The following is a 56662-nucleotide window of genomic DNA, read 5'->3' as shown; positions in this document are numbered from 1 at the left end:
GCGGCGTTCGAGTCAATGATCTGTGAATTACGCGTCGGTGTGGCGCAGCGCCGGCCGCGATCGGCTCACTCGGCGTTGTGATCGGCAAACATCTTCAGCCCGACGAAGCTCGCATCGGGCTTCATGACAAGCCAGCTCGGGATGTTGTGCAGATAGTCCTGGAAGCGTCCCTTTGCCTCGAAGCGGGCCCGGAACGCGGAGGCCGCAAGGAACTCCGGAAAGCGCGGCACGATGCCGCCGGCGATGTAGACGCCGCCGCGGGCCCCGAAGGTCACGGCCAGATTGCCGGCAACGGAGCCGAGGATGGCGCAGAACATCTCCAACGTCGCGCGGCTAACGCCGCAACTGCCGTCAAGCGCCGCCTTGGTGATCTCAGCCGCGTTGCGCTTCGGCGCCTCGACGCCGTCGACCTCGGCGAGGGCCTCGTAGAGGCTCTGCAGACCGGAACCGGAAAGCGCGCCGCGCTCGATGGAGACATGGCCGAAGCGCCGGCGCATGCAAGCGATCACGCGCTCTTCGCGCTCGTTCTCCGCCGGCAGGGTCGCGTGTCCCGCTTCCGTGACGACCGCCAGCCGGGCGCCATGTCGCTCGATCAGGCAGGAGACGCCAAAGCCGGTTCCCGGCCCGATCACGAGCAACGGCTCTCCGGCCAGGCCGCCCTGGCCGCCGAGCGGGATCAGGTCGGCGGGCTGCAAGGCGGGCAGGGACCAGGCCACCACCTCGAAATCGTTGAGCACGTGCACACTGTCGAAGCCGAGTGCCGGCTGCAGCTCGTTGCCGTCGATGACCCAGGGGCTGTTGGTCATGACACAGCGGTTGTTGGTTACGGGACCCGCGACGGCCAGCATGGCCCTTTTGGGCTGCCCGCCGCGGGAGCGTCGCGCCAAAACATCGCTGATGGCTTCTCGGACGGTCGGGAAGTCGGCGACCTTCACATAGTCGATCGATCCGACCTGGTCGCCCCGGCTCAGCGCGAAGCGCGCGTTGGTGCCGCCGATATCGGCGAGAAGAATCGTCTGTCCTGTCTTGCCGATACTCATGGCCACACGGCTGCCGCGGCCTTGACGGCTGCGGGAACCTTTTGCCTCCGCTCCTTCGATCCGCGAATTCGCGGACGGTTTGAGAATCTGCCGTTGGGCGCGAGTAGTCAACACAGAGGAGGGCAAACCGTTGCACGCGGGGACAATCGAACGGATCATTCCCGCGACATTGTCCCGCGCGGTCGTCGAGGCGGTTGCGAAGCGGCCCGGGAAGATCGACATTGGAGGAAACGTCCAGCGCCCGTGGCGCGCGGCGCGTGGGAACGAGGCCAGCGATGAAGATCTCCGACCGTGACGTGCTGCTCGTGATCGACGTGCAGAACGACTTCTGCACCGGCGGGGCGCTCGCCGTCCCCGGTGGTGAGAAGGTCGTCCCCGCGATCAACCGCGTTGCCCAAAGATTTGACAATGTCGTGCTGACCCAGGACTGGCATCCGCATGATCATGTGTCCTTCGCGCCGAACCATGCGGGCAGGCAGCCCTTCCAGACGATCGAACTCGACTACGGCACCCAGGTGCTCTGGCCCTCCCATTGCGTGCAAGGCACGGCCGGCGCCGAATTCCATCGGGATCTGCACGTCACCCGGGCCAGCCTCGTGGTGCGCAAGGGATTTCGGCGCGGCATCGATTCCTATTCGGCATTGTTCGAGAACGACCACAAGACGCCGACCGGCCTGCTCGGGTACCTGCGCGAACGCGGGCTGAAGACCGTCTTCGTCGCCGGCCTCGCGCTCGATTTCTGCGTCCGCTTTTCGGCTGAAGATGCCCGCAAGGCGGGCCTTCAGGTTGCGGTCATCGAGGATGCCTGCCGTGGCATCGACCTCGACGGCTCGGTGGCGGCGACCCATCAGAGTTTTCGGACGCTCGGCATTTCCGTTGTCAGCCTCGAGGCGTTCTTATGACGAGGTGAACTAGTCGTGGCGGAGAAGACTGGCAAACAACCGACCGGATCGGGCGATCCGCTGCTGTGGCCGTTTACGGCGGCGCAGCTCGCGATGGATGCCTGCTTGTGGTGGTTGGAGCGCAAACCTGTGGAGCAGGACGACAGCAGCTTGCCGTGGACGACGCAAAACACCGTCGCGCTGGAGCTTGCGACCATGCGCCTGCGCCGCTGCGGCGGGACGCGGTCCGGCCAGCCGGCCCTGGTCTGCGCGCCTTACGCCCTGCATCGCGCACTGGTCGCCGACTTCGCGCCCGGCCACAGCGTCGTGGAATCCCTTCGGAGCGGCGGTATCGATCAGGTCTATCTCACGGATTGGCGCTCGGCATCGCCGGAGATGCGCTATCTCTCGATCGACAGCTATCTCGGCGATCTCAACGTTGCCATCGACGAGATCGGCGCGCCGGTCGACCTGATCGGCCTGTGCCAGGGCGGATGGTTGTCACTCGTCTACGCGGCCCGCTTTCCCGCCAAGGTGCGGCGGCTGGTGCTGGTCGGCGCGCCCGTCGACCTCTCGATCGATTCCGAGCTGTCCCGGCTCACCCGCAACGCGCCGGAGGTGGTCTACGACCAGCTCGTGGCGCGCGGCGGCGGCAATGTGAGCGGCGAGGAGATGCTGCGCTTCTGGTCGAAAACCCCGAGCCAGGACGACATCGCGGCGGCGTTGCAGAAGGATCTCTCCGACGAGGAGGGCGCAGCGCTACTTCAGCGTTTCGATAGCTGGAACGCGGAAACGCTCAATCTGCCCGGCACCTACTATCTTCAGGCCGTCAACTGGATCTTCCGGGAGAACCGGATCGCGGCCGGCAATTTCACAGCGCTGGGCCACGAGATCAATCTGAAGAACGTCAAGGCGCCGGTCTTCCTGCTGGCTGGGCTCGACGACGACGTCGTGCCGGCCGCGCAGGCGCTCGCGACCGCCCGTCTTCTGGGAACGCCGCCAGCCTTCGTCGCGGCGGCCTCCGAGCCCAGCGATCACCTCGGCCTGTTCATGGGAGCACGGACCCATGCGCACGCCTGGCCTCGAATCGCGGGGTGGCTGCGGGACGATTTGAGCGGCGTTCTGGCACGCAGCGCCTGATCCGGCCGAAGAGGCGCGGAAGTGCAAATCCGTTATGCATGACGGCGAATGGTCTGCACGGGCCCATGTCGATGGGCTAGATATGACCTGAGATCGCGCGGCCGGACGACGCCTCCCGATCCGACAAGAGATTAAGGGTACTGCGCTCGATGAGCTTTCACTCGATTTATGCCCACGGATTTGCACGCGTGGCGGCCTGCGTCACCACCTCCCACGTGGCGGATCCCTCGGCCAATGCGAAAGCCATCGTGACGGCGGCGAATGCCTGTCACGCGCAGTCGGTGGCGGTCGCCGTGTTTCCCGAGCTGTGCCTGTCCGGCTATGCGATCGAAGACCTGGTCATGCAGGATCCGCTGCTCGATGCGGTCGAGCGCGGACTCGCCGCAATCGTCGAAGCCTCTTCGACCCTGATGACCGTCCTGATCGTCGGCGCGCCGCTGCGCCATGGGGCCCGCATCTACAATTGCGCCGTCGTCATTCATCGTGGCAACGTTCTCGGCGTCGTGCCCAAGACCTACTTGCCGACCTATCGCGAGTTCTACGAGGGACGGCATTTCGCTTCCGGCGCCGGAATCGTCGGCGATGCCATTGCGATCGGCCAGCTCCGCGCGCCGTTCGGCGTTGATCTCCTGTTCGCCGCCGAGGACGTCCCCGGCCTCACCATTGGCGTCGAGATCTGCGAGGACATGTGGATCCCGGTGACGCCGGCCTCGGAGCTCGCGCTTGCCGGTGCGAGCGTGCTGATCAATCTCTCCGGCAGCCCGATCACGATCGGCCGGGCGCGCTCGCGCGCGCTGCTGTGCCAATCCACCTCTGCGCGCTGCCTTGCAGCTTACGTCTATGCCGCGGCCGGCGCAGGGGAATCGACCACTGACCTATCCTGGGACGGCCAGACCTCGATCTATGAGAACGGCGTGCTGCTGGCCGAGGGCGAGCGGTTCCGGCAGGATGGCCAGATCACGCTCGCCGACGTCGATCTCGACCTGCTCAGGCAGGAGCGGGCCCTGATGGGCACGTTCGACGACAACCGCCGCCAGCGCGAGGGCAGCTTCAGCAAGGTCGCCTTCGCCTTGAGGCCGCCCGGCGCCGATATCGGTTTCCTGCGCAAGGTCGAGCGTTTTCCGTTCGTGCCAAGCGATGAGAGCCTGCTTGAGCAGGATTGCTACGAGGCCTACAACATCCAGGTCGCCGGCCTCGTGCAGCGCATGCGCGCGACCGGCACCAAGCGCGTCGTCATCGGCGTCTCGGGCGGGCTGGACTCCACCCACGCGCTGATCGTTGCTGCCAAGGCCGTCGACCTGCTCGGCCTGCCGCGCAGCAACATCCTGGCCTACACCATGCCGGGCTTCGCCACCGGCAGTGAAAGCAAGACCAACGCGCTGGCGCTGATGAGGGCGTTGCAGTCGAGTTCGCAGGAGCTCGACATCCGCACCACGGCGACCCAGATGCTGAAGGACATTGGCCATCCCTTCGGCAAGGGCGAAGCAGTGTACGACATCACCTTCGAGAACGTGCAGGCGGGCCTGCGCACCGACTATCTGTTCCGCCTCGCCAACCATCACGGCGGTATCGTCATCGGGACCGGCGATCTCTCCGAGCTCGCGCTTGGCTGGTGCACGTATGGCGTCGGCGACCAGATGGCGCATTATAATGTCAATGCCGGCGTGCCGAAGACGTTGATCCAGCACCTGATCCGCTGGGTGATCGCATCAAGGCAGTTCAGCGAGGACGTGAACCGGACGCTCGCGTCGATCCTCTCTGCCGAAATCTCGCCCGAGCTGGTTCCGGTCAAGCCGGGCGAGAAGCCGCAGAGCACGGAGGCTTCCGTCGGTCCTTACGAGCTCCAGGATTTCAACCTGTTCTATACGCTGCGGTTCGGAATGCGGCCGTCGAAGATCGCCTTCCTGGCGCTGCATGCGTGGAAGGACGTCGGCAAAGGCGAGTGGCCGCCGGCTTTCCCCAGCGATCGACGCAGGGCCTATGATCTTACGGAGATTCGCCGCTGGTTAGAGGTGTTCCTGCGGCGCTTCTTCGCGTTCAGCCAGTTCAAGCGCTCGGCCATGCCGAACGGACCAAAGGTCTCGGCCGGCGGCTCGTTGTCGCCCCGCGGCGACTGGCGTGCGCCGTCGGACTCCAGTGCCGCGGCGTGGCTCGAGGATCTCGCGCGGAACGTGCCGAACTAAGTCGGGAAGGGCGGCCCAAACGACATCGCGCCGCGCGGCCCATATAGCCGGCGGCGCGATGTTGCGTTCAGTCTAGAAAAGTACGAGGTCCGGAGTGCCTAGGAGTCCGGACCTCGTAACCTTGCCCCAGCCTTCAATCCCTGCCCCATGTGGTCCCCCAACCCCATGTAGCGCGATCAGAGGGTGATGCCCTTGGTAGTGGCCGCCGATCGATGCGCGCGATGTACGCGAGATCGGGCTAGGATTCCATTCCGGATCACTACGGACACGAGCGCGTTTGCTGTCGCGCGCAGGACATGGTCGTCGTCGTGGACGCATCGATCGCCGATGCCTGAAATGGATGCGCGGGGTCCGGCGATGTCCACATCTCCTCGGCGAAGCGGAACCTGCATTTCACGGGCCTGTCATTGAACTGGTCTAGCGCTGCCCTTGTCATCGCCGACTGCCAAAGGAGCAAGCCATGTCCACACCGGTGCTGGGCGCCGCTCTGTCCATCAAATCGATTCCCGTACACCGTGACTGGCTCCTGGAACGGCAGCGCGATCTCGAAATCCAGGACTTCTTTCGTGCGGATCTCCTCGACAGCGACTGGCGCGCGACCGCCGGCGAGATCAAGCAGATGCTCACGGGTCATACCGGGCGGCTCGGCATCCACGGCCCGTTCTGGGGCTTCAAGATCGACAGCCACGATCCCCTGATCCGGCAGGCTGTCACGAAGCGTCTGCTCCAGGGCCTCGATGCCGCGGAATTCCTCGGCGCGACGCAGATGGTGATCCATTCGCCGTTCACGACCTGGGACCACAACAATCTCGATCTCTACCCGGAGAACCGCGGCAACCTGGTCGAACGGGTGAAGGCGACGCTCGCCGAGGTGATCGCGCGTGCCGAAAAGACCGGCTGCGAGATCGTCATCGAGAACATCGAGGACAAGGATCCGCGCGATCGCGTGCGCCTCGCCAAGGCGCTCGAAAGCAGCAAGGTGCGCGTCTCACTCGACACCGGACACGCCAACTACGCGCATGTCTCCACCGGAGCGCCGCCGGTCGACTATTACGTCGATGCGGCCGGTGACATGTTGACGCATGTCCACCTCCAGGACACCGACGGCTTTGCCGACCGGCATTGGGCGCCGGGCGAAGGCAACATCCGCTGGGCCGCCGTGTTCCGCGCGCTTGGCCGGCTGACGTCCAACCCGCGGCTGATCCTTGAGCTCCGCAATCACGACGACGTTCGCGCCGGCGCCGCGCATCTCGCTGCGCTCGGGCTCGCTGAATAACCGACATCAAGGGCAGGGATTACTGTCATGAGCAAGCTCACCCGTCGCACCATCCTGAAGTCCGGCACTGCTGCCGCAGGCACCCTTATCCTGCCGCGCTTTGCGATCGCGCAGGGCGACAACCGTCCGTCGGTGACGATCGCCGTGCAGAAGGTGACGAATTCGAACGTGCTCGACGTGCTGCGCGAGCAGTCCAATGTCGGCGAGCGCGTGTTCTTCTCGTCGATTTGGGAAGGCCTGATCTCCAAGAACTGGCGCGGCAGTCTCGAGGCCGTGCCGGGCCTCGCCACCGAGTGGCGCCGCATCGACGACCAGACCGTCGAGGTGAAGCTGCGGCAGGGCGTGAAGTTCCACAATGGCGACGAGCTGACGGCGGAGGACGTCGTCTTCACTTTCAGCCGCGAGCGCATGTTCGGCGAGACCGAGGCCAAGAGCCGCACCACCGTCCAGGCCTTCGAGAAGATCCCGACGCCGCGCCCCGGCAAGGAATTGCCGCCGGACGTGCCTGCCGTCGCCCGCCGGATCTGGCCGGACCTCGTGCGCGTCGATGCCGTCGACAAGTACACCGTGCGTTTCTACAACGCGACGCCCGACGTCACGATCGAGGGCCGGCTGTCGCGCTACGGCTCGGACATCATGAACCGCCGTGCGTGGGAGGAGTCTGCAAGCTATCTCGACTGGGCGCGCAAGCCGTTCACGACGGGCCCGTACAAGGTCGTTGAGCTCAAGCCCGACGTATCGCTGACGCTGGAAGCGCATGACGAATATTGGGGCGGCCGGCCGCCGCTCAAGCGCATCCGCTTCCTGGAAGTGCCGGAGGTCGCAAGCCGCATCAACGGCCTGCTCTCGGGCGAATACCAGTTCGCCTGCGATATCCCGCCGGACCAGATCGCCGGCATCGAGAAGAATGCCGCGTTCGAAGTGCAGGGCGGCACCATCCTCAATCACCGCCTGACCGTATTCGACAAGAACCACGCCCAGCTCGCCAATCCCCTGGTGCGGCGTGCCTTCACCCACGCGATCGACCGACAGGCCATCGTCGACAGCCTGTGGGCCGGCCGCACCCGCGTGCCGAAGGGCCTGCAGTGGGAATTTTATGGCGACATGTTCAACGCCGACTGGAGCGTGCCGGCCTATGATCCGAAGCTTGCGCAGGATCTGTTGAAGCAGGCCAGCTACAAGGGCGATCCAATACCCTATCGCCTGCTCAACAACTACTACACCAACCAGGTCGCGACCGCGCAGATCCTGGTCGAGATGTGGAAGTCCGTCGGCCTCAACGTGCAGATCGAGACCAAGGAAAACTGGTCGCAGATCATGGAACGCGCGCCGACCCGCGCAGTGCGCGACTGGTCGAATTCGGCGGCCTTCAACGATCCCGTGTCGTCGCTGGTCGCCCAGCATGGTCCGAACGGCCAGCAGCAGCAGATCGGCGAATGGACCAACGTCGAGCTGAACAAGCTCTCGGAGTTTTTGGAGACCTCGACCGATCGCGATGCGCGCAAGAAGGCGTTCCGCCGTATGTTGGAGATCACCGAGCGCGAGGACCCCGCCTACACGGTGCTGCACCAGAACGCGACCTTCACGGCCAAGCCGAAGTCGATCAAGTGGAAGGCGGCGCCGGCGTTCGCGATGGATTTCCGCGCCGGCAATTTCGAGGCGTAAGCCGTGCCGCCGCTGGTCAGCATCCAGGGCCTGAGCGTCGCCTTCAATGGCATGCCGGTGCTGCGCGGTGTCGATCTCACTCTGCAGAAGGGCGAGGCGCTCGGCCTCGTCGGCGAGTCCGGGTCCGGCAAGTCGGTGACATGGCTTGCCGCCCTCGGGCTGCTGCCGCGGCATGCACAAGTCTCCGGCTCCGTGCGGCTTGATGGGCGCGACATCCTCGGCGCACCTGCCGCCGAGCTCGACCAGGTGCGGGGCGGGCGGGTCGCCATGATCTTTCAGGATCCGGCGAGCGCACTCAATCCGGTACTGACCATCCGCAAGCAGCTCTGCGAGTCTCTCGCGTTGCATCGCGATCTCTCGGGCGAGGCGGTGAAAGCGGAAGCGCGCCGGCTGCTCGATCTCGTCGGCATTCCCGATGCGGCGCGCCGGCTCTCCGCCTATCCTCACGAATTCTCCGGCGGCCAGGTCCAGCGCATCATGATCGCGATGGCCTTGGCCGGAAATCCCGATCTTCTCGTCGCGGACGAGCCGACGACTGCGCTCGATGCCACCATCCAGGCGCAGATCCTGGAGCTGCTCGCCTCAGTCCGCCGCGAGATGGGCATGGCGATGGTGCTGATCAGCCATGATCTCGGTGTCGTCGCTGAAAATTGCGACCGGGTCGCGGTGATGTATGCCGGCCGCATCGTCGAGGAGGCGCCGGCCAACCAGCTCTTCGCCGATCCCGTGCACCCCTATGCACAGGGCTTGATCGGCGCGTTGCCGCCGCTCGACGGCCCGCGCCGGCGTCTGACCGCAATCCCCGGGACCGTGCCCGATCCTGCGATGATGCCGAGCGGCTGTGCCTTTGCGCCACGCTGCGCGCTGGCGACCGAGCAATGCACCCCCGCTGCGCCGAGCCTGGCGCCGATCGCGGACGGTCGCACGGTTGCTTGTGTTCGGGCCGAGACGGCGCGGCGCGCGCTGCTCGGGGTCGCCGCCGAATGAGCCCTCCGCTCGTCGAGGTTTCCGCGATCTCGCGCAGCTACAGCATGCGCTCCGGAATGTTCGGCCGGAGCGCGGCCGTCCATGCGGTGGACGGCGTCTCGCTCACGATCCGCAGAGGCGAAACGCTCGGGCTCGTCGGGGAGTCCGGCTCGGGTAAGTCGACCACGGGCCGGATCGTGCTCGGGCTGGAGCCCCCCGATCGTGGTGGGGTTAAGTTCGACGGCAAGCCCATGGCCGCGCCCGGAACGCGCGAATGGCGCGCGCAACGGGTGCGCATGCAGATGATCTTTCAGGACCCGCTTGGCGCACTGGATCGGCGCCTGCCGGTCGCAGCACAGATCCGCGAGCCCTTGGATATTCACGGCCTCGGCACGCCGGCTGAACGTGAGGAGCGGCTGCGTGAATTGCTGCGGGCGGTCGAACTCACGCAGGCGCATGGCGCGCGCTACCCGGGTGCGCTCTCCGGCGGACAGCGCCAGCGCATCGTGCTGGCGCGGGCGCTGGCGACGAAGCCCGATTTCCTGGTATGCGACGAGCCAGTCAGCGCGCTCGATGTCTCGATCCAGGCCCAGGTCGTGAACCTGCTGGCCGATCTTCAGGCGCAGTTGTCCTTGACGCTGATGTTCATCAGCCACGATCTGCGCGTTGTCCGCCAGATCAGCACCACCGTCGCGGTCATGTATCTCGGCCGCATCGTCGAACTCGGTAGTGCCGACGATCTGTTCGCGCGACCGGAGCATCCCTATACGCAGGCGTTGGTCTCGGCATCGCCGGCGCCGGGCCGCCGCAGCGCGGGCCGCATCGTGCTGGCGGGCGATCCGCCGAACCCGGCCGCGCGCCCCATTGGCTGCGCCTTCCATCCGCGCTGCCCGCGCGCGATCGCGCGCTGCGCAAGCGAGGTGCCGGTCTTGTCTGCCGTCGGCGGAGACCGGCAGGTCGCATGCCATCTCGTGACGGGCCCTCAGGCCGAGACGCGGGACGCGGCGTGATGGGACGCTATTTCGCCATTCGTATCGGACGCGCGGCCTTGACGATCATCCTCGTCGTGACCTTCGCCTTCGTCGTGCTGCGTCTTTCCGGGGATCCCGCGCTGATGATCTTGGGGCCGGAAGCGCCGCCGGAGGTCATTGCGGCCTTCCGCAAGGCCTGGGGCCTCGATGATCCCATCTGGATGCAGTACGTCGACTATTTTGGTGCTATCGCCAAGGGCGAGCTCGGCCGTTCCATGCGCGACGGCCGGCCCGCGATTGAGCTCGTGCTGGAGCGGATCCCCTCGACGCTGGCGCTGACGCTGCCGGCCTTCGCGTTCAAGGTGGCGCTCGGCATTCCCGCCGGTATCTACGCCGCGCTGCATCGCGGTTCCGCGATTGACCGCGCCGTGATGATCACGGCGGTCGCCGGCTTCACCGTGCCGAGCTTCGTGCTGGCGCTGCTGCTCGTGCTCGTCTTCGCCGTGCAGCTTGGCTGGCTGCCCTCGGGCGGACAGGAGAGCTGGCGTCACGCGATCCTGCCGATCGCAACGCTCGGCCTTGGTGGCGCCGCGGTGCTGGCGCGCTTCACCCGCAGCGCGATGCTGGAGGTGCTGGGCCAGCCCTATATCCGCACGGCCTCGGCCAAGGGCGTGCCCTGGCGCAAGGTCGTGACCGCGCATGCGCTGCCGAACGCGGCGATCCCGACCGTGACCATTTTGGGCTTCATGGTGGGAACGCTGATCGCGGGCGCCGTCGTGGTCGAGAGCGTGTTTGCCTGGCCCGGAGTAGGGCGCCTGCTCGTCGTTGCCGTCGCCAACCGCGACCTCGCCGTGGTGCAATGCATCCTCTTGCTGGTCGCGCTGACCATGGTCACGTCCAACCTGATCGTCGATTTCCTCTACGGCTTCCTCGATCCGCGCCTGCGTGCGAAGGGAGCCCACGCATGACCGACGCGACGCTGAAAGATAGCACCGTTCGCAGGCGCATCAGCTTTCCGGCGATCCCGCTGTCGGTCGCGCTCGCGGCCACCTGGATCGTTGCGATGCTGGTGATCGCAATCTTTGCCGAGAAGATTGCGCCTTACGGCTTCACCCAGCTCGACCTGCGCAACCGGCTGGCTGCACCCTGCAATGTCACGCATTGGCTCGGCACCGACGAACTCGGACGCGACGTGCTGTCGCGGCTCCTCGTGTCCATCCGCATCTCGCTCCTGATCGCCTTCGGCGCGACGGCGATATCGGCCATCGTCGGCACGACGCTCGGCTTCCTCGCCGCACACTTCCGAGGCGTCGTCGAGCAGCTCGTGCTGATGCTGTCCGACTTCCAGGCCAGCATGCCCTTCCTGATCATGGCGCTCGCGGTGCTTGCCTTCTTCGGCAATTCGCTGCCGCTGCTGATCGGCCTCATGGGCCTGTTCGGGTGGGAGCGCTACGCCCGCATCGCGCGGGGACTAGCCATCTCCGCCAACGCGCAAGGCTACGCGGCCGCCGTCCGCCAGCTTGGCGCGACGCCGTCGCGGATCTATCTGCGGCACATCCTGCCGAACATCGCCTCGACCCTGATCGTCTCGACGACGCTGGTCTTCCCCGAGGTGATCCTGATGGAATCAGGCCTGTCCTTCCTCGGCCTCGGCGTGCAGCCGCCGATGACCAGCCTCGGCAACATGGTCGGCTACGGCCGCGAATATCTGACGCGGGCGCCCTGGATCATGCTGGCGCCGGCGACCACGATCGTCGTGACCACGCTGGCGGTCTCCGTGATCGGGGATTGGCTGCGCGACCGGCTCGACCCGACCCTGCAATAGCCCGCGCCGGGAGCAGGGGAGGCCTGCGCAAGGCCGATCCGACCCTGTCAGGGCCAAGTTCCCGTTGCGCCAGCCCACCCCGTGCGCTATCCGGCCGGAAACGCCTGAGGCGGCTTCCATATTTTCCCGCCCGGCTCATCCAACCAGGACGGAAACCGCCATGCCAGCCTATCGCTCCCGCACCACCACCCACGGCCGCAACATGGCGGGCGCCCGCGGCCTCTGGCGCGCGACGGGCATGAAGGATGCGGATTTCGGCAAGCCGATCATCGCGGTCGTCAACTCCTTCACCCAGTTCGTGCCCGGCCACGTCCACCTGAAGGACCTCGGCCAGCTCGTCGCCCGCGAGATCGAGCAGGCCGGCGGCGTCGCCAAGGAGTTCAACACCATCGCGGTCGACGATGGCATCGCCATGGGCCATGACGGCATGCTCTATAGCCTGCCCTCGCGCGAATTGATCGCCGACAGCGTCGAGTACATGGCCAACGCCCATTGCGCCGACGGTCTCGTCTGCATTTCCAACTGCGACAAGATCACGCCCGGCATGCTGATGGCGGCGCTTCGGCTCAACATCCCCGCCGTGTTCGTCTCGGGCGGGCCGATGGAAGCCGGCAAGGTCAAGCTCCAGGGCAAGACCAAGGCCGTCGACCTGATCGATGCCATGGTGGCCGCGGCCGACTCCAAGGTCAGCGACGATGACGTCAAGGTGATCGAGCGCTCGGCGTGCCCGACCTGCGGCTCCTGCTCGGGCATGTTCACCGCGAATTCGATGAACTGCCTGACCGAAGCGCTGGGCCTCGCGCTGCCCGGCAACGGCTCGGTGGTCGCGACGCACGCCGATCGCAAGCGGCTGTTCGTCGAGGCCGGCCACACCATCGTCGATATCGTCCGCCGCTACTACGAGCAGGACGATCCGTCGGTGCTGCCGCGCAACATCGCCAACTTCAAGGCGTTCGAGAACGCGATGACGCTGGACATCGCCATGGGCGGTTCGACCAACACCGTGCTGCATCTGCTCGCCGCCGCCCATGAAGGGCAGGTCGAGTTCACCATGCGCGACATCGACCGCCTGTCGCGCCGCGTGCCCGTGCTCTGCAAGGTCGCGCCGTCCGTTGCCGACGTGCACGTCGAGGATGTGCACCGCGCCGGCGGCATCATGGGCATTCTGGGTGAGCTCGATCGCGCCGGCCTGATCGACACTTCGGTCTCTACTGTGCATGCGCCGACCATGAGCGACGCGCTGGAGCGCTGGGACGTCAAGCGCTCCAAGAGCGAGGCCGTGCGCACCTTCTATCGCGCCTCGCCCGGCGGCATTCCCACGCAAGTGGCCTTCAGCCAGGAGCGCCGCTACGACGAGCTCGACGTCGATCGTGAGAAGGGCGTCGTGCGCGATCTCGAGCATGCCTTCAGCAAGGACGGCGGTCTTGCCGTGCTCTACGGCAACCTCGCGCAGGACGGCTGCATCGTGAAGACCGCCGGCGTCGATGCCTCGATCCTGAAATTCTCCGGTCCCGCGCGCGTGTTCGAAAGCCAGGACGCTGCGGTGGAAGGCATTCTGGGCGGCAAGGTCGTTGCCGGTGAGGTTGTCGTTGTGCGCTACGAAGGCCCGCGCGGCGGCCCCGGCATGCAGGAGATGCTCTATCCGACGAGCTATCTGAAATCGATGGGCCTCGGCAAAGCCTGTGCGCTCGTCACCGACGGCCGCTTCTCCGGCGGCTCGTCCGGCTTGTCGATCGGGCATCTGTCGCCGGAAGCAGCCGAAGGCGGCAATATCGGTCTCGTGCGCGATGGCGATCGCATCGCCATCGACATCCCGAACCGCAGCATCAGCCTTGAAGTGTCCGACGAGGAGCTCGCCAAGCGCCGCGCGGAGGAAGAGGCGAAGGGCGATGCCGCCTGGCAGCCGCAGAACCGCAAGCGCAACGTCTCGACTGCGCTTCAGGCTTACGCTGCGCTCACCACCAGCGCCGCGCGCGGCGCAGTGCGCGAGGTCAAGCGGCGCTCGAACTGAGCGCCGCATCGTCCGCCACCAGCGGATAGTCAACAAGTACTTTGCGATCGGCAACACTCTGCCGGTCGCGTTAAGGATGCCCCGACGAACTTCGGCAGCTTTGGATTTCGCGACCTATATTGGCGCGCGCCGACCTTCGGATCCAAATCATTTCGGGCAACTGGGGCTCCACCAAAAATGTGTCGTACTCTTGCTGTCGCTTTCTCCGCGGCCGTCGCCGCCATTTCCATAACGGGCGCAGCCTCCGCCGGCTGCTACAATTGCTACACGCCGCCGCCCTGCGCGACCTGCTATCAGCAGCAATACGTCCCGCCGCAGTACCGCACCGTTGACGAGACCGTGATGGTCTCGCCGAGCTCCGTGGTCGCGCATCGCACGCCGGCGCAGTACCGCACCGTGATGGTGCCGCAGACCGTGATGGTTGCGCCCCCGAGCGTCCAGTACGAGCGTATCCCGCCGCAATACGCCACGCGCCAGCGCGTCGAGATGGTCTCGCCGGGCTATTCCTATTACGCCCCGTTGGCCATTGGCTGCGCGTCCTGCGGCTACTAAGCCGACATGACAATCGACCTTTGCGCGGCGCTCATCGCGAGCGCCGCGTATTCTTTTGCCTGATGCAAACGAGGCCCGGAAATGGAGGGGGACTCCAACCGGGCCTCGCAACCGGCCACACCCTGGGCGGTGTTGCCGGTTCTGCCGAAGCTAGAGGACCACGCTGACGCTCGCCTGACAGACAGCTCCTGCGACATCTCTCGGGCACCCGCGAGCGCACCAACTTCGCGTTGCCTTGCGCGGTCGACTGCGTTAAGCGACACAAATTCCAAGCTTGGAAGGGTGGCCGAGTGGTTTAAGGCACCGGTCTTGAAAACCGGCGTGCCCGTAAGGGTACCGTGGGTTCGAATCCCACCCCTTCCGCCAGTATGTTGTTCTCCTCTGTTCGCAGTCGTTCGGAATCCACAGCAAAATCAGTGACTTGCGCCGAAAGGCTGTACTTCGCAGTTCGTCGGTGTTCTTCCTAGTCGGGTCACGTACCGTAGTTTTTGCCCGTGGGTTCGGAGGACGGTTTTCCCGGAGGAACAATGGCTGGAAGACTCAAACCACTCGACGTAGAGCGCCAAACCAAGCCCGGAAAATACCCCTATGGCGATGGGCTCTACTTGATCGTCACCGGACCAACATCGAAGAGCTGGTCATACAGGTATTGGAAAGACGGCAAAGAGCGCTGGCACGGCCTCGGGTCCTTGAAGGAGGTATCCCTAAAAGATGCGCGGCTTGCCCGGGATGCGGCCCGGCTGCGCGTGAAAGGCGATCGCAGCACCGCCGGCGTGGACATAGTGCAGGAGAGGCGAAAAGCACGCGAAGAAGCGAAAGCCGTCGAGTCCAAGGTGGTCTTGTCGACGTTCGAGGAATGCGCGGAAGCCTACATCCGGGCGAACTGGTCGACCTGGAGCGAGAAGCATCGCGATCAGTGGCCGTCCTCCCTCAAGCGCTACGCCTATCGCACCATCGGCAAGCTGACGATCCCGGAGATCAAACCGAGCCACATCCACGACCTGCTGAAGCCGATCTGGGTGGAAAAGCGGGAGACTGCGAACCGTGTCCGCGGCCGGATTGAAACGATCATTGCGAAGAACGTCGATATCGACGATCCGGACTTCCGTAATCCGGCCGAGCTTACAAGGCAGCTGCGCGAGAAGCTACCAAAGCGCCCCAAGCGGGTCGTTCGGCATCATCCGGCCTTGCCCTATGCCGACGCGCCGGCATTCATGAAGCTCCTTGCCGGCGCGCCCGGAACAGCTGCCGCCATGCTGCGCTTCTTAATCTTCACCGCTTGCCGCACCAACGAGGCCGTCGAAGGGCGCTGGTCTGAGATCGATCGGCCGGGCTCGACCTGGAAAATCCCTGGCGAGCGAATGAAGATGGACCAGGACCACTACGTTCCCCTGACGGATCCCGCGTTGGCGGTGCTCGACGAGATGCGCGATGGCCGCCAAGGCGAACTGATCTTCACCAATCCCGATGCCGGGGCATTCTCCGAAAACGCGATGCTCGCAGTACTTGATCGTCTAGGCTATGGACACGTGACGGTGCATGGCTTCCGGTCGACCTTCGCAACTTGGGCTGAGGAATGCACCGACTATCCGGATGGTGTACGTGAGGCCGCGTTGGCCCACAAGTACAAGAGCGAGACGACCGCGGCCTATCAGCGAGGCCAAAAGCTGGAAAAGCGGCGGGCCCTAATGAAGGATTGGGCCGCATTCCTCACCGGCGCCAATGTGGTCCAATTGGGTGACCGGGCAGGATAGGGCCGTCGAGCGGATGGCCCGCAGAAGACGCCGCAGACGTCACGGGACAACGTGACTGACTAGGGCGTGTACTCATCAAGCGTCTGGCCGACCGATGTCCGCTCAACCCCCAACAGCGGCGGAAAAGCGGACATCGGACGAAGTCGCAGAAGGGCCATAACCGGAAGCCAGCGAAATCTGTTGCCTCTTGGCGATCAGAACGCCGTCCCAACCCGGGGAACGGCTGGTCCATCATTCCCGTCAGCACTGTTCGCCGCCCATGCTTCCCATCGACGAATGCGCTGGTACAAGTATGACAATTGCATGGCACACGGAATGCGCCAAAGGTTGGCTGACCCTTATATTCGACATGAGTGGAACCGAAGATCGGTGCTACGCAACGCGGGTGGAGAAGAGCACCTTTTGCAGCTTCCGTACTTTCGCGCTGCAACTGCATCGATACTGCCATTTGCACTGACTCTCTTCCCTTACTCGCCGCGCTCATGTCGCGGGCAAGCCACTAAAATTGATCCGTTCGTGTCTATGAGGACTCAAGCTTGAGCCGACGTACATTTGGAATATCCGAGTTTGCGAGTGAGTTGGATCTCAGCGCGAATAGTGAAAGCAGATTCATATGTTAAGGCCGCCGTTCCGCACCGCCCGGAAGTATGGCGTTCCAATCAGCATGATGATTGAGTTAATATGGGCTCGGCGGCTCACGTGATGGAGCGCCCTGCCAGCGTCGGTAATCGTCTCCTAGCTGCATTGCCGTCGAAAGACCTCGCATTGCTCGCGCCGCATATTCAGAAGGTATCGCTTGAACAGGATGCCGTGGTAGCGCAATCGGGAGACCGACGCGACCATGTTTACTTTCCCCATAGCGGCGCCATCTCCTTCATGCTCGGCCTGCCGAACGGGGAAACGATTGCAACCGCCGTGATCGGGCGCGAGGGAGCCCTCGGTGCGCTCTCGGTGCTGGGGGGAAACCCCTCCCTGTCGTCCGTGACCGCGGTCGTGCGGGTGGGCGGCACCGCATCGCAAATCTCCGTAGTGCGTTTTCAAGCCGCCTACATGGGGAGCAGCGCCATCAGAAATGTAGTCCAGGCGCACACGAGGTCGATACTCATGCAGTTCCAGCACGTCGCAGCCTGCAATGGGCTGCACCCCGTCGAGGCCCGCATGGCCCGGTGGCTGCTTCACCTGCATGATCGGACGGAAGGCAACATCCTGTCATTAACTCAGGAGACGCTTTCGCAGTTGCTCGGGGTGCGACGAACGACCGTGACACTGGAGGTTGCCAAACTCCGCGCCTTGGGCGCCATCAGATCAGATCGGCGGGGCTTGATCGAAATCGATAGGGGGCGTCTCAAGCAAGCGTCCTGCGAATGCTACGACATCATGCGGCGTCAAACCGATCAGATCGTCCCGGATGACGCCGCGAGGCCGCGCCTGCATGTTGCGTCGGGCGACGAACCTCACGGTGGCTGAGCATTTTCAACCTTGCATGGTCGGTGAGGCCGTAACCGGCAAGAGCTATCGGCACTTGTTGTTTCTTTGTTATAAACAAAACCATTTCCATCCTGTGGATTCCGGCAAGCAGCGCAAATGCGGACATCGAGGGAGGTCCGAGTAGGGCCAAAATGCGAAGAACTCAACGTGAGCAAATCTAGTCCGGTACGCCCCATTGTCCGGACCTCGACGAGGCGTGTGGATACTTCGCTGATGGGCCAATAGGTGACATTCTAAGATGAAAGAGGCCGCCGACTGAGGCGGCCTTACTTCGCATTGTCTCTCATATGGGCTGCGAGCTTATCAAACTGGGTCGCTAGACCGACGAGACTCCGGGCAATGTTTAACAGCATGGCCGCGCGTTCCTCGGAAATGTTAGGCTGTCGCGCGAGGGATTTGTATTCGTTGGCGAGCGCTTGGCATTGGGATGCGGTTAGCATTTAGGATGCTCCCATAAGTATCCGCATCCCGTCAAACACCGCGGGCACCAGCCGCGATGCGGATCGAGGACGGGACCTTCTGATCGTAGTGCGCCGTCACAAGGACGGCGCCATGAGCAGCAGTGCTCAGGCCCTAGCATAGCGACACGCTGCATAAGCTACGGTACCTCCCACGCTGCCCGGACTGAGGCGAATACCCTCAGTCCTGTTTGGTCGAACGTCGGTGATGACGCTCCAGCCGCAGCTTTGCGCCTCTCATGCGTCCTCTTCGTCGAGTGCGTCAATTTTCTATGCCGCAGTGAAGCCAGCGACGAGCCTCAATAGCAGGGCGGATAGGGAGCGTATCCACAAGCCCGGCGGTAGCCATACGCTCCGTAAGCCGCAGCTCCCGCCGCTGCCGCACCATAGTAAGCCCGCCGATGCACCCTGCGATGAACGCCTGCTACGCTCATTGGTGTGAGTGGTCGCCCAACTCTCGCTTCAGCACGGTCAAGGGATACGGATAGCACTTTCGCCGGCGAGTAATGGGGCGACAACGGAGCTGCCGTAAAGAGCGCAGCAGTCACGATCAATCCAAGAAGCTTGGCATTTCTTGTCATGTTGTTCTCTCCCTTTAGGGCGATGATCAAACATAACGTGACATGCCGCCTTGCGTCTCGCCGTTGATCTGAATCAATAGGAACCAACTTCGAATGCGCCGCCCAGAATGGGGCCGAGGCCTTTACCGTCGTGGGACGGCATCGGTGTTGTGCATCACGGCAAAATCTGACACGGCGATGACCGCTCTGGGTCCATGAACGACAAAACTCAAAGTGAGCATAGAAGGTCTGCATTCGGGGTGGACAGCGGACAAAGCCTCTAGGAAGCGACTTCGGATTGCTTAGGGAGATTCATCGAAGAGGGACTCCTAGGTCGTCAACGCTTCTCATCAGTATCTCTGCCCCCGCCTCGGCGCGTCCGACGCAGCCGCTCGGAAACAGCTTCTCCAATCTGATCCGGCAAGCAGCCCTAGAATTTCATGACGATCGGCGATTTCGTAGCTTTCGACCGTAGCTATCGAAGTGAGTGCCAAGGAGTGCAACGAAATCAACGTAATATGGAGGAGGGAGTGTCCTCTGCAGGTCACCTGATTGTGCCAGATTGTTATTGCAGCTACGGCCTCGATAACGCAGTACCCACCCCTGGGCGCCCCGTGTGGTGATGATCGGCTTGTGGGCGCCGGCGCCGGACGTTAGGACATAACGTCTTTCATCTGAAGCGCGAGCAATCGATAATGCGCGCCTTTTTCGGTAACGCTTGTTGCCTGAAATGTTACGACCGGTCTCATGTCGAGCGGCTCGACCAAATGAACAAACACAATGCGGAGCAGTTTGGACGTACGCGTTGGAGCGGCCTGCGGCCTTTACGCAGACTCCAACAATTGTACTGAATCGTCCGCGCTCGAGAGCCATTCCAAAGCTTGCAAAGACCAGGTGAGCCTGATGCTGAGCGCGTCTGTTCGCACCGAATTGCTCAGCATGCTGAATGGTCTTGGGAGAACTAGTACCCCACCAGCACTCCACCAGGAGGGAAGTTGTGGGGAAAAAGACAAATATTATCAGTGGCTTATATGTATTTTTCGGTTGCGCCAAGCTTCCGTTCTGTGCTGTTCATTCGAACCGTTCGGAACAGAGGAATCGGGGTGATGGCGACAACTCCAACAGAAGCAATGAGCCTGAAGGGCCGCGAACAGCGTCCAATAGTTGCGAGCGTGAACGAAACGATGACGATGCTGAAAATTGGGCGCGAGAAAATCTATCAGCTTCTGAATTCGGGTGAGCTGGAGAGCTACCGCGAAGGCGGGGCACGGAAGATTTTGTGGCGCAGCATCGAAGCGTACGTTGAACGTCGGCTCAAACAGGAAGCTGAGCGTCGTGGGCGCGCGGCATAGACGGTGCGCACAGCACATCTGGGTCATGCGTCCGCCTCAGCCGAGTAATCACCCTACGCTCGCCGGCGGCTTTAGCGCGAGGGTGCGCTGAGCATGAGTTGGGTTCTTGTGTCAAAAGTGCAGAAAACGAAGGTGGGCTCGCCGAGCGCGAAGTCGTTGCTACTCGCCCTCGCAAACTTTGCCGATGACAACGGTGAACGTTGCTTCCCTGGGCAGAATGCGCTGCGGGAAATAACGGAGCTTTCCCTGGACACCATTCAGCGTCAGCTGAAGTATCTTATTGAGCGCGGGTTCGTTGCCGCGCTGAAGGAGCGTCGCGGCGGGCGTTGGGAGTCATGGGTCTACAGAATCAATCTCTCGACCCTGAGCGGTACGGCCGCAATAGGAGGCTCGCGCGACCAAGCCGCATCGTGCGGCTTGGATGGCACAGGCCAGGCCGCACCCTGCGGTATGGATCGGACCGCAGCGTGCGGCACGGCCATGCCGCACCCTGCGGCACCACCGGGCCGCAGGGTGCGGCTTTATCCTTCCAGCCATCCTTCAAAAGAACCTGAGAGGAAACCTGCGCCCGCAACCCAAATTCCCGATGATTTCAGATTAGACGAGCAAACCTACGCCTGGGCGATCGAACGGTTGGGCGGAGATCGAGATCGTGTAGAGCGGTCAGTGAGACGGTTCGCGGACCACGCTCGACATAAGGGCTCGGTGAGCCATGATTGGATGGCTAAGGCTCGGACGTGGTTTGATTACGAGGTTGATCGACGGCAGGAGGCTCATTCGTTGCCGCTGCCTCTGCTCGCATTCAAGCAAATACAGCGATAGGCGATACTCTGCCTGGTGATCATGAATGGGACACGGCTCTCGCGAGCTTTGTCAAATTCGGGCGTTGGACGAAACACGTCAACCTCTTCGGGCCTGATCCATCGTCGCCTGCGTGCCGTGCTCCCCCACATCTCCTGATCCGGTACGGACTCGCTGTCGAACAGAGCGGAACCACCGCCCCGCTTGATATCGTTCCTAGCTAGTAGAAGAGAGTTGCCCGATGGGAGAGAGTGTCCAGCTACGGTCGAAGCACTCGTCGGGCGCCTCTGTTGCTGCTGTTGACTGGAGCTCGCGTCTGCTAGCCTGTTTCACCCGTTTTCGCCTCGACAAGTGGGACATTGAGACACTTGGGTGAGACATAAGGTGCAAATAGCTCGGTTATGGCACTGGGATATTGGTCTCCAGTCGCTTTTCGGTCTCTAAATGCCCGTGCTTGAGCCGTGCCATTTGCAAATGGCGTTTCGTGAGTCGCGACATGAGACACCCGAACGCTTCGGTTGATGCCGCGCAGATCGAGCCCGCTAAGTGGGAATGAGATCGCAGGGGCTTATGGGGGCAGCTTCAGCCAGCCCACAGGCACCGACAAACAACTCCACCCACATACAATCGGCCGTCCACCTGCGCTAATCCAAAAATACTCCGTGCTTGTCGTCCGCCTCGAGTTCGGCGCCGAATACGTCCCTCATGGCCAGGTCAAAGAAGCGATCAAGTTCATCGCGTACAAGCATCAGCCGACCATCTATTCGCTCCAGATGGTAACGCCGGTACCCATTGCTGCCTTCTTGGCGCAAAACCGCGGCCAACCTACCAAGATTTTCCTGCATATCCGTTGCCTTCCATCCCGGATGTGGGGCCGGATTCCAGCACGTAGATTTGGCGCAGTTACAATTGCGATGAAATGGTTCTATCGGCAAGTCGTAGTCGACATGCCGCCTCGCAGTCGAGTCGTGAAACAGTTCACGGTTGGTGGCGGATCATGCAGCGCCGACGCCGGGGCGGCTTGGGGGACCTGCACGGTGATTGGCTCCTGCGGGCGGGATGCGGCGCGCGGTGCCGCAGCTATGTTCTCCTCGTAATCTCGTTGAGCCTTCCGCTGCGCGTTTTCGAGAACGATGTCATCCGCCGCGAGTTTCTTGCTGATGTCGATGCCGCAATGAAGCCGTTGGAGCATCAGTAGCCCAATGCGAGTCATTCCCCGATCAGGCGGGCGTGCGCCTGAAATCACGACTTGTTCCACTCGCTGTATCTCTGCGCAGACATGAGCGGGCCAACTCGCCTTTGTGGCCTCGTTCAGGGGGGGGCCGGTTGCACCGGCCTGGTCGTCTTGACCGAAGTCCCGAATAACGAGAGGTCCTCCGCTGCCTTCGTTGGAGTCAGAGACAACAAAGCCACAACACTAGCGATCATGACTTCCTTGCTGCTCATTTCATTCTCCAACCCGGGGTGACGACAGCAAAACAATCGAGAGAAGTGGTTTTGGCGGGGACCGACCAGGAGCCGCAGGCACCGCCAGCAACTTTGTTGGTCACTTCTGGCGTCCCCAGCGCCGTCGATTTGCTGGGTACGATTGTAACTTAAAAGCGGTCGCCTTAAAAGCGACAAGTCGTCGAAATGAGCCTTGTGAAAAGGACTCACAAGGGACCTCTGCGGGACATTTTGGCGCGAAACATGCGCCGTCTTCGGGCTGTGCGGGGGCTCAGCCAAGAAGCCTTGGCCTATGAATGTGGGATCAACCGAACATACCTCAGTGGCGTCGAACGATCAGAGCGAAACGTTTCGATCGACAACATCGCTCGCATCGCCAAAGGGCTACATGTCTCTGCCTCTAAGCTGTTGGAGGAATAGGGCCCGTAAATTGCTTGATCCGCTTGCGGATGGATGGAGTCGGGTCTTAGCCTCACGGTGTACGACGACAGGTCCTGCCGACGGGCATCCGCGCACATTCAGGTGCCCGTCGTCTTTGCCGTTAGGCCAAGCGGCACGGGGCTCCTCTACACTGGCGGAGCTACACGATTGATTTGAATCTATTTTCGAGCCTAGACAAAAAATCGGCGTGAGCAGCTACGGTCGTGAGCTACGGATTGCGGCTCCCGAGCCGGTGAAGATCGGGCAGGGCACTTCGCTTTGCTCGCGAGCCGCATGCCGACGCACCGATGCGAAGCTGCCGAGCGCTCGCGAGAATTACCTCACTGACCGAGAGGATTTTTGACGCCTCGAGAACAGCAAGGGCGCCCTAGGGCCAGCCAGCAGCAAGCGGCGAGGATGAATTCGGATTGCGCGCAGTGATAGCCCGCCCCGCAAACCGCTCGTCGGGCAAACCGGGGCCTGAAACGGCAGCTTCTGGGCGCAAAGCGGACGTTTGGCCGGACACGCATGTCTCAGAAGGGCCAATACCGGACTCATGCAACGCAGCAAGTGTTTTTCTATTCGATCACCGCATCTGCGCTGGCTACTAATTCTGCGGGTATTTCGAAAAGCTGCAGGCGCTTAAGCTCTGAACCCGCATCAAGGCAGCCGAGGCGACCCGGGTCGGCCATCGGCCAATGCCGGATCGTCCCGAAAACGACCGGAAATTCAACCCCTTGGCCCTCCGACGTTGACGATCGTCGAGCCTTCGCATTCGAACTGCATCAGTTGACTTCGATATTCAAAAGGCATCGAATACCCGATCGTTGAGCCGGCAGCCCGGCCCGCGAATTCAACAACCAACGAGGGGCCACAGGGAGGCGAGCCATGTGCTTTGTCGAAGCTGATTGGCATTTGCATGGACACCATCTGCACGGACACAATCTCTCTCGACGCGACATCCTAAGCGCAAGTCTCATGACTGGGGCAGCGAGTGCGGCTTCGCTCTTCTTCCCCGGTGTAGCCTATGGCGCTGAGACAGCGGACAAGAATGGTGGTCCCGGCACAGCTGGCGTGAATTTCAAGTGGTTCGGCACTGACGGCTGGGAAATCAGTTTCGGCAACCGGACAATCCTCTTCGATCCGTACTTTCAGCGGATTCCGACCGGTTTCTTTGCCGGAAAGTTCAATCCGACGACTCCGATTCAAGTGAATGAAACGGTGATCGACCAGCACATCAAAAAGGCGGATCACATTCTGATTGGTCACGGCCACTGGGACCACATCGCCGATATTCCCTTTATCGCCAAGAAAACAGGGGCCATGGTCATAGGCTCGGAGACTCACGCCAATCTCATGCGCGCATACGGCGTTCCGGAAGGTCAGATCGTCCAGGTCAAGGGCGGTGAGAATATGAAATTCGACGGCTATACGATCGAGGTGTTCCCGAGTCTTCACTCAATGGGGCCAACCAAGAAATTCGCGGTGCCTGGTCATCGCATCTCTGTACCAGAGCTGCCGAAAACGGTAGGCGAACTGCCTGAGGGCGACACTCTCATCTATCTGATCACCATCGGCGGAAAATTTCGTGTTTTCCTAATGAGCAGCGCCAACTATGTGGAGCGAGCACTCAATGGCCTGAAACCGGATGTGGCACTGGTCGCGTCGATCTTTTCAAATCAGATTCACGACTTCACCCCGCGACTGCTTGATGCACTCAATCGTCCGCCACTGATTCTGCCGACCCATTGGGACAATTTCGAGCGGCCGTTCTCGGACGGGGCGCACGATTTACGAGACGTATTCGGCGATGCGGGGAACCTCGATCTGTGGGTGAGGGACGTCAAACAGCACTCCCCCAACACCAAGGTCGTGGTTCTAGACTTTTTCCAGTCCTATGCCGCTTAGTCGCTAGCGAAGTTTGATATCGGCTCGTGATCCGCTTGGGCTTCAAAAGCGCGAGTGTTTAGCTGCTGAAGACGACTGCCGTTTGCGCATCACAGCAAAATTGGCTGCTGATGTCGGCATCGGGTCAAAGTGCGACTCGGCGGGGAGGGGAGCTTTTGGCGCAAAGCGGACTTTCGGTCGGACCGGCAGTTCTCAGACGGTCAAGAGCGGACCTACACTCAAAGGCCCTGAAGGCCGCCACTCTCAACGTGGATGCACAGCTTCACCAGGGCATTTCCTTCAACAAGTCACGTGCAGGGGCAACGGTGCGCAGGCGAGCGCGCTTCGAACCGCCCATGCAATCGGACCGTTGGGTTTGATATCAAGCGATGGATGGGCGATTCACGAGCTGCGCACTTCAGCTAGAATGCTGAGGGGGGGGCCCGCGGCACGCCAACTATCAAGCCCCTCTTTCTTCCCGAGGCGGACCCATCAGGGCAGGTTGGAACAGCACCGCGGCCGACATGGTGCACACCAGGGCCAGCGCCATCAATTTGCCCATGCTGGAGGTGCCGGGATGGTTGGACATCCACAGACTGCCAAACGCGGTAGCTGTCGTCATGGCGCTAAAGATCACAGCGCGAGTGAGGACCGATTGCAGAAGGGCGGTCTTTCCCGCCCTCCACGCCATGACGTAGTAGATTTTGAATGCGACACCGACGCCCAACAACAGTGGCAGGGCAATGATATTTGCGAAATTCAGCGGAAGCCTGAAGACGACGCATAGTTCCAACGTCACGACGCCCGCGACCAGCAGCGGTACGAGTGTGAGCAGGACATCTCCGATCCGACGCAGTGTGATCCACAGCAGCACGGCGATCGCGGACAATGCGAAAATCCCGACCTCTACGAAGGCGCGAACGACCGTATTCCCTGACTCGTAAAGCGCCACTGCCTCGCCTGTCGCATTCGGCTCAATCGCCAGCACAGCCGTCACGAAATCGCGCAAGGCGGGGGTATCATCAGGATCTGCTTTCGGCAGCACCCGTACCCGCGCACGCCTGTCAGTAGTGATCCATTCCGCGGGCAATATCGCGAGGAACAGTTTCCGTGGTGATCGGCTGTGGGTTGAGCTCTTGCCTCAATCGTTCGAGCAAGTTCCGCAGCGGTTCAGCAATTGTGGTCTCGGCCTTCTTCCGAAGCGCAGGACCGGCACTCGCGAAGCGCGACAGCGCGCCGGAGAGCCGCCTGGCAGCATCCGCTCCCAGTCCTGGCTCGGTGCCGGCCACGTCTGAAAGCAAATCGGCCGTGGAGATCAGAGACGCGATGGTCTCGTCGTCAGTCGGAGGAGGATCGACATCCCGGGGATCGAGTGAAGGGGTGATCGTCGCGGCCAATTCGCGAATGAGGTTGAGCTTTTCCTCTTGACCGCCAGGCACCAAATTGCCGAGCGTGAGTACCTGCGAGACCTCGGGGAGTTCGGACAGCCGTCGCGCAACCACATCCGCTGCAGCCAGGCTCGGCGCAATGATTTCGATGGAATTGACCTCCGTCTGCGGGTCCTTCCGCAGCTCCAGAAGGGCCGCGACCGATTCGACCTTTGAACTGCGCAGATGCAGCGGATTGAAGTCGAATGGCAGGAACAGCAGGAGCGGCGAGGCAAGTGCGACGGCCAGAATCGTGAAAGCCACAACCGCCGTCCGATGCTGCTCCAGAAATCTATCCAGCGGGGCGAGTGCCGTAAACCCAATCGAATGTGACTCCCCGTGCGGAGTCAAGATAGCCAACAGCGCTGGCAATACGGTGATGCTTGTGAGGAAGGCGATGATCATCCCTGAGCCGGTGATCTGCCCGAGCTCCGACAGACCACGATAGTCGGTGGGCAGGAATGAGGAAAAGCCGAGCGCGGTGGCCGCTGCAGCAAGCGCCAATGGTCCCCCCGCTTTCACTGCCGTGTTGTGCAAGGCGGTGCTCAGTTCTTCGCAGTCGTGGCGTTCGGCACGATAGCGGATAGAGAACTGGATGCCGAAATCGATGCCGAGTCCGACGAACAGGACGAAAAATCTGGCCGAGATCAAATTCAGAGCGCCAACCAGGAACAGCCCCCACGCAGCAGAAATTGCCAAGCCCCTGGTGATGCTGACGACCACAGCAAATATGATACGCGCCGAGCGCAGCGCCACCCGCATGATGGCCAAGACCGTGAGCAGCGATATCGTGCCGTTGAGCACGGCGTTTTGCTTGATAGTATCAAATTCATCGTCAGCGATTGGGATGAGCCCTGTCAGGCGCACGCGTGCGCCATAGTCTGTTGCGAGATTCTCGCTCGCGGCGGCCTGCCGGATCGCACCGGTGGCGGCAGGGCCGGGCTCAAGCGCGCCGAAATCGAGCCTGGGCTGCACCTCGATCAAGCGCCGCAAGTCAGACGGTTCGGCGGGTTTGTCGCCGACCAATGCCCGCCAGGAAAAGGTTGCGAACCGGCCCGCGAGGATGGCTTCGGTCGTCTCAGCGGCCATGGTCAGCGCGCGTGCCATGTCGTCGAGTGTGACCTCTTTGCGCCGCACGCCAGCGAGACCGAGCGACAGCGCATCGAGCGTTCCTCGCAGACTGGGGTCGGCGGCTAACGTCCCAATCAGGACGTCCGCACGCGTCAGCCAATCCGCCTCTTTCTTGAGCTCTGCAGTCGGCAGATACAGCAGCCCGTCGCGCTCAAAAAAGCTCCCGCCCTGCGGTTGGCGAACCGAGGGGAACAGCTCGGGACTGGCTTCGAGCACCTGCTGGAGCCGGTTGGCCGCCTGCTCGACGAGTTCCGGTGTCGGAGCGTCGACCACGACGAGGATCTCCCGTTGCGGAAACGCTTTCAGGAAGGCCTTTATCCGCTGGGCCCAGGGCAGATCCGGCGAGATGAGTTCGTTGACATCAGTCTTGATGGCGAAGTGCCGCTCGGTATAGCCGGCGGAGAACGCCGACAAAGCCAGTGCGAGAGCGATCACGTACCATGGATGGCGCGTGCAGAAGTCGGTGACGCGAACTATCGCTGATCTGAGCATCGAGCTCGGCTGCTTGATCTACGCCATCTCTCGGTCAAGGCCCGTCGCGGAACAGCTTCCCTTCACTAACCGGAGATTGATTTGAAGGCTGATCATACGACCTTTCGTTCGCACTTTGCACCTTTTGCCATTGGCAGGTCAGCGATAACGCGCTTTATGAACGCTCCAGGTAGCGGCTGTCCAAGCCGCCAATAGGAATTTCGATGCTCGGGCCTAGCTCTGGCTCGCGTGCTTGCAAGGCAGGTAGCCCTAAGCCCGGGCCAAGCAATCGACGGCAGCGAAGCAGCGCATCGAACCCGGTCCACGCGTCCAGAGCAGTCCGAAGCAGCGTCGGCAATTCGCCAGGCCGCCTCAGTATTGCGTGGATCAGTGCGGCGAGATCGATCGTCCCGTTCGCACGCACCGCAGCCAAAGCCGCAGCAGGGAGCTCGCGGGTGACCGGATCCATGATCACGCGAACGGCGGTCACGGGGAGATCGCGTGCTGCGGCGACGCTCGCCACGACGTGGGATTCATTATCGACTGCCAGCGCACCGGTGCTCATATGCAGCAAGTGCTTCGCCTCCGGATGCGCCGTGACAGTTGGCACGCCGGAAATTGCGCCATGAATGGCATCAGGGATTAGTCGAAGTAACGCCTGTGACCAGTTTCGGTCAGTTGCGAGCTCGATCGTCTCCGCGACGATCGTGGACCCTACGATACATGTACCTGAGCGGAGGCCAGGCGAAAGGCCGCCCGCGATGCCAAAGCTCATGAGACCGCAGCAATCCCCGGCAATTGCGGATGCGAGAGACTCCGTGAGTGTGCTGCCATCACCACCGCAGATCGCGTGCGTGTACCGGTCCGCAGCAATCCGCGCCTCAATTGCGAGTCCCGTGACTCCAATCACCGCTGCCAAGAGACCACTCCCAGAATGCCAAGCCGGCCAGTGCTCACGATAAATCGCAGGTGCCAAAAAATCGCAACGCGCTGCGCAAAGCTCGCACACGGATATCGGCGTCAACACATTCCAGAAAACACAGAAATGTTCCGCTCGAATGTCAAATCGCAAATGAGTAATCAGTTATTTTGTGACGGATAAGTCAGCTTTGCTTGTTGTTTCTTCGTGATAAAATGACGCCTTGTGGGCGCGGACCGTAGCGAACGTGAGATCGTGTCGGAATCAATGACTGCGCACGCGACTAGCCAAATTGTCGACGTCTCGGGAATTGAGCCGCTGCGATACGCGTTGCGTCTCGAAGTCGTCGCGCGTGGCGACTTGCGGTGCTGTCCGCGCTGGCAGGTCGCATTCGCGAACGAGCGCAAGGATCATCGATATTACGAACTGGTCGAGGATACGCTTCATCCCGAGTTCGACTATCGGTACTTCGCCGTCAAGGACACCGTAGGTCAGGTTTGTGCCGTGCAGCCCTTTTTCCTACTGGACCTGGACTTGCTGGTTGGAGCGAGCCCGCGGTTTGGCGTGCCCATCGACGCCATTCGCCGGTTGTGGCCGCGCCTGATGCGAGCTCGCACGCTGATGGTCGGTTGCGTCGCCGGTGAAGGCCATCTTGATGGCGATGAAGCCTGCCATCGTGCTCGCGCCGAGGTGCTGGCTTCAGGGATTGCGGGACATGCTCATAGGCTCGGGGCACAGTTGATCGTATTCAAGGAATTCCCGGCGCGATACCGATCGGCCCTCGACTGCCTGATTGACCACGGGTTCACGCGCATCCCGAGCCTCCCCATGACCAGGCTTTGCATTGATTACGCAAGCTTCGAGGAGTACACGAAGCGCGCGCTCAACAGTGCGACCCGCAAGAAGCTACGCAAGAAGTTTGAGGCGATAGAACGAGCCGCCCACTGGAGATGAGCATCATCAACGACGCAACACCGGTGATCGCGCAGGTCTATTCGCTGTACCTCCATGTTTATGAGCGTTCGAAGCTGCACTTCGAGAAGCTGACGGAGCAATATTTCTGCGACCTGGGGCGGCGGATGGGGGACAAGGTCCGCTTCTTCGTCTGGCGCCAGAGCAAGCGGATCGTCGCATTCGCAACGTGCATTGTGCATGGCGACGCGATCTATGCGGAGTACATAGGCCTCGACTACAAGGTCGCCTTCGATCTGCATCTCTATCACCACGTGTTTCGCGACATGGTCAGCTGGGCGATCGCCAACGGGTACAAATCGTTTCGCAGCAGCGGACTGAACTATGATCCGAAGCTGCACTTGAGGCACTTGCTCGATCCACTCGACTTATACGTTCGGAACACGTCAGCGCCGATCAACGCGTTATTGAAGCACATCTTGCCGGCGATCGAGCCAACGCGATACGACGAGACGCTTGCGAAGTTTCGCAACTATCAGGAGCTCTGGGGCCGCCGGGACGGCAGCCCAGGTCCTACAGCTCGTTGGACCTCCTGAAGGGGACTGGTCGCGAGATCAGCGTGCGTCTGGATCGGGTCAAGAGCGCCGGTTTGACGGATAAGCCTTCACTTCTGGTCTACCCGTCTACCCTGAGCAGTAGACGTTGGGACGGGCCGTCGGCACTTCTTCGAAGGGGCGAACGCGACGTCGGCGGGGCGGCCGCTTCTCGCGCAAAGCGGACTAAGAGGCATTCTCCACTGAGCAACGGATCGCCGCTCCTCCAAACTGGAATAGCCAAGACGTCGGACAGTCAGTAATCTCCGGCAGTGCGCTTGAGGTTCGCGTGAGAAGCTACGGTGACGAACTACAAATGGACCCGCCCAAACTTGGGACTACGTTCGACACGAAGGGGGCAGGGCAGTTCGCAATCCGTCTCGCTCGCTAACAGACTGCACACTTGCGATAATCTCCAATTATCGAAGTTGTGGCCGCTCTTGGTGAGAAGCAGACATTTCGTGCACGCGACCGTCAGGCTGGGAAGGCGCATAGGCCCAGCGCCGGACTCCTGGGCCGGACTCCTGGGCCTGAGCAAGGCTGGTGAACCACGGCTCGACAGCAGCCAGCACACCCATGAAGCTGCTCGCTTTTAGGAACTTCCGACGCCAGCGGCCACGGGCGAACAAGTAGTCACCAAAAATCCCCTGATCGACGTGATCCATATGGAGGAAGCGATCGGAGGCGCGATCGTCAAAGAAGGCGTCGTTGATATCCTCGCGGATGATACCCGTTCCCTTCTCGTCGCCGCAGCCGAAGAGGTTGGCGCAGGCGTGATGGTGATCGTGAGCGTGTTGGTGTGCGTGTTCGAGCTCTGACATGACGACCTTCGCAATAGTCAGCCCATCAGCAGGTTACCGGTCACCTCGCGTCCCATCGTCGTGATCTGATCTTTAGTCAGGCCGGCCTTCATCAGGTCAGTGACGAACAGTTGCAGCCCGTCGGCCGGGCTCGGATTGCCAGTCTGACCCAGATCGGTCGCGAGAATGAAGTTTTGCGCGCCAACTTCCTTCACTGCGGCGGCGGTCTCCTCCACTTTCACTCGCCGCCAGTTCCGCATCCACTCCAAATGCGCCTCCGGTCCCATCAGTGGACCCATCGCGCACAGTTCGAGCTTCGCGCCCATCGACGCGGCCTTCTTCATTTGCTCGAAGCTCATGTTGACAACCTCGAACTGAGCATGGGTGACGACCATGCGATCCACGCCGGCATCGCGACCGGCCTCGATGACAGCGAGGGCCTCGCTCGTCGATAGATGCCCGGTCTGAACAACGAGCTTCTGCTGGGCGCAGATTTTGAGCACCTCGCGCACTGCCGGAAGAACCTGTCCATCAGCGTCGAGCACCTTGATGCCTTCCGGCGCGTCCTTGAAATGCTTGACATGATTGTCGGCATCGAAGGTGGGAAACCACACGACGCGGCCGAAGCCACCCTGCATGCGCCACATCCAGTTAACCGCATCCGGATTTATTCCGCCGACCGGTGAATTAAGGACTACTCCGCCGAATATTTTCAGGCCGGCAACGTGCTTGCGCGCGAACCAAGCCCGGTCGGCAGTCTGCACGACGTGATTTTTGAGAACGAGCGAATCCAGCCCGCGCTCCTTATAGAGGGCCGCGACCTCCTCATCGTCCAGCGACCGGCCGAAGACGTCGGGCGCCGCGTGAACATGCGTATCCATGAGACCGGCGATGGGGTTAACCGCCGGCGGTGGCGGTGGGAAGACTCGAATTTGCGCGAATATCTCACGCGGGTCGACAACTGTCGCCAGCCCGGCACCGCCGACGATCGCAACCCCAGCTTTGAGCAGCGCGCGCCGCGTTGCATGGTCGTGCTGCTGGCCGTCATGAGCGCAGCCCACGTGGATCCCTCCGGGCACACGCGGCCTTCCGCAGCTATCAGTGAATTTCCATCTCTGGAGATAGGACCAGCTCATTGTGATCCTCCGTTGCTTTCACCGAAACGTTCCGAGCTGCAGGAGCAGCGCGAGCCTGCGAAATATAAATGCTGGCGGCGTAGGCAAAGGAGCGGCGCCGGGATTGCCAGTCAAAATGCCTCCCCACGGCACGGTCGCTGCCCGCTCCATCGCGAAGATTTCGGCACGTGCCGCTTCAAGGGCAGCTAGCGAGATTGTACAATTTTTCTCGCCCGTTTGAGCCGCCATCCTAGCGCAGCTGGCCGGCAAGGTATACCCGTCGAAATCACCGAAGAGCTTGACCAAGAGGCGAAACAGCGACTCCGTCAGCAAGGCTGCAGCAATGTCGAACCCAAGATTGCCAATGGCTATCGTCACGGTTGGTTAGAGCAGACCCCTTTGACAAGGGATCGTGACGGCCGCTCCAGATCTCATTCCTCCTCCGCTGATCCACCAATTGAAAGCGGCCCGGTTTGCTCAGACAGCTGACGAGGTAACGGCTTAACGCGTTGTTCCGCTCGGGGCCGTAGCCGGAGGTACCAGCTCTCGGCGCTGTTCGGCGCTACCGCCTGATCCGATTCCGCGTATTGCCGTCGCGCTTCACAAGAAAGAGCTGCTCACTCTCGAAGCTTCTCGCTCATGCTGCAGTCACATTGGCGGCGTTAGTCCATCCCGACCGACGCGCCAGGCGCGACCCTGCAATGTTCCATCGGACTGCTTGGCCGCGATGATGAGGACTTTCGCGCCAGGCTTGAGATCGCTCTTGTCTCCCGGGCCGTAAGCGACGATGGGTGCATCGGCGGGGACGAAGATTTTCTTCTCGCCGTCCTTGTATTTCAACGTCAACGTGCGCCCATCAACAGCCGCAGCGATCTGTTCAACATTCGCGTTCGTCATCGTGCTCTGGGGCCGAAGATCCCACGGATAGTGTCCTTCACCAGTCCCGCGCATGGCCTCTGGGAAAATGTGTACTTCGAGTGCGCTCAAGCTGCCGTCGGCCTTGGGCATGGCGGTAACGCCCACGAACGAGCCCTCCTTGATATCGGAAAGCGACGCCTTGACAACGCCGGCGATCTGCGGCTTTTCGGCAAGCGTCACCTTTAGTTCGGCTCCATCGCGTGTCTTAACCACGTAGGTAGCGCTATCGATGACGCCTTCGATAGTGCCACGCACCCGTACCGGCGGAGCCTCCTGAGCCCATGCCACGGGCGCCGCCAGAATGGCGGCAAAACTAATCATTCGCAGCAAATACGCTGTCGTGCGAGACATCGCTTCCTCCCTGATGATTTGGAGCAACTGCTTTGGCAGCTGCCAGGATGACCTCGACGACGCGGGTCAATTCCATCTCGCGCGCCAGGGATTTCGAGGAACTCCGCCGATCCCTGCGGCATTTGATAGCTGCCAAACCTAGATTACCACAGTTGCCCATGCGGGAACTAGGAAGCGCGGCGTAGGCAACCCTCGGCGGGCCGGGGTTTCGAAGGGGCGAGAGAGCCGGTCCATCCGCTTGATGTCCAGGTTCCCCATTGGATCAACGCCGTAGCGATGCTTGCGGTGAGGGTTTGAAATCTGCGGCCGCTGAGGAGACAAGAGATGTTTCGTTCGAGATCATCGGTTCCCGGGATCGACGCCGAACTGCTGGCCAAGGACGCTGTCAAGCTCCTGCCCGAGCCAACCCGTCGCGCCTTCCTGCAGGCCGGCGCAGGCGTCGGCGCGCTCGTCTTTCTGACAGGATGCGACATCATCGATGGGCCGTCGGCTGAGAATGCGCTGCGCATCGTGTCTCGCTTCAATGATCGCGTGCAGGCATGGTTGTTCGACCCGAACCGACTTGCACCGACCTATCCAGAAACCGCGATCACGCGTCCTTTCCCGTTCAATGCGTATTATCGCGAGGAGAATGCGCCCGATATTGACGAAGACGATTACAAGCTCTTGATCGACGGTTTGGTCGACGACAAACGGACATGGACGCTCGATCGGCTGTACGCGCTGCCCCAGGAGACGCAGATTACCCGCCTTATCTGCGTCGAGGGCTGGAGTGCGGTTGGAAAATGGACGGGAACGCCGCTCAGCGAATTTCTCCGCCGGATTGGCGCCGATACGCGGGCAAAGTACGTGCATTTCACCTGCGCCGAAGGCTATTCGAGCTCCATCGACATGGCCACGGCGCTGCATCCGCAGACGCAGATGACCTTCAAGTACGATGGAGAGGTCCTGCCGCCGAAATACGGTTTTCCGATGCGCGTGCGCATTCCGACCAAGCTCGGTTTCAAAAATCCTAAGCACGTCATCGGGCTTGCCGTGCTCAACAACTATACCGGCGGCTACTGGGAGGATGAAGGTTACAACTGGTTTAGCGGGCTTTAAACCGGAGAGGCCGCCAACACCTGTGGTGTTTCAGCGAGCTTGCTCGAAAACTGATGTCGGCTTCGGGTCTTGGTTGTGTGAAAACGCGCCGGCGCTTAAATTGCAAAGAAAGGTATTCCATTTGTCGCCGCTTCTGAGATTACGGAGAGCATACTGAGCTCCAATACCGCGTAACGTGAGAAGTAGATTCTCCACGCTTCGTCAATTTTCGCGTTTTCACACAGCCTGGGTCATTTTCGACCCGGTCAGCCGGCTTTATCTGCTAGCCGCTTCCGCTTCACCGTGAGCAACTGACGTTTGCCGCAGGTCCGCATAAACTCTACTTTTTGAAAGATGTTTCGCCTGCAAGGCCGTAACGGCAAAAGAGTAGCCGACGTGCAAAAAAGGTCGTGTTCTGTAGCCGGTGGGGCGCTTAGGACAGGGCTCGGCTTTATTCGTCCTTCCATTTTATCGAGCAGCCAATAGACGCCTTTTGGTCAGCCGGCGCCACACCGGTGGTCGCAATCGCACGCATGGCCTCGACAAGCTCTCGGGGCGCCCCTGCGCGAGGCGGAGTTGTGCGGCCTTCGTCGAGCCGGCCGCGATACTTGAGCTTGCGGTCGGCATTGTAACCGAAGAAGTCCGGCGTACAGACCGCTCCATACGCTCGAGCGACCGTCTGAGTCTCGTCGTGGAGATATGGAAACGGGAAATCATGAGCTTTCGCGAAACGATTCATATTCTCAAATGAGTCTTCGGGATAGCTCGCCGCATCGTTCGAGCAAATCGCTGCAAAGCCGACGCCCTCCGACATCAGCACACGGGCGTCCGAAACCATGCGGTCGATCGCCGCTTTAACATAGGGACAATGGTTACAGATGAAGACGACGACCGTGCCTTTTTCACCCGCAACGTCGTCCAGAGCGTAAATTTTGCCATCGGTGGCCGGAAGCCGGAACTCCGCCGCCGGCGTATCAAGAACGACTTGGGTAGCTGTTGTCGCCATATCGCACCTCCTTGTGCCCAAATATATGCTGACGACGGCCTGCCGGGGCAGAGTTCCCAAAGCCTACTCGCGAGTGGCGTCACGTCAGCCATTTCTGGTCTACCCCCCTGACAGCGGACGTGGAAAGAAGTGTTGAGGTTGGTCGGGCAGGGCCAAAAGCGGCCTGTAGCTCGCAAACCGGTCTTACACGCGCGACAAGTTGTTTTTGCGGTTCCGGAACTGCGCCAGATCAGCAAGGCTGGCTTTGGCTCGATCTATTCTGCGAATGGCTTCTGCCTGCTGCAGGCAGAAGCCGGAGGTCACGCCGGGCGGCCTGCACCTCGCGCAACGCATGATCGATTGCCTCCGCAACATTGTCCTTTTCATTTGGGTCTGAATGGACTCCGGCCACGGCGCGGCGGACGGACGTGCGTTGACCAACCATTGAATTACTTACTCCAGATGATGTGTGTCCGAGCCCGGCGGCCCCTTTGTAGCAAACCTGCCGCTGTGGCTTATCTATGACCCACGTACGAGTTCTGCTTGGCAACCGCAGGCGCACAGGTTCCAGCTGGCTCGGAGTTATACCACGAAATCAAAATTCGACGGTTATCGCCTGCTGTTGCAGCGGCAAGGTGATCGCATGCGTCTGATCACGCGAGGCTGTTATGACTGGACAAAGTTGCTGGCGGTGAGGCTCTACCCAAGCAATACCCCCGGCGATAATCGTCATCTGCTCCAAGGAGGGGGCTGGAAAGCCTAGCCACTCTTGACTCACGCCGGCTTTAATCGCTGCGACAATGACATTGTCGCAGGTGCTCAGAATGACTGCGCCGATTGCGAGGCCATAGGTAAGCCAAGGGCAAGCGACTTCGGAGTTCGCAACTATGCCTCGCCCTTAATGTTCAGCAAGCCAGCATCTTCAGCAAGCCAGCGAGTTTTCGAGCTTGTCGCGCGCACTCAAGGAATGCATCCGAAAGCGCCGCGGGTCGGCCGTGCGCCTCGTGCTCCCAATGGTCAGCCTGACGCTCTAGCTCAGCCGCTTGATCTTCATCGCGAACCCTATCGAGCCGAGCCTTAACCTCGGGCTCTGTTGCGCGAGAGTCCGCTATCGACTGCTGCGGTGGCGCATGCTGTACTTGGATCGGAAGAACCGTCGTCAAGTGCTGGAGGACGATCTTCTTCAAGAGAGCAAACAGTTGCTCGACCTTCCCGAGTTCCTCGTTGTTCAGGCCCGTAATACCAAGAGTTGCGGGGCTGGTGTCCAGCTTGATGTGGGCGCAGAGGTCACGCACTTCATGGATGTAGTTCTCCAGGCTGCGGCCTGAGATGCGTAAATTGCGATATTCGGCCTCGTATGGTGAAAGGAGTCCTGGGAGACCTGGCCACTTCTTGCCAACCTTGAATTCCTTTTCCAGAACTTTGTAGACCGATAGATATCGGTAGGGGAGCGGCAAGGTCGGCTGTTGAGAGTCGCTCAGGAGCTTGAACATCTCCCTGCGGCGACCGTCTTTTCAAAGAGTACGTGAGCTCGCTTAAACCCCGCTTCGTGGTCCGCGATCGAGATGCTTGCAAGCCTCATCGTAATCCGGGGTTTTCCTTCTGAATCTCCGTCCGTGCTGATGGACATCCTCCCTTGGCCAAGCCATAGGTACTCGATCTGCTCGTCTGTCGCGAGCCGTAAGGATGAAAGCATGTGCTCGACAAGCTGAGATTCGATCAGTCCTTGCTGGTGTATTGACCATCTCCTCCAATCATCTCCGAGCGGACCATCTCGGGAGTTGAGGCGCGTCCAATCACCGTTATCCGAAAATCACCGATACCATCGACAGTGCACCTGTGCGGCTACAAGATCTCTTGTCCCGTCATCGACGTATGCAGGAATTAGAGGAGCGAGAGGAGTGTAGTTGTATTTCGCCATGATCTATCGTGCACTGGAGCTCGCCGAACAGGCGTATGAGGCCCATGGGCTCCCGTACGAGGGCGGACTCTCGAAGATGTCGAAGTACCCTCCCAGCCGCTTCAGGTGGGTCTACGATGAGGCCGGGAGCGCCGATTATTGCGTGAAGGTGCTCGATACAGAAACCGGCCGCGTGGTGGTCTGGCCTTATTTCTAGACTTGAGCCTGTGGCCGGCCGTACATCCCTCGGAGCAGCGATGTCAGGCCGGCGAGCGAGGCTTGCATACCCGGGAAGTCGCCACGGAGACGCGCGGCCTCCAGCTCTGCGTTCAGTTTGCCTTCCTGCACGGCGTAATAGGTCGGGCTCATGGTCCTGTCCTCCATGTCGAGCGGACATGGTGACCGATTCGCCTGTCCCACGACACGGGACGACTACGGTGTGGACACCCTTGACGTGCGCAAGCGACCGAGTCCGATCCGGCGCCATGGGGCGGGATCAGCACATCATCGACGAACTCGGGCGCATGGAGCGCATCTGCCTGGATTTGGCGAAGGAGAGCAGAGTGCCCGGGGAGGGCGAGGCGCTGCGCGAACTCGCGTCCAACTAGGGCCGGGAAGTGGCACTCCTGAGCACGTGGCTAGAACCGTAGGTTACGATCGGAGTAGGCGAAAAAGCCGAGCGATTTCAAGGAAGGTTGACAGACACCCCTTCCGCCAAAACTTCAGATAAATCAAATATTTATTTAAACAATCGGGCTTAGGCACAAATCCTCCAATCGACGATGCGGGCCTAGAGATTGAGGGGGCACGCACCAAAGCGGAAATGATCGGGTTCGGCGTGACGGCCGCCGTGGCTCTCGTGTTCGCATGCGGCCTCAGAAAATCACCTTCGGCGACGTGCGCTCGTACCACCGCTGTGGCGACGAGATAAGGCTGTCAGATCTCGGGCCGCGGTTCGTTTGCCAGGCTTGCGGCCAGCGCGGCGCCGACGTGCGGCCCGACTTCAATTGGAACCGGCCTGTGGCTCCTGCGATGGGGTACCGAAACACGCCATGAGCAAAGGCTCGGGGCGGCCTTTTGAATATCCGATAGAGCCTCGGTAGGCGCAAGCTGGTTCCGCTGCGCGACGCCGGCGCGTACATTGCCGCGCCGCCGAACAAGGAGCACGATGATGGTAAACCGCCGTGGAGGCGCTGATCCTGGCGGCAGAGCAGGGCGGCTCCACGATGTTCGCGCGAATTGGGATGATAAACCACGACCGGCCCGCGCGCGATCGACCTCCTCGCCGCGCCAAAGGCTACAGGGTGATCCGATGGGGTTGAATTGAGATCGCTGACGAAAACTGAAATCAGGAGATGAAGATGAATCGCCTAGTTCTCGCGATTGTATCGGCTAGCTCAATTCTGGTGTCGGCGGCTTCGATCTCACCCGCGGCCTCACGACAATATCGCCACAGCTACGTCTCGCCGAGCGGCCCGTATGATCTCTACTGCTTGCAGGGGCGAAGCTGGGGCTACCCGGGCAACTGCCAATTCGCAACCTATGAGCAGTGCATGGCAACGGCTTCAGGTACTAACGCCTATTGTGGCATCAACCCGAGCTACGCCTTCGCGCGCGAGCGCGACTATCGCGATCAATGGTATCCGTACTAGTCAACGCCGAGGACTGCAGCCCCGATGGGGCGTCCTCGGCGGGTAGCGGCGTCGCGGCCTGGATTCATCGCTAAGCTTTCTCATTCCGTGCACGGAGGTGTCGTCCGCGCAACAGTACTTCGGCCTATTAAGGGAAACAGCTGTTTTGGTTTGCGCGAGAAGAACCGCGGCCCTATAGGCCTGCGCGTACCGGGGCTGGCGAATACTCCACCTATTTTTTTACCCGGCGAGCCGCAGCGTCTTCTGGCGCTGCGGCTTTTTTGCAGGTGAAAGGCCCGCCAGCTAGCTCGAGTCGGCGGTCCCTCGTCGCTAGGGCTCAAATCGCTTGGCAGGCGATGCTTCACCTGGTGGCGTCGGCTTCCATCCATAGGTTTGCCGCGGGATTTGGCTGGTGATGTCGACGTCCCTCTCATCAGAGAGGCGCCAGGCCGCCACTCCGAAACACACGGTCAGCATCAAAGCCGTCGCTAGCAGCAGCAAGGATAAGAAGTGGCTCACGCCTCGACCCCACAACTTGAACTGTTTGGGGAGCGAGCATGGAGCGCCGATTCGGAAAATGCAGTCGCGTTGACCTAAAGCCGGTTTTCCCCAGCCGCAGCGAGCGGACAACCCGCCTCGACTCAGGAGCCGCCTTCGCTCGCGCGATTCTGTGCTTTGCGGAGGTGCCCATGTCGCCGAGAGGGCTGAGCCTCCGCGAAGGAAGCACGCAGGTCCCGCCGCTCGGTAGCGAAGCAATTCCAAGAATGGCACAAGTCGCCTGCCTGCCCGCCAGTGGAGGCGGTGAGCGCAGGGCCCGTCCGTTCACGCTGCGGGCCGTATCCCCCCGAGAAGCGGCTGCCGGGCTCGAAATGCCAGTCCCCCCGGCAGCCCCTTGTCTCAAACTGGGTACTGAAATCCCAGTTCGAATAGAATTTGCAATGATCATGCCACAGCTTTGTGACACGGTTTGTCAGGCCCACGGGCTCACTGGCGGGCTCTCAACTGGGGCGGCCTTTGGCATCACCCGCCAATGATTTTTTCAAGCGCGACCAACGATCCAAACACGATCGCTGTGACGGCGAGGAACGTTGCGGCGAGATAGATGCGAGACATGACGAAAGCGATTGGGTGCGCGCTGTCGGTGATAACCGACGCGCCTCCAGATAGTTCTGAGGGGCAATCGGATCGGCATCAAGCATCCACGTCTTCGTTCAGATCGGCTCCGGCCTCTTCGATGTCCTGAAAGCCGTCTCAAAAGTGTACAACCATCCGGATGGAGTTGATTGAAGAGAGCGGCTGCTGGCAGGTGTTTCGCCGTTGCGGCACTTCCGCCACTAAGCTCTTGAGCATTCGAATATTTCAGCCGGCCGAACGCATCCCAAGCGGGGGCTTGCGGAACTTCGGAGCCGCCTCGGCGTTGTTTTGCCATGACCGAGAACGTTTCCTTCCGACGCAAACCTCTAACGCCCGAACAGCGTCAGGCGCGCGACGCGGCCCGACGAATCGAGGCGGAAAAAGCCATGCGCGACTATGAGGCCGCGCAGAAGGCGTTCCATGCCAATCGTGAACGGCTGAAGGCCGAACGGCTCGCGCGCGAAGCGGCCGCGGCGAAGGACTGATCTGGCCAAGCGCTGATCCGGTCAGACTCGCGCAAATCTCATCCCCGCAAGCATTCGTCCTGGAGGCGGCCGGCGTTCAATGCCGGCTGGATGCGCGCCGTGCGCTCAAGGCGAGCCTGAGCGCATGGACGGCGCTGGCGATTGCGCCGCGGGGCGGGGCCCGCGCTTCGATCGCCTCGGCCGCCAGGCGGCAATCGTCGGCCACTTTGAGCAACCCGCTTCGCGCGAGGTCCATCGTAGAGAGCGCTGCCTCCTCGAGGCAGAGGCGCTCAAGCCGGCGAAATTCCCGCAGCTCTTTGTTCATGCGTCGGCTCTCGATGTCCCGCAGTCATGCGACTGCGAGTCGTCCTAATAAATGGTAAAGATTGGGTGCTTAAGCGACGGGGCTGGTGCGGGCCTGACGCTCGCCGCGACCCACGCCGGAGCGGCCGGCCGCCGGTGCGCCTACCGTAGGCTTGACGGCGCTTCGCTTCCGCCGGAAGATTCAAATGAACAAAAACTAACGAGAACCACGGAGACGATCGCTTCCAGTCCAGTCCGCTATCGGCGCAACGCAATGGAGCTGACAATGACCACGTTCGACAAGCGCGAGCAGGGGTTTGAGGCCAAGTTCGCTCACGACGAGGAGCTCATGTTCAAGGCCACGGCCCGGTCGAACAAGCTGCTCGGGATGTGGGCTGCAGCGGAGCTCGGGCTCACCGGAGATGCCGCGGCAAGCTATGCAACCGCCCTGGTGACGGACAATCTGGACGGCCAGACGATCGACGAGACCCTGCGCAAGGTGTCGGACGACCTTGCCGGCAAGGGAATCTCGCCGGAGCAGGTCGCTCAAAAACTCAGGGATTGCCTGCACCAGGCGCTGGCGCAGCTTGAGGCCACGCCGAACGACCTTCGCTAGCGATCGATCTCACTCGGCGTGCCGGCGCAAGCCATTGTCGCTCAGCTTGTCGACGAAGGCGATACCGATCGCCGAGACCACGAAGGTGATGTGGATCAGGACCTGCCACATCACGCCCGTCTCGGTAAAGCCGGCGCGGTCCGAGCCGAGATTGCCGGCCTCGATGAAGGTGCGCAGCAGCGCGATCGAGGAGATGCCGATGATGGCCATCGCGAGCTTGATCTTGAGCACGCTCGCGTTGACGTGGCCGAGCCATTCCGGCTCGTCGGGATGGCCCTGGAGATCGAGCCGCGAGACGAAGGTCTCATAGCCACCAACGATCACCATGACCAGCAGGTTGGAGATCATCACCACATCGATCAGCGCGAGCACGCTCATCATGATCTGCTGCTCGGTGAGGTCGACCGCGTGCCAGGAGAGGTGCCAGAGCTCCTTGACGAACAGCGCGATGTAGACGCATTGCGCGACGATCAGCCCGAGATAGAGCGGCAATTGCAGCCAGCGCGAGCCGAAGATGACCATCGGCAGGGCGCGCAGGCGCGGCGAGGGCAGGCGCGGTCCGGTCCCGGTTTCAGACTCAACCGACATTCGATATTCACGCAATCCAAGTGATCCGATCTCATGTAGCCTGACAAGATGGCCGGCGGAAGACGCCGCCTGCAGGCCGCTCCCTGCGGATCGCGCGGCCGCATGCTAGTCTTTCAAAGAGCCGTCGCGCGACAGCACTGGGTGGAGGTGGGCCGTTTGAGCAGCAGTCTTTTTGGCAGGATCGTCGTTGCTGTCGCGCTGGTGCTTGCTGCCGGCACGACCGGCGCGGCGGCGGCGCCGCTGACACCGTTTCGCTACGAGGCGCAGGCGCAGCGCCATTGCCCCGGCGACAAGGTGGTGTGGCTGGATTTCAGGAAGGGCATCTACTACGCCAAGGGCCAGAAGCGCTACGGCCAGGGCTTTGACGGCAGCTTCGTCTGCCTGAGCGAGGTCCGCGGCAGCTCCTATCGCCGCTCGTTGCTGGGCCTGCGCTGAGCGGCGCACGGCCAGGATGGAAAACGGAGCCGGCTATTTCTAGCTTGGCAGCTTCACCGGTATGTGCGGGGAGGTGCTGATGACCCGGGGACTTCCGTCGGGATAGGTGCGGGTGCCACGGATCAGCGATTCAAGGACCAGTATGAATTTCTCGGCAAGCATGTGCGTCACCCTCATTGGTGATGGCCTCCTGAAATGAGTCGAGGCACCGAACGCGAAAATTCAATCAACTAAAAGGGAGCCCGACAATCCGGGACAACCACGCTTTGCTGCGACGCGATACGCTTTGATCAAGCCGAGGAAGTGCAAGGCGGGATCAGCCGAAGGCCAGTGCAACGAGGCTTGAGCACAGCAGCACCAAGCCGCCAGCGGTCAATGCCAGGAAACCATCGGATACAAGATCATGGTTGCGCATGAGACACCTGCCGCTTTCATCTTCGATGCTCGGTCGGATTGATTAAAATTCTCCGAACGTGCTGCCGTGGAAGAGGTGATGCGTGTCGCCGCGCGAGCGCCTTTAGGCGCGCGTGCGGTAACCTTCAAACGCATGGGCCAGGAAAATTCCCGCGCTTACCAGACCCATCAGTGCCGAAACCGTCTCGATCATCGTCAGATTCCAATCCGCCCCTGCACGTGAGAGAACGCGTGCAGCCTTGCACAGTCAAAAGAATTCCAGTGAGTGCCGCGACAATGGGGGTGGAGTGATGCTTCAGCGCAACAGCCCGTCCACGACTGGTACAAACCAAGGCGCACGCGCGCGTTCGCGCGCCGCAATTCAACCGTAGTTCAACGGAGGGCGGCGAACGTTCGGTTTACCATCTTGGCGCGACTCTCGCGCGCTCCCCATTTCCGCCGTGTTCGGGTTGCGATATCGTCACGACTTCCGACGCGGTGGTGGGCCGCGCTGGACAAACACCGGCAGAAGGCCTGTCCGCGGCTAGGCGGGTTGGGCACGCGTCCGGCGAAATGGTATTTGGGGCGAATGGGGATCCGACGGTCAGATTCGGTGGTACGGGCCGCGCGTGGTATCGCTGCGGCTGCGACCTGCATTGTGCTCGCCAATTGCGCCTCGTCGGGCAAATTCGCCAGCCGCGTCGATCCGAAATACGGCGTGTCCTCGAGTCCTCGGGTCGTGGCCTGGGGTGAGCCGGTCCCCAAGGGCGGCGGCACGTACCGCGTCGGCAAGCCCTATGTGGTGGCGGGCCGGACCTACGTGCCGGAGGAGGACGTCAACTACCGCGCCGACGGCTTGGCATCCTGGTACGGCAACGACTTCCATGGCCGCCTGACCGCCAATGGCGAGGTGTTCGACATGGGCTCGCTCACGGCAGCCCATCCGACCCTGCCGATGCCGTCGTACGCGCGCGTGACCAACCTTTCGAACGGCAAGTCCCTGATCGTGCGCGTCAATGACCGCGGCCCCTATCACGGCAACCGGCTCATCGACGTCTCCAACAAAGCCGCCGAACTCCTTGAATTCAAAGGAAATGGCGTCGCTAAGGTCCGTGTCGAATATGTCGGCCGGGCGCCGCTCGAAGGCTCCGACGACCGCCAGCTCATGGCCACCTTGCGCACCGGCATTCCGGCGCCATCGCCCTCGATGGTTCGGGTCGCTTCGGCGCGGCCCTTTGTGCCCGAGCTGCCATCATCGACCCGCGGGGCGATCCGCGGCGAGGTCCCGATGCCGGAGGGGCGGCCCTACAGTCTCGGCAACACCTCCGCCGATGTCGCCTCCATCAATGCAACCTCGGAGATGTCGGCCTCGAGCCGCAGCCGGGGGCGGGCGCTCCAGAATGCCAGGGCGGTGTCCTATGACGAGGACGGCCGCTACACGACGGACAGCGGTCCCGCTATCTCCGATGGAGCTGCGGAAGCCCGCAGCATCCTGACCGGCCGCGGCCTCTACTGAGCCGCGCTCTCCTTCAGGAATTGCACAAGCGCAGAATTGACCTCGTCGGGCCGCTCCTGCTGCACCCAGTGGCCGGCCCCCTCGATGATCAGCTTGCGCTTGAGGTTTGGCAGCACGCGCTCCAGCTCGTTGACGCGCTTGGCTCCGATCAGGCCGGTGATGACGGCGTCCTTCGAGCCGGCGATGAACAGGGAAGGCTGATGGATCCGGGCATCCTGCCAGGGGGCTGTGAGTTCCCAATTGCGGTCGATGTTGCGATACCAGTTCAAGCCGCCCCGGAAGCCGGACTTGCGGAAGGTCTCGGTGAAGTAGGCGAGGTCAGCTTCGGAAAGCCAGTTCGGCAAGGCCTCGGTGCCTGATGCGTGGCCGAGGAAACCTTTCCCTTCCTGGACGAACATCGCTGCCGTCGGATCGGCCAAACCGCGGCCGCCCAACACGACCCGCATCGTGTGAGCGACGTCGCGCTCGAGCTCGGCCTCGGCCACACCTGGCGTCTGGAAATACTGCCAGTAGAAATTCGTGACGCCACCCTGGCGCAACAGGTCGAGCGGCTTGCCGCGGGCCCGGAACGGCGGCGGCACGCTGAGGCCTGCGACGGCCGTGAAGATATCAGGCCGGAACAGCGCGGCATGCCAGGCGACCGGTGCGCCCCAGTCGTGTCCGACCACCATTGCCCGGGTCTCGCCGAGCGCCTGCACCAGGCCGACCACATCGCCGACCGTATCGAAGATCGAATAGGCGGAGACGTCGGATGGCGCCGCGCTCTGGCCATAGCCACGCATGTCGGGCGCAACGACGTGAAAGCCTGCGGCGGCCAGCGCCGGGATCTGGTGGCGCCAGGAGTAGGAGAGTTCCGGCCAGCCGTGGCACAGCACCACCAGCGGTCCCTGGCCCTCTTCGCGGATGAAGAGCTCAATCCCGTTGGCGGTGATAACGCGGGTGGAGGACATCGCTTTTCCGCCTTGTTTCAGGGGTTTGTTCGGAAATCATGAGATGTCACGATAGGGGCGCGGAAAGAATCGTGCAATCACCGGGTCTGGCGCCCATCCTCGTGTTGTTCGCACCGGTTCCAACTGTTAGAACGCCGCTCTCAGGGCTTCGCCATGGCATTTCGTATTTCTTTGCCCCGTCGAAACCGGCCCATGGCCGGGACACTGACCCGTGGCCTGATCGCGACTCTTTTGGTGATGAGCGTCGGCTGGGGCGGGGTGCTCTATGCCGCCAACCAGAGCGTCCAAGGCGCCAGGAAAACGGACGACGCCGGCTTTGACGGCGACGCGCCCACCGCGATCCTGATCGAGGCCTCGAGCGGCAGCGTGCTGTTCGAGAAGAACGCCGATGAAATGCGCGCGCCCTCCAGCATGATGAAGCTGATGACCGCGGAGGTCGTCTTCAACGCAGTCAACAAGGGCGACATTAAGCTGACCGACGAATACCGGATCAGCGAGAATGCGTGGCGCAGGGGCGGCGCACCCTCCGGCGGCTCGACCATGTTTGCCGCGATCAACAGCAAGGTCTCGGTGGACGATCTCTTGCACGGCGCGATCATCCAGAGCGGCAACGACGCCTGCATCGCGCTTGCCGAGGGCATCGCCGGCAACGAACGCATCTTTGCCGCCGACTTCATGACCAAGCGTGCGCGTGAGCTCGGGCTGACCAAATCGACCTTCGCCAACTCCAACGGATTGCCGGACCCCGGCAACAAGATGACGGTGCGCGAACTCGGCATCCTCGCCCGTCACATCATCCTGGACTATCCCGAGTTCTACAAGCTGTTCGGCGAGAAGGAGTTCACCTGGAACAAGATCCGTCAGCAAAATCGTAACCCGCTGCTGAATGCCATGCCGGGAGCTGACGGCCTGAAGACCGGCTACACCAAGGAAGGCGGCTACGGCATGGTCGGTTCGGCCGTGCAGGACGGCACGCGGCTGATCGTCGTGGTCAACGGGTTGGAAGATCCTGAGGACCGCGCCACCGAAGCCAAGAAGATGCTGGAATGGGGTTTTCGCAATTTCGAGACCCGCATCCTGATCGCGGCCGACCAGCCGGTCGGCTACGCCAAGGTCTTCGGCGGCGAGAGCCGTTCGGTGAAGCTCGTGGCCAAGGCACCTGTGAAAGTGATGGTGCACAAGAACGGAGGCGACAAGCTGATCGCGCGTATCGTCTATAGCGGCCCGGTGCGCGCGCCGATCCAGGAGGGCCAGCAAATCGGCGTGGTGCGGGTCTGGCGTAGTGGCAATATCGCGGTGGAGACGCCGGTCTATGCGGGCGAGGCGATCGGCACCGGCTCGACCATGCGTCGCGCCATCGACGGCGCCAGCGAGCTCGTGATCGGCATGTTCCGCGCTGGCGCCGAGAAGCTCTGACCATGAAGGAGATCGCGGTACAGCGCCCGTCCGGACGCGGACGCTTCATCACCTTTGAAGGCGGCGAGGGCGCGGGCAAGTCGACCCAGATCAAGAAGCTCGCCGACCGGTTGAGTGCGGCCAAGCTCCGCACCATCGTCACGCGCGAGCCGGGCGGCTCGCCGGGCGCCGAGATCATGCGGCATCTCGTGCTGTCCGGAATGGGCAAGCTGCTCGGGCCCGAGGCCGAGACGCTGCTGTTTGCCGCCGCCCGCGATGATCATGTCCGCACGGTGATCCAGCCGGCGCTCAATCAAGGCATCTGGGTCCTGTGCGACCGCTTCGCCGACTCGACGCGCGCCTATCAGGGCAGCCTGGGCAGCGTGCCGACCGGCCTGATCAACGCGATGCAGCGCGTCACGATCGGCGACCTCAAGCCGGACCTCACCTTCATCCTCGACCTGCCGGTCGAGATCGGCTTGCAGCGCGCCGCCGCACGTCGCGGCAGCGGTGCGCCGGATCGGTTCGAGGGCGAGAATCTCAGGTTCCACCAGGGCCTGCGCGACGCCTACCGCCAGATCGCGACTGAGGAACCCGCGCGGTGCGTGCTGATCGACGCCAATGCCGACCCTGACACGGTCGCCGAACGCATCTGGACGGCGCTGCGCGATCGCCTTCTCCCCACGCCAGCATCAGTGGTTTCAGCATGAGCCCGCGTCAGGCCGAGCGCGAAACCGCCATTCCGCATCCCCGTGAGACGAGCCGGCTGTTCGGCCATCGCGAGGCGGAGGTGGCGCTGCTGACGGCCTATCGCAGCGGGCGCATCCCGCATGCCTGGTTGATCGGCGGGCCGCAAGGGATCGGCAAGGCGACGCTCGCGTATTGGATGGCGCGCTTCGTGCTCGGCCATGGCCAGCCGCTGGCGCCCGCCGTGCAGCGCGCCGAGAGCCTGGCAGTCGATCCCGACGATGCCGTGGCGAGGCAGATCGCCGCCGGCTCGCACGGCGGCCTGTTGACGCTGGAGCGCACCGCGAACGACCGTGGCGTGATGCGCACGGTGATCACCGTCGACGAGACGCGCGAGACGATCGCGTTCTTCGGCTCGACCGCGGCGGCGGAAGGCTGGCGCGTCTGCATCGTCGACACCGTCGACGAGCTCAATCCGAATGCCGCAAATGCGCTTCTGAAGATTCTCGAGGAACCGCCGCAGCAGTCGCTGTTCCTGCTGGTGAGCCACGCGCCAGCGCGGGTGTTGGCCACGATCCAGTCGCGCTGCCGCAAGCTGCGCCTGCGCCCGCTCGCGACCGATGAGGTAATCGAAGCCGCGGCCGCAGCGGCCGATCTCGAGCCGACCGATCCGGCGCTGCGCGAGGCCGCGGAGGCCTCCGAGGGCAGCGTCGCACGGGCGCTGAAGCTGCTCGGCGGTGACGCGCTCAAGCTTCAGCAGCGCACGGCGGCGCTGCTCGCACGCCTGCCGCAGGTCGATCCGCGCGAACTGCACACGCTCGGCGATTCGCTAGGCACCAGCGATCGCGTCGCGCTCGCGGCCTTCATCGACGGCATCGATCGCTGGATCGCCGAGCGCTTGCATGCGGACGAAGGCAATGCCAACCAGAACCTGCCGCGCCTTGCACGGCTGGCGGAGGTATGGGAAAAGATCGTCCGCGCCGCGCGCGACACCGAAACCTACAATCTGGAGCGGAAGCCCTTGGTTTTCTCGGTGTTCGGCTGGCTGGCGGACGCAACGCGCTAGGCGCAGGTTCGTTTCCAAATTTTGAGAGCCGTAAAGGAATTCGTGGTGGCAACGCGAGCTAAGAAAACCGTCGAACGCAAGAGCGGCAAGAAGGCTGCGAAGAAAGCCGCGAAACGGCCCGCCAAGGCTCGCACGCGCAAGGCCGCCAAGAAGGCCAAGAAGCCTGCAAAGAAAGCTGCCGCCAAGAAGCGGGTGAAAAAGACGGCGATCGCAACGAAGACGGCAAAGAAGGCTGGCAAGAAGGCCGCGAAGAAGCAGGTCGCGACCAAGAAGGTCTCAAAAGAGAAGGTCGCCACGAAGCCGGCAAAGGCTCCGGCGACGCAGACGGTCAAGAGGGCGAGGGTGGCTGCGCCGCCCGTGGCGCCGGCTCCGGTCGTTGCCGCGCCGAAGCCTGCCGCGCCGAAGCCTGCCAAGCCGAAGGCTCCGCGCACTCCGAAGGTTGTCGCTGCCGCTCCGCAGGCCGCGGCACCCGTTGCAGCACCTGCGCGCGACAACGTCTTCTACATCTCGACAGCGATCGCCTATCCCAACGGCAACCCGCATATCGGTCACGCCTATGAGGCGATTTCGGCCGATGTGCTCGCGCGCTTTGCGCGGCTCGACGGCAAGGACGTGTTCTTCCTGACCGGCACCGACGAGCACGGCCTGAAGATGATCCAGACCGCGCAGAACGAAGGTCTCACCCCGTCCGCGCTCGCCGCTCGCAACGCCGGCCGCTTCAAGGAGATGGACGAGCGTTTGAACGTGTCGTTCGACCGCTTCATCCGCACCACCGAAGCGCAGCACCATGACTCGAGCAAGGAAATCTGGCGGCGCATGGCTGCCAATGGTGACATCTATGCCGACACCTATTCCGGCTGGTACTCGGTGCGGGATGAGGCCTACTACGCCGAGGACGAGACGCGCCTGAACGACGACGGCGTGCGCCTCGGACCGCAGGGCACGCCGGTCGAGTGGGTCGAGGAGAAGAGCTACTTCTTCCGCCTGTCGGCCTATCAGGACAAGTTGCTGAAGCTCTATGAGGAGCATCCCGATTTCATCGGCCCGGACGCGCGCCGGAACGAAGTGGTGAGCTTCGTCAAAAGCGGCCTGCGCGATCTCTCGATCTCGCGCACGACCTTCGACTGGGGCGTGAAGGTGCCTGATGACGAAGAGCACGTGATGTATGTCTGGGTCGACGCGCTCACCAACTACATCACCGGCGTCGGCTTCCCGGACGAGAACGATGCGAACTGGCGCTACTGGCCGGCGGATGTGCACATCATCGGCAAGGACATTATTCGCTTCCATGCAGTCTACTGGCCGGCGTTCCTGATGTCGGCCGGCATTCCGCTGCCGAAGCGCGTCTATGCCCACGGCTTCCTGTTCAACAGGGGCGAGAAGATGTCGAAATCGGTCGGCAACGTCGTCGATCCCTTCAATCTCGCCGACCAGTATGGCGTCGACCAGATGCGCTATTTCTTCCTGCGCGAGGTGCCGTTCGGCCAGGACGGCAATTACAACCACGAGGCCATCGTCGCGCGCATCAATGCCGATCTCGCCAACGATCTCGGCAACCTCGCGCAGCGCTCGCTGTCGATGATTGCCAAGCAACTGGGTGGCGTGCTGCCCGAGCCCGGCGAGTTCAGCGACAACGACAAGGCGATCCTCGGCCTGGCCGACGGCATGATCGCAGCCAGCCGCGAGGCGATGGCGACGCAGCAGATCCACCACTGGCTCAACGCCGTGTGGGCCGTGGTCGCGGAGGCCAACCGCTATTTCGCGGGCGAGGCGCCCTGGGCGCTCGCCAAGACCGATCCGGCGCGGCAGAAGACTGTGCTCTATGTGACGGCGGAAGTGGTGCGCCAGATCGCGATCCTGGCCCAGCCGGCGATGCCGACCGCATCGGGCAAGCTGCTCGACAGTCTCGGCATCGCGGAAGGAGAGCGCAACTTCGCCATGCTCGGCGGGGCGACGCGCATTGCGCCAGGTTCGATGCTGCCGGCGCCGACGCCGGCGTTCCCGCGCTACATCGAGCCGGCGGCCTAAGGGCGTTCGCGCGATGCTGGTCGACAGCCACTGCCATCTGGATTTTCCGGACTTTTCGGAGGACATCGACGGGATCGTGGCGCGCGCGCGTGCGGCCGGCATCGGGCGCATGGTCACGATCTCGACGCGGGTGCGGCGGCTGAACGATCTGCTTGCGATCGCCGAGCGCTACGACGACGTCTATTGCTCGGTCGGCACCCATCCGCACAACGCGGATGAGGAGGACGGCATCTCGCCGGACGAGCTGATCGCGCTGACGCAGCATCCCAAGGTCGTTGCGCTTGGCGAAGCCGGGCTCGACTACTTCTACGACAACGGCTCGCCGGAGGCGCAGGCGAGGGGCTTTCGCGCCCACATCACCGCGGCGCGCGCGACCGGCCTGCCGCTCGTGATCCATACCCGCGAGGCGGACGGGGATTGCGGCCGCATCCTGGAAGAGGAGGTCGCAAAAGGATCGTTTAGCGCCGTGCTGCACTGCTACACGGGCGGGCGCGAGCTTGCGATGAAGGCCGTGTCGCTCGGGCTCTACATCGGCTTCACGGGCATCCTGACCTTCAAGAAGTCGGACGCCTTGCGCGCGCTCGCGGCCGAGCTGCCGTCCGATCGTATTATGGTTGAAACAGACTCTCCCTATCTTGCGCCCGGCAAGTTCCGGGGCAAACGCAACGAGCCGGCCTATGTGGTCGAGGTCGCAAAGGTGCTCGCCGAAACGCGCGGCGTGTCGCTCGAGGAGATCTCACGCCAGACCACCGAAAACTTCTTCCGCCTGTTCTCCAAGGTGAAAGCTTAAAGCCAGGAGCCGCATGACACTGACGCTGACGATCCTGGGCTGCGGCTCCTCTGCCGGTGTGCCGCGCCCGGCGCTCGGCTGGGGCGCCTGCGATCCCAACAATCCCAAGAATCGCCGACGCCGCTGCTCGTTGCTGGTCGAACACATCGCCGACCATGGCACCACGCGCATCGTGATCGACACCTCGCCCGATCTGCGCGAGCAGCTCATCGATGCCAATGTCGATCACATCGATGCTGTGTTCCTGACGCATGAGCATGCCGACCAGACCCATGGCATGGACGACCTGCGTTCGGTCGTCCTTCACATGCGCAAGCGCATTCCGGTCTACTTCAACCAGTCGACCGCCAAGGACATCATGGCGCGGTTCTCCTATTGCTTCATCTCCCCGGAGGGCAGCGACTACCCGCCGATCCTGACGCGGCATGGAATCGAGGCGGGCGAGAGCCAGACGATTTTGGGGAAGGGCGGCGCAGTGACGCTGCGGGCTTTCCTGGTGCAGCACGGCAAGATCCCGGCGCTCGGCTATCGCATCGGCAATGCCGCCTACACGCCCGACCTCAACGACATCCCGCGCGAGAGCTGGGGCGCGCTGGAAAATCTCGATCTCTGGATCGTCGATGGGCTGCGCTACACCGACCACTCCAGCCATTTCAGCATCAATGATGCGCTGACCTGGATCGAACGGTTCAAGCCGAAGCGGGCCGTCATCACCAACATGACGGCCGACGTCGATTACGAGGTGATCAGGCAATCGCTGCCCTCGGGCGTGGTGCCTGGCTATGACGGGTTGCGGCTCGAGACGCACTGAGAGCGGCTACCAAGCGTAGCGCAGCACGGCCTTGCCGGTATAGGAGCGCACCAGGCTCGAAAGCGTGCTGTCGAAGCTCGCCGCGGCGGCCCAGTCGTCGCCACCGCGCAATTCGAGCGCAACGCCTGCCAGGGCCGCGTCCGGCACGAGTGCCGTGCCGCCAGCGATGAGGCCCTGACCGGCCAGAGCCTGAAATGCCGGCTGTGTCGATTGCGTCGCGCTGAAATCATGCGCCCAGGCGAGCCGTCCGCGCAGATTCACCAGGCTCCCCGAAACGGCAAGCGACGTACTCGTGCGCAAGCCGAGCTCGATGCGGCTGTCGGTGATGCTGCTGTCGCTACCGGCCGCCGCCTCAAGCCCGTTGGTCGCGTAGGCCGGCTGGGCCGCACTGCCCGGCAGGCGGAAGGTCGTGACCTCCGCGGCCGCGTAGGGGGTGATGCCGAGCCAGGGCATCGCAAGGCGATATCCACTCTCGATGCGGCCGAAATAGGCGTTGGCGTTGATCGCCGAGTTGACTTGGGCGGTGCCGGCCGGAGCGGCCGGATAGTCGTTGGTGATCGCCTGCCAGCCATAGGCGAGCGCAGTGGCAACATAGGCCGCTCCGGCGGTATGCCTGACGAAAGCACCAGCCTGGAACAAATCGGATTGGCCGCTCGAAAAGTTATTGGCAAAGCCGGTGCCGCCACCGGCAAGCGCAAATCCCATCCGCGTCTGTGGTGAGAGCGAATAGTCGGCCCCGACCACGGTGCCAAAGCTCCGGCTGGCTGAGCCGGCGCCGCCGGTCGAGACCTGCGATCCGCCAAAGCCCGCCGCCCAAACGTTCCAGTGCGGGGCTGCGAGCGATGGCTTGCCGTAGACCGCCTCATAGGCCTCGCGTCCGATGCCGCCATGCGTCCGATCGTTTCCGATCGAGGCGTAGGCGGCGAGCTCGGAGTCGAACTCAGCCGGCAAGGCGCCGCGGCCGTCGATGGCGGGATCGAGCAGGGTCTGCGTGAACTGCCTCATGGCGAGGAAGGTGGCCTGGGCGGTCTCGGTCCGCGAGGCGCCGTCAGATTCGCCGCCAAATGCCTGCCGCATGCCGACGAATCTCGCCCCGCCGGCAGGCCCTTGCGCGTTCCAGCCGTAGCTCGGCTGCATGCCGCCGCCACCGAACCACGCGCCGGCGAAGGCCGGTGGCTGCGGGCCCCCAAACATGGGACTGGCGAAATTGTTGAAGCCGTAGCCTGCAGGATTGGGAGCGGCGGGCCCAAAATTCGGCCCGCCCGCGAATGCGCCGAACTCGCGCATCGCCTGCGCGGCAGTAGCGCCGGGCAGCAGCAATCCAGCCGTCAATAGCAGTAGCGCCAGACGCACACGCACGTCTGCGCTCACGACACCAACCGCATGAAGCGCCCCAACCGCGCCGGTCGCCAGCCACGCAGCTCGCGCGGCGAATCACAGGGAATCAGCGATTCCGGTTGAGCAGGAGCGTAGGTTGGTCTCTATCGTTTTCCAACCTTTTCCGGCCGTGTCTCGATGTCGTCGAACGTACACAAATCGATTGCACGACGAATCGTCGCCGCGCGCGCAGGGTCAATCCGCATTTCTACGTGCGAGATGATTGGTCAGCTCAGACCGAGATCGCCTTCGCCGATCCCGCCCCGTTGCGCAGCACGAATTTCTGGATCTTTCCGGTCGAGGTCTTCGGGATCGGTCCGAACACGACGGCCTTCGGCGTCTTGAAGCCCGACATGTGGCTGCGGCAGAAGGCGATGATCTCGGCTTCGCTCGCGCTCGCGCCGTCTTTCAATTCGACGAAGGCGCAGGGCACCTCGCCCCATTTCGGGTCGGGCTTTGCCACCACGGCGGCGAACAGCACGGCCGGGTGCTTGTAGAGAATGTCCTCGACCTCGACCGAGGAGATGTTCTCGCCGCCGGAGATGATGATGTCTTTCGAGCGGTCCTTGATGATGACATAGCCGTACTCGTCGAGCACGGCTAGATCGCCACTGTGAAACCACCCGCCTTCGAAGGCTTCCTTCGTCGCGTTCTCGTTCTTCAGATAGCCCTTCATCACGATGTTGCCGCGGAACATGACCTCGCCGATGGTCTCGCCGTCGCGCGGCACCTCCTGCATGGTCTGCGGATTGATGACGGTGACGGCTTCCTCGAGCGGGTAGGACACGCCCTGCCGGCGCTTCATGCGCGCGCGCTCGGCGGCGGGAAGCTCGTCCCAGCCGGGCTGCTCGGCGCAGACGGAGGCGGGGCCGTAGACCTCGGTCAGGCCATAGACGTGGGTGAGCTTGATGCCGATACTCTCGGCGCCCTCCAGCACGGCGACCGGCGGCGCGGCGCCGGCGATCAGGCCGACGACGCGGCGGGCCGCACTGCCCTTGGGCGCATCGGGCGCGTTGATCAGCGTGTTGTAGACAATCGGCGCGCCGCACATGTGGGTCACGCCGTGCTGTTTGATCAGCTCGAAGATCCTGGTCGGCTCGACCTTGCGCAGGCAGACATTGATGCCGGCGGCCGCCGCGATGGTCCAAGGGAAGCACCAGCCGTTGCAATGGAACATCGGTAGCGTCCAGAGGTACACCGGATGCTGGCCGAGATTGCCGGCGAGAATGTTGCTGACGGCGTTCAGATAGGCGCCGCGATGATGGGTGACGACGCCTTTGGGATTGCCCGTGGTCCCCGAGGTGTAGCTCAGCGCGATGGCGTTCCACTCGTCCGCCGGCAGGATCGCCATGAAGCTCGGATCGCCCTGCGCAACTGCCGTCTCATACTCGATCTCGCCGATGCGCTTACCGCCCTTGAACGCGGCGTCGTCGACGTCGATCACGAGCGGTTTTGGTCCCGTCATCTGCGCGAGCGCGTCGGAAATCACGCCCGAAAATTCCGGATCGACCAGGATGATCTTCGCTCCGCCATGGTCGAGCTGGAACGCGATTGAGGGCGCATCGAGCCGGATGTTCTGCGCATTGAGCACCGCGCCGGTCATGGGCACCGCGAAATGCGCCTCGTTCATCGCGGGCACGTTGGGCAGCATGACCGCGACCGTGTCGCCGACACCGATGCCTTTGCCTGCGAGCCAGGAAGCAAAGCGCCGGCAGCGCTCGTAGGTCTGCGCCCAGGTGAAGCTGCGGCCTTCATAGACCGCACTGGCGTGGTCGGGATAGACGGCGGCGCTGCGCGCGAGGAAGCTCAGTGGGCTCAAAGGCACATAGTTGGCGGGTGTCTTGTCGAGGCCGATATTGTACTGGTTCTGCCGCTCACTCATCGACACCCTCCTTCACTCCGCGTCAAAGGAATCCGATCGAGATCCAGGGGAAGATCGCGACGATGATCAATCCCACGAGCAGCGCCAGCAGGTAGCCCCAGATCGGCCTGATGCCTTCGGCCGGATCGACGCGTCCGATGGCGCACGCCGCATAATAGCCGACGCCGAAGGGCGGGGCGAATAGTCCGATACCCATCGCCAGAATGATCACCATGGCATAGTGCACCTCGTGCACCCCGACGGCACGGGCGATCGGAAACAACAGCGGCCCGAACAGCACGATGGCCGGGATTCCCTCCAGCACGCTGCCGAGGATGGTGAAGGCCAGGATCGAGACCGCGATGAAGGAGGCGGAGCCGCCCGGCAGGCCGGTCATGGCAGCCGCCAGCGAGCGCGAGAAGCCGGACTGGGTCAGGCCCCAGGCCATACCGGTTGCGGTCCCGATGATCAGCAGGATCGCGCCGGACAGCGCCGCGGTTTCGACCAGCATCGGAAACAGCCGCCGCCAATCGAAGCGGCGGTAGATCAAAAGGCCGACCAGGACGCCATAGACGATGCCGATGGTGGAGACTTCCGTGGCGGTCGCGATGCCCTCGACCACGGCGTAGCGGATCACGAAGGGCAGCGCGAGCGCGGGCAGGGCGATGACGAAGGTCTTGCCGATCTCGGAGGCCGTGGCGCGGCGGACGTGGCTCATGTCCTCGTGACGGTAGCGCCACCACACCAGCATGCAGAGCGTGAGCGCAAGCACCACGCCGGGCAACAGGCCGCCGGTGAACAGCGCCGCGATCGAGACGCCCGTGACCGAGCCGATCGTAATCAGCACGAGGCTCGGCGGAATGGTCTCGGTCTGCGCGCCGGTCGCCGCGAGCAGGGCGACGAGATCGCCGGGGCGGGCGCCGCGCTCTTTCATCTCGGGGAACAGCACCGGCGCGACCGCCGCCATGTCGGCGGCCTTGGCGCCGGAGATGCCGGAGACCAGGTACATGGCGCCGACCAGCACGTAATGCAGGCCGCCGCGGACGTGGCCGAGCAGGCTCGCCAGGAACGCCACCATAGCCCGCGCCATGCCGGTCATCTCGATCAGCAGGCCCAGGAACACGAACAGCGGTACAGAGAGCAGGATGAGGTGGCTCATGCCCTCGTCCATCCGCCCGACCAGCACCATCACGGGCGTGCGCGTGGTCAGCGCCAGGTAGCCGTAGATCGCCAGCCCAAAGCCGAACGCAATGGGAACGCCGGCGAAGACGCAGAAGCCGGCAACGCCGACGAAGAAGATCACCAGATTGAGGTTGCCGAGCGGCCGCAGATATGGCTC

50 protein-coding genes and 1 tRNA gene are annotated in these 56662 nt (G+C 62.5%); 34 read left to right on the top strand and 17 right to left on the bottom strand.

Features of this window, described 5'->3' with window-relative positions:
• Positions 1-65: 65 nt before the first annotated feature.
• Positions 66-1040: a glucokinase gene (gene glk, locus AYJ54_RS28685; protein ID WP_063704304.1), complete on the bottom strand. Its 975-nt coding sequence runs from the start codon at positions 1038-1040 to the stop codon at positions 66-68.
• A gap of 275 nt (positions 1041-1315) precedes the next feature.
• Here glk and pncA point away from each other — a divergent pair, with 275 nt between their 5' ends.
• The 16 genes from pncA (at position 1316) to AYJ54_RS28600 (ending at position 20944) form a co-directional block, all read left to right on the top strand.
• Complete coding sequence (pncA, locus tag AYJ54_RS28680) at positions 1316-1942, top strand: bifunctional nicotinamidase/pyrazinamidase (RefSeq protein ID WP_063704206.1); 627 nt, start codon at positions 1316-1318, stop codon at positions 1940-1942.
• Between the two features lie 15 nt (positions 1943-1957).
• Positions 1958-3061: an alpha/beta fold hydrolase gene (locus tag AYJ54_RS28675; RefSeq protein ID WP_063704204.1), complete on the top strand. Its 1104-nt coding sequence runs from the start codon at positions 1958-1960 to the stop codon at positions 3059-3061.
• Between the two features lie 149 nt (positions 3062-3210).
• A complete protein-coding gene (locus AYJ54_RS28670) occupies positions 3211-5244 on the top strand; it encodes an NAD(+) synthase (protein ID WP_063704203.1) in 2034 nt (677 codons plus the stop codon).
• A gap of 460 nt (positions 5245-5704) precedes the next feature.
• Entirely contained in the window at positions 5705-6520 is an 816-nt protein-coding gene (locus AYJ54_RS28665) for a sugar phosphate isomerase/epimerase family protein (RefSeq protein ID WP_063704201.1), read from the top strand.
• A gap of 27 nt (positions 6521-6547) precedes the next feature.
• On the top strand, positions 6548-8185 hold the full coding sequence (locus tag AYJ54_RS28660) for an ABC transporter substrate-binding protein (RefSeq protein ID WP_063704199.1): 1638 nt from the start codon (positions 6548-6550) through the stop codon (positions 8183-8185).
• 3 nt (positions 8186-8188) lie between these two features.
• Positions 8189-9172: an ABC transporter ATP-binding protein gene (locus tag AYJ54_RS28655; RefSeq protein WP_063704198.1), complete on the top strand. Its 984-nt coding sequence runs from the start codon at positions 8189-8191 to the stop codon at positions 9170-9172.
• Entirely contained in the window at positions 9169-10161 is a 993-nt protein-coding gene (locus AYJ54_RS28650; protein ID WP_063704196.1) for an ABC transporter ATP-binding protein, read from the top strand. Before AYJ54_RS28655 ends, AYJ54_RS28650 begins: the two co-directional genes overlap by 4 nt.
• Positions 10161-11090, top strand: a complete 930-nt coding sequence (locus AYJ54_RS28645; RefSeq protein ID WP_063704194.1) for an ABC transporter permease — start codon at positions 10161-10163, stop codon at positions 11088-11090. The genes AYJ54_RS28650 and AYJ54_RS28645 overlap by 1 nt, the downstream gene beginning before the upstream one ends.
• Positions 11087-11947, top strand: a complete 861-nt coding sequence (locus AYJ54_RS28640) for an ABC transporter permease (protein WP_063704193.1) — start codon at positions 11087-11089, stop codon at positions 11945-11947. The genes AYJ54_RS28645 and AYJ54_RS28640 overlap by 4 nt, the downstream gene beginning before the upstream one ends.
• Positions 11948-12107: 160 nt before the next feature.
• Complete coding sequence (ilvD, locus tag AYJ54_RS28635; RefSeq protein WP_063704191.1) at positions 12108-13958, top strand: dihydroxy-acid dehydratase; 1851 nt, start codon at positions 12108-12110, stop codon at positions 13956-13958.
• A 177-nt stretch (positions 13959-14135) separates the two neighbouring features.
• Positions 14136-14510 carry a hypothetical protein gene (locus tag AYJ54_RS28630; protein ID WP_063704189.1) on the top strand — a complete coding sequence of 125 codons (375 nt, stop codon included), beginning with the start codon at positions 14136-14138 and terminating at the stop codon, positions 14508-14510.
• 276 nt (positions 14511-14786) lie between these two features.
• Positions 14787-14876 (top strand) — tRNA-Ser (locus AYJ54_RS28625).
• Positions 14877-15037: 161 nt separating this feature from the next.
• Positions 15038-16264 carry a tyrosine-type recombinase/integrase gene (locus AYJ54_RS28620; RefSeq protein WP_063704188.1) on the top strand — a complete coding sequence of 409 codons (1227 nt, stop codon included), beginning with the start codon at positions 15038-15040 and terminating at the stop codon, positions 16262-16264.
• Between the two features lie 702 nt (positions 16265-16966).
• Positions 16967-17731 (top strand): Crp/Fnr family transcriptional regulator, encoded by a 765-nt coding sequence (locus AYJ54_RS28615; RefSeq protein ID WP_082905903.1) that lies wholly within the window; start codon positions 16967-16969, stop codon positions 17729-17731.
• A 2145-nt stretch (positions 17732-19876) separates the two neighbouring features.
• Positions 19877-20122 (top strand): helix-turn-helix domain-containing protein, encoded by a 246-nt coding sequence (locus tag AYJ54_RS28605; protein ID WP_082905901.1) that lies wholly within the window; start codon positions 19877-19879, stop codon positions 20120-20122.
• Between the two features lie 93 nt (positions 20123-20215).
• Positions 20216-20944, top strand: coding sequence for a helix-turn-helix domain-containing protein (locus tag AYJ54_RS28600; RefSeq protein WP_063704184.1), 729 nt, complete (start codon positions 20216-20218; stop codon positions 20942-20944).
• 623 nt (positions 20945-21567) lie between these two features.
• Here AYJ54_RS28600 and AYJ54_RS28595 read toward each other — a convergent pair.
• Positions 21568-21768 (bottom strand): hypothetical protein, encoded by a 201-nt coding sequence (locus AYJ54_RS28595; protein WP_063704182.1) that lies wholly within the window; start codon positions 21766-21768, stop codon positions 21568-21570.
• 787 nt (positions 21769-22555) lie between these two features.
• On the opposite strand from AYJ54_RS28595, the gene AYJ54_RS47910 reads away from it, so the two are divergent.
• Both AYJ54_RS47910 and AYJ54_RS28590 read left to right on the top strand, forming a co-directional pair.
• A complete protein-coding gene (locus AYJ54_RS47910) occupies positions 22556-22789 on the top strand; it encodes a helix-turn-helix domain-containing protein (RefSeq protein WP_201724270.1) in 234 nt (77 codons plus the stop codon).
• Between the two features lie 888 nt (positions 22790-23677).
• Positions 23678-24697: an MBL fold metallo-hydrolase gene (locus tag AYJ54_RS28590; protein ID WP_082905891.1), complete on the top strand. Its 1020-nt coding sequence runs from the start codon at positions 23678-23680 to the stop codon at positions 24695-24697.
• Between the two features lie 439 nt (positions 24698-25136).
• Here the strand turns inward: AYJ54_RS28590 and AYJ54_RS53765 are convergent, their stop codons facing one another.
• The 3 genes from AYJ54_RS53765 to AYJ54_RS28580 form a co-directional block, all read right to left on the bottom strand.
• Positions 25137-25721, bottom strand: coding sequence for a hypothetical protein (locus tag AYJ54_RS53765; RefSeq protein WP_347337234.1), 585 nt, complete (start codon positions 25719-25721; stop codon positions 25137-25139).
• Between the two features lie 19 nt (positions 25722-25740).
• Complete coding sequence (locus AYJ54_RS28585) at positions 25741-27726, bottom strand: MMPL family transporter (RefSeq protein ID WP_347337233.1); 1986 nt, start codon at positions 27724-27726, stop codon at positions 25741-25743.
• Between the two features lie 154 nt (positions 27727-27880).
• Positions 27881-28615 carry a phosphorylase family protein gene (locus AYJ54_RS28580; RefSeq protein ID WP_245329160.1) on the bottom strand — a complete coding sequence of 245 codons (735 nt, stop codon included), beginning with the start codon at positions 28613-28615 and terminating at the stop codon, positions 27881-27883.
• Between the two features lie 276 nt (positions 28616-28891).
• Here AYJ54_RS28580 and AYJ54_RS52835 point away from each other — a divergent pair, with 276 nt between their 5' ends.
• Positions 28892-29578: a hypothetical protein gene (locus AYJ54_RS52835; RefSeq protein ID WP_245329153.1), complete on the top strand. Its 687-nt coding sequence runs from the start codon at positions 28892-28894 to the stop codon at positions 29576-29578.
• Positions 29575-30132 (top strand): GNAT family N-acetyltransferase, encoded by a 558-nt coding sequence (locus AYJ54_RS52830; protein WP_245329152.1) that lies wholly within the window; start codon positions 29575-29577, stop codon positions 30130-30132. The genes AYJ54_RS52835 and AYJ54_RS52830 overlap by 4 nt, the downstream gene beginning before the upstream one ends.
• 416 nt (positions 30133-30548) lie before the next feature.
• Here the strand turns inward: AYJ54_RS52830 and AYJ54_RS49845 are convergent, their stop codons facing one another.
• From AYJ54_RS49845 to AYJ54_RS28555, 3 genes are all read right to left on the bottom strand, one after another.
• Positions 30549-30950, bottom strand: coding sequence for a hypothetical protein (locus AYJ54_RS49845; protein WP_136623989.1), 402 nt, complete (start codon positions 30948-30950; stop codon positions 30549-30551).
• 17 nt (positions 30951-30967) lie between these two features.
• Complete coding sequence (locus AYJ54_RS28565; RefSeq protein WP_136623988.1) at positions 30968-32065, bottom strand: DUF6282 family protein; 1098 nt, start codon at positions 32063-32065, stop codon at positions 30968-30970.
• A gap of 627 nt (positions 32066-32692) precedes the next feature.
• Positions 32693-33313 (bottom strand): DUF5666 domain-containing protein, encoded by a 621-nt coding sequence (locus tag AYJ54_RS28555; protein WP_063704298.1) that lies wholly within the window; start codon positions 33311-33313, stop codon positions 32693-32695.
• Positions 33314-33637: 324 nt separating this feature from the next.
• On the opposite strand from AYJ54_RS28555, the gene AYJ54_RS28550 reads away from it, so the two are divergent.
• A complete protein-coding gene (locus tag AYJ54_RS28550; protein ID WP_063704173.1) occupies positions 33638-34414 on the top strand; it encodes a molybdopterin-dependent oxidoreductase in 777 nt (258 codons plus the stop codon).
• Positions 34415-34844: 430 nt separating this feature from the next.
• Here the strand turns inward: AYJ54_RS28550 and AYJ54_RS28545 are convergent, their stop codons facing one another.
• Positions 34845-35399 (bottom strand): thioredoxin family protein, encoded by a 555-nt coding sequence (locus AYJ54_RS28545; protein ID WP_063704171.1) that lies wholly within the window; start codon positions 35397-35399, stop codon positions 34845-34847.
• 884 nt (positions 35400-36283) lie between these two features.
• Positions 36284-36871, bottom strand: a complete 588-nt coding sequence (locus AYJ54_RS28535; protein ID WP_063704167.1) for a hypothetical protein — start codon at positions 36869-36871, stop codon at positions 36284-36286.
• Positions 36872-37297: 426 nt separating this feature from the next.
• Here AYJ54_RS28535 and AYJ54_RS28530 point away from each other — a divergent pair, with 426 nt between their 5' ends.
• Positions 37298-37495 carry a hypothetical protein gene (locus AYJ54_RS28530; protein WP_063704165.1) on the top strand — a complete coding sequence of 66 codons (198 nt, stop codon included), beginning with the start codon at positions 37298-37300 and terminating at the stop codon, positions 37493-37495.
• Here AYJ54_RS28530 and AYJ54_RS50870 read toward each other — a convergent pair.
• On the bottom strand, positions 37492-37647 hold the full coding sequence (locus AYJ54_RS50870; RefSeq protein WP_161491918.1) for a hypothetical protein: 156 nt from the start codon (positions 37645-37647) through the stop codon (positions 37492-37494). The genes AYJ54_RS28530 and AYJ54_RS50870 overlap by 4 nt on opposite strands.
• A 116-nt stretch (positions 37648-37763) precedes the next feature.
• On the opposite strand from AYJ54_RS50870, the gene AYJ54_RS53545 reads away from it, so the two are divergent.
• From AYJ54_RS53545 to AYJ54_RS28525, 3 genes are all read left to right on the top strand, one after another.
• Positions 37764-37886 (top strand): hypothetical protein, encoded by a 123-nt coding sequence (locus tag AYJ54_RS53545; protein WP_283808713.1) that lies wholly within the window; start codon positions 37764-37766, stop codon positions 37884-37886.
• A gap of 753 nt (positions 37887-38639) precedes the next feature.
• Positions 38640-38930, top strand: coding sequence for a DUF3551 domain-containing protein (locus AYJ54_RS47895; protein ID WP_082905899.1), 291 nt, complete (start codon positions 38640-38642; stop codon positions 38928-38930).
• A gap of 1406 nt (positions 38931-40336) precedes the next feature.
• A complete protein-coding gene (locus tag AYJ54_RS28525) occupies positions 40337-40528 on the top strand; it encodes a hypothetical protein (RefSeq protein ID WP_063704163.1) in 192 nt (63 codons plus the stop codon).
• A gap of 76 nt (positions 40529-40604) precedes the next feature.
• Here the strand turns inward: AYJ54_RS28525 and AYJ54_RS28520 are convergent, their stop codons facing one another.
• Positions 40605-40832, bottom strand: coding sequence for a hypothetical protein (locus tag AYJ54_RS28520; RefSeq protein ID WP_063704161.1), 228 nt, complete (start codon positions 40830-40832; stop codon positions 40605-40607).
• Between the two features lie 264 nt (positions 40833-41096).
• Between AYJ54_RS28520 and AYJ54_RS28515 the strand changes: the two genes are divergently transcribed.
• Positions 41097-41426, top strand: coding sequence for a DUF1476 domain-containing protein (locus tag AYJ54_RS28515; protein WP_063704296.1), 330 nt, complete (start codon positions 41097-41099; stop codon positions 41424-41426).
• 9 nt (positions 41427-41435) lie between these two features.
• Here the strand turns inward: AYJ54_RS28515 and AYJ54_RS28510 are convergent, their stop codons facing one another.
• Complete coding sequence (locus AYJ54_RS28510; RefSeq protein WP_063704159.1) at positions 41436-42014, bottom strand: TIGR00645 family protein; 579 nt, start codon at positions 42012-42014, stop codon at positions 41436-41438.
• A gap of 156 nt (positions 42015-42170) precedes the next feature.
• Between AYJ54_RS28510 and AYJ54_RS28505 the strand changes: the two genes are divergently transcribed.
• Positions 42171-42449, top strand: coding sequence for a hypothetical protein (locus AYJ54_RS28505; protein ID WP_063704294.1), 279 nt, complete (start codon positions 42171-42173; stop codon positions 42447-42449).
• Positions 42450-43431: 982 nt separating this feature from the next.
• Positions 43432-44358, top strand: a complete 927-nt coding sequence (locus AYJ54_RS28500; protein ID WP_063704158.1) for a septal ring lytic transglycosylase RlpA family protein — start codon at positions 43432-43434, stop codon at positions 44356-44358.
• Here the strand turns inward: AYJ54_RS28500 and AYJ54_RS28495 are convergent.
• Positions 44352-45308 carry an alpha/beta fold hydrolase gene (locus AYJ54_RS28495; RefSeq protein WP_063704156.1) on the bottom strand — a complete coding sequence of 319 codons (957 nt, stop codon included), beginning with the start codon at positions 45306-45308 and terminating at the stop codon, positions 44352-44354. The genes AYJ54_RS28500 and AYJ54_RS28495 overlap by 7 nt on opposite strands.
• Positions 45309-45461: 153 nt before the next feature.
• Between AYJ54_RS28495 and AYJ54_RS28490 the strand changes: the two genes are divergently transcribed.
• The 6 genes from AYJ54_RS28490 to AYJ54_RS28465 are packed head-to-tail and all read left to right on the top strand — an operon-like array spanning position 45462 to position 52085.
• Complete coding sequence (locus tag AYJ54_RS28490) at positions 45462-46724, top strand: D-alanyl-D-alanine carboxypeptidase family protein (protein ID WP_063704155.1); 1263 nt, start codon at positions 45462-45464, stop codon at positions 46722-46724.
• 2 nt (positions 46725-46726) lie between these two features.
• A complete protein-coding gene (gene tmk, locus AYJ54_RS28485) occupies positions 46727-47413 on the top strand; it encodes a dTMP kinase (RefSeq protein WP_063704153.1) in 687 nt (228 codons plus the stop codon).
• Positions 47410-48456, top strand: coding sequence for a DNA polymerase III subunit delta' (locus AYJ54_RS28480; RefSeq protein WP_063704151.1), 1047 nt, complete (start codon positions 47410-47412; stop codon positions 48454-48456). The genes tmk and AYJ54_RS28480 overlap by 4 nt, the downstream gene beginning before the upstream one ends.
• A gap of 45 nt (positions 48457-48501) precedes the next feature.
• The gene (gene metG / locus AYJ54_RS28475; protein WP_082905898.1) at positions 48502-50484 is read left to right on the top strand and encodes a methionine--tRNA ligase; all 1983 of its coding nucleotides are present in this window, start codon (positions 48502-48504) and stop codon (positions 50482-50484) included.
• Positions 50485-50497: 13 nt separating this feature from the next.
• Positions 50498-51274 (top strand): TatD family hydrolase, encoded by a 777-nt coding sequence (locus AYJ54_RS28470; RefSeq protein WP_063704149.1) that lies wholly within the window; start codon positions 50498-50500, stop codon positions 51272-51274.
• A gap of 13 nt (positions 51275-51287) precedes the next feature.
• Positions 51288-52085: an MBL fold metallo-hydrolase gene (locus AYJ54_RS28465; RefSeq protein ID WP_063704147.1), complete on the top strand. Its 798-nt coding sequence runs from the start codon at positions 51288-51290 to the stop codon at positions 52083-52085.
• A 6-nt stretch (positions 52086-52091) separates the two neighbouring features.
• Here AYJ54_RS28465 and AYJ54_RS28460 read toward each other — a convergent pair whose 3' ends face one another.
• The 3 genes from AYJ54_RS28460 to AYJ54_RS28450 all read right to left on the bottom strand — a co-directional run.
• Positions 52092-53444 (bottom strand): autotransporter outer membrane beta-barrel domain-containing protein, encoded by a 1353-nt coding sequence (locus AYJ54_RS28460; protein ID WP_136623986.1) that lies wholly within the window; start codon positions 53442-53444, stop codon positions 52092-52094.
• Between the two features lie 250 nt (positions 53445-53694).
• Positions 53695-55344, bottom strand: a complete 1650-nt coding sequence (locus tag AYJ54_RS28455; RefSeq protein WP_063704143.1) for an acyl-CoA synthetase — start codon at positions 55342-55344, stop codon at positions 53695-53697.
• Positions 55345-55366: 22 nt separating this feature from the next.
• Positions 55367-56662 (bottom strand): TRAP transporter large permease (locus AYJ54_RS28450; protein WP_245329151.1); only part of this gene is annotated, 1296 nt, incomplete at its 5' end.

Source organism: Bradyrhizobium centrolobii (genome assembly GCF_001641635.1).
Lineage (GTDB): Bacteria > Pseudomonadota > Alphaproteobacteria > Rhizobiales > Xanthobacteraceae > Bradyrhizobium > Bradyrhizobium centrolobii.
This window is presented reverse-complemented; position numbering and strand designations above follow the sequence as displayed.

What these genes read in the sequence shown, in the direction of transcription:
- AYJ54_RS28470 (WP_063704149.1), top strand. Translation starts at nt 50,498, where the DNA reads ATGCTGGTCGACAGCCACTGCCATCTGGATTTTCCGGACTTTTCGGAG.
- AYJ54_RS28670 (WP_063704203.1), top strand. Translation starts at nt 3,211, where the DNA reads ATGAGCTTTCACTCGATTTATGCCCACGGATTTGCACGCGTGGCGGCC.
- AYJ54_RS28645 (WP_063704194.1), top strand. Translation starts at nt 10,161, where the DNA reads ATGGGACGCTATTTCGCCATTCGTATCGGACGCGCGGCCTTGACGATC.
- AYJ54_RS28550 (WP_063704173.1), top strand. Translation starts at nt 33,638, where the DNA reads ATGTTTCGTTCGAGATCATCGGTTCCCGGGATCGACGCCGAACTGCTG.
- AYJ54_RS28585 (WP_347337233.1), bottom strand. Translation starts at nt 27,726, where the DNA reads ATGCTCAGATCAGCGATAGTTCGCGTCACCGACTTCTGCACGCGCCAT.
- AYJ54_RS28660 (WP_063704199.1), top strand. Translation starts at nt 6,548, where the DNA reads ATGAGCAAGCTCACCCGTCGCACCATCCTGAAGTCCGGCACTGCTGCC.
- AYJ54_RS28615 (WP_082905903.1), top strand. Translation starts at nt 16,967, where the DNA reads ATGGAGCGCCCTGCCAGCGTCGGTAATCGTCTCCTAGCTGCATTGCCG.
- AYJ54_RS28605 (WP_082905901.1), top strand. Translation starts at nt 19,877, where the DNA reads ATGGCGACAACTCCAACAGAAGCAATGAGCCTGAAGGGCCGCGAACAG.
- AYJ54_RS28535 (WP_063704167.1), bottom strand. Translation starts at nt 36,871, where the DNA reads ATGTTCAAGCTCCTGAGCGACTCTCAACAGCCGACCTTGCCGCTCCCC.
- AYJ54_RS53545 (WP_283808713.1), top strand. Translation starts at nt 37,764, where the DNA reads ATGGGGCGGGATCAGCACATCATCGACGAACTCGGGCGCATGGAGCGC.
- AYJ54_RS28500 (WP_063704158.1), top strand. Translation starts at nt 43,432, where the DNA reads ATGGGGATCCGACGGTCAGATTCGGTGGTACGGGCCGCGCGTGGTATC.
- AYJ54_RS28495 (WP_063704156.1), bottom strand. Translation starts at nt 45,308, where the DNA reads ATGTCCTCCACCCGCGTTATCACCGCCAACGGGATTGAGCTCTTCATC.
- AYJ54_RS28600 (WP_063704184.1), top strand. Translation starts at nt 20,216, where the DNA reads ATGAGTTGGGTTCTTGTGTCAAAAGTGCAGAAAACGAAGGTGGGCTCG.
- AYJ54_RS50870 (WP_161491918.1), bottom strand. Translation starts at nt 37,647, where the DNA reads ATGAGCCCGACCTATTACGCCGTGCAGGAAGGCAAACTGAACGCAGAG.
- AYJ54_RS28510 (WP_063704159.1), bottom strand. Translation starts at nt 42,014, where the DNA reads ATGTCGGTTGAGTCTGAAACCGGGACCGGACCGCGCCTGCCCTCGCCG.
- AYJ54_RS47895 (WP_082905899.1), top strand. Translation starts at nt 38,640, where the DNA reads ATGAATCGCCTAGTTCTCGCGATTGTATCGGCTAGCTCAATTCTGGTG.
- AYJ54_RS47910 (WP_201724270.1), top strand. Translation starts at nt 22,556, where the DNA reads ATGAGCCTTGTGAAAAGGACTCACAAGGGACCTCTGCGGGACATTTTG.
- AYJ54_RS28665 (WP_063704201.1), top strand. Translation starts at nt 5,705, where the DNA reads ATGTCCACACCGGTGCTGGGCGCCGCTCTGTCCATCAAATCGATTCCC.
- AYJ54_RS28480 (WP_063704151.1), top strand. Translation starts at nt 47,410, where the DNA reads ATGAGCCCGCGTCAGGCCGAGCGCGAAACCGCCATTCCGCATCCCCGT.
- AYJ54_RS28530 (WP_063704165.1), top strand. Translation starts at nt 37,298, where the DNA reads ATGATCTATCGTGCACTGGAGCTCGCCGAACAGGCGTATGAGGCCCAT.
- glk (WP_063704304.1), bottom strand. Translation starts at nt 1,040, where the DNA reads ATGAGTATCGGCAAGACAGGACAGACGATTCTTCTCGCCGATATCGGC.
- AYJ54_RS28640 (WP_063704193.1), top strand. Translation starts at nt 11,087, where the DNA reads ATGACCGACGCGACGCTGAAAGATAGCACCGTTCGCAGGCGCATCAGC.
- AYJ54_RS52835 (WP_245329153.1), top strand. Translation starts at nt 28,892, where the DNA reads ATGACTGCGCACGCGACTAGCCAAATTGTCGACGTCTCGGGAATTGAG.
- AYJ54_RS52830 (WP_245329152.1), top strand. Translation starts at nt 29,575, where the DNA reads ATGAGCATCATCAACGACGCAACACCGGTGATCGCGCAGGTCTATTCG.
- tmk (WP_063704153.1), top strand. Translation starts at nt 46,727, where the DNA reads ATGAAGGAGATCGCGGTACAGCGCCCGTCCGGACGCGGACGCTTCATC.
- AYJ54_RS28465 (WP_063704147.1), top strand. Translation starts at nt 51,288, where the DNA reads ATGACACTGACGCTGACGATCCTGGGCTGCGGCTCCTCTGCCGGTGTG.
- AYJ54_RS28565 (WP_136623988.1), bottom strand. Translation starts at nt 32,065, where the DNA reads ATGAGCTGGTCCTATCTCCAGAGATGGAAATTCACTGATAGCTGCGGA.
- AYJ54_RS28525 (WP_063704163.1), top strand. Translation starts at nt 40,337, where the DNA reads ATGACCGAGAACGTTTCCTTCCGACGCAAACCTCTAACGCCCGAACAG.
- AYJ54_RS28515 (WP_063704296.1), top strand. Translation starts at nt 41,097, where the DNA reads ATGACCACGTTCGACAAGCGCGAGCAGGGGTTTGAGGCCAAGTTCGCT.
- AYJ54_RS28455 (WP_063704143.1), bottom strand. Translation starts at nt 55,344, where the DNA reads ATGAGTGAGCGGCAGAACCAGTACAATATCGGCCTCGACAAGACACCC.
- AYJ54_RS28590 (WP_082905891.1), top strand. Translation starts at nt 23,678, where the DNA reads ATGTGCTTTGTCGAAGCTGATTGGCATTTGCATGGACACCATCTGCAC.
- AYJ54_RS28490 (WP_063704155.1), top strand. Translation starts at nt 45,462, where the DNA reads ATGGCATTTCGTATTTCTTTGCCCCGTCGAAACCGGCCCATGGCCGGG.
- AYJ54_RS28520 (WP_063704161.1), bottom strand. Translation starts at nt 40,832, where the DNA reads ATGAACAAAGAGCTGCGGGAATTTCGCCGGCTTGAGCGCCTCTGCCTC.
- AYJ54_RS28620 (WP_063704188.1), top strand. Translation starts at nt 15,038, where the DNA reads ATGGCTGGAAGACTCAAACCACTCGACGTAGAGCGCCAAACCAAGCCC.
- AYJ54_RS28555 (WP_063704298.1), bottom strand. Translation starts at nt 33,313, where the DNA reads ATGTCTCGCACGACAGCGTATTTGCTGCGAATGATTAGTTTTGCCGCC.
- AYJ54_RS28650 (WP_063704196.1), top strand. Translation starts at nt 9,169, where the DNA reads ATGAGCCCTCCGCTCGTCGAGGTTTCCGCGATCTCGCGCAGCTACAGC.
- pncA (WP_063704206.1), top strand. Translation starts at nt 1,316, where the DNA reads ATGAAGATCTCCGACCGTGACGTGCTGCTCGTGATCGACGTGCAGAAC.
- AYJ54_RS28545 (WP_063704171.1), bottom strand. Translation starts at nt 35,399, where the DNA reads ATGGCGACAACAGCTACCCAAGTCGTTCTTGATACGCCGGCGGCGGAG.
- AYJ54_RS28630 (WP_063704189.1), top strand. Translation starts at nt 14,136, where the DNA reads ATGTGTCGTACTCTTGCTGTCGCTTTCTCCGCGGCCGTCGCCGCCATT.
- ilvD (WP_063704191.1), top strand. Translation starts at nt 12,108, where the DNA reads ATGCCAGCCTATCGCTCCCGCACCACCACCCACGGCCGCAACATGGCG.
- AYJ54_RS49845 (WP_136623989.1), bottom strand. Translation starts at nt 30,950, where the DNA reads ATGTCAGAGCTCGAACACGCACACCAACACGCTCACGATCACCATCAC.
- AYJ54_RS28595 (WP_063704182.1), bottom strand. Translation starts at nt 21,768, where the DNA reads ATGCAGGAAAATCTTGGTAGGTTGGCCGCGGTTTTGCGCCAAGAAGGC.